Raw genomic sequence first — 57,671 nt, forward strand, 5'->3', positions numbered from 1 at the left:
CAAACAACAATATATGCGAAAAAAGCCAAAAATAATAATTAGAATTTCATAAATAAAAACAAAATTGAAAGCAAACTGATTCAATATTTAAGGGACGGCTTTATAAAAGGCCGTCCCTTTCATCATCTTTGAATGGTTCCGTTTGCTTAGGCTTTTCAGAATCTAAAGCATGTTTAATAAAGGAGATTAATACTGCGCCTACAAGACCCAAAGCAATCAGCAATCCAAGAGTAGTTATCCATAATAGAACCATCTAAAAAGCCTCCCTTTTTTCTTCTGAAGAACCTTCATCTTGCTTCAGCGAATATGTTTGGGATTGATAAAGCTAAATATGAAAGAAAATTCACTTAATAAAGATATATGCTGATAAAACATGATTCTTTACAGTTACTTCCCGATACAATTTGAAATTATGAAGGGATTATTGCTGTTTGTAGGGAATTAGAAATATATGTTTATCATCTAAATCTTAAAGGGGGATTGAAGATCATGAATTTTAAAACGGCTGATTTATGCGATGAGTTTGGGAATGAATTAGATGTTTGCCAGCAGGAATTTTATTCGTATGGAAAAAAGAATCAGTTTTATGGTCCTATTTCAACTGTGAAAGTGTTCGAAGATAATGTTTTGGTAAAAACGGCGTTAGAAACAATTCCTGAAGGGAATATTCTGGTTGTGGATGGAGGGGGCTCTAAAAAATGTGCTTTATTAGGAGACCGTCTTGGAGAAATCGCATCGTCCAGAAAGCTTGCAGGAGTCATTGTTAACGGTTGTGTCCGTGATACAGCGGATCTCGCTGAATTAGAAATAGGGATTCTCGCCCTTGGCAGTAATCCTTTGAAAAGCAAAAAGGAAGGAAAGGGCGAAGCGGATATAACAGTTACTTTCGGGGACATCAATTGGAACCCGGGGGCTTATGTATATGCAGATAAAGATGGCGTCATTGTCAGTGCTAAAAAGCTGATATAGAAAGCGAAGGGGGATTTAATTTCCTCCTTCGCTTTTATAGATTAACGGGTAAGGAAAGTTTCAGAGCGAAAATAGACTTTCTTAATCCAGCATCCTCAAGTCCGCATTCGCATCAAGCGGGATTTCCTGCGGAAGCATTTTTGAGGCACCTGGCACAGGTCGCGGTTCATAATCAATTTCATCTGAAGAAAAAATCCGGATGCTCATCTGGCCTCCCAGCACTTTTGCCCGAATAAGCAAAGGAAAGCTATAGACATTTTTAAAGCTGAAATCCGGGCCATACCAACTGACCGTAGCATCACGTCCAGGAGGAACGTACGGAACTCTTTTTGAGTGTGAGAAACGTTCAACCATCTTGACTCCCGCACGGTCGGCAGCGTTAAAAAGTGTGGAAGACACTTGGCAAATTCCCCCGCCAATATCCTCTGATAATTCTCCTCTCACAATTACAGGTGCGCGCAAATAGCCGCGCTCCTTCGTTCTTTTTCCAACGATTCGGTTAAAGGAAAATGTTTCACCGGGAAAAACGACATAGTTATTTATCGCTTCTGCAGCAAGTGAAATATTATGGGAGCGTGATTGATTATTTCGGTTAAAGTAGGTTACATATTGCCCGATTTGCTTTACCCGTATTTGCAAAAGCAAATCCTGATCCACCCTCGGATAAACAGGAAGCATTGGGATTTCGATTGTTGACGCACTTGTTTTATAAAAATATGTATAGAACAAGTCAGTAAAAGCTTTTCGATACAATTTACTGCCTAGTTGCCCTTCGATCACTTTTCCGGATTCATTAATATAGGCGTTAACAGGGGCTTTATATGTTTTTTTGTCCAAATCTTCAAGAAATTCTTTGAGTTTTGCTGAATCAACAAAAGGCGTTCCCGGAATGGGAATGGAAAAGTCCGTTCGGTTAATATTCATGACATTTTCTCCCTGACTTTCAATCGTTAAGCTATCAGGTTGATTGATAGGGTGAATCAATAGTAAGAGTCCATAAATCCAAGCAATCAATGTTCTTGCACCTCCCAAACATAGTATGGGTTTCGAGGATTGTTTTCATGTGAAGAAAATTGAAAAAGTCAGTCCTATTACCCTCTCCGTCTTAGGCCCTAGATGAAAATCAAGCGCAGGTTCGTTATAGGAAACCTTAAATCCAGGTAAGATGAAATCATGAAAGGAGGAAATGAACATGAAAAAATTTGGTTTACTGTTAGCGGGAGGAATTGCAGCGCTGGTGCTGGTGTCAAACCTTGGCCCGATGGTAGGTTTAGCGGTCAGCGTCGCAATTTTATACTTTGTATTTAAACAGTTTTTACAAGCAGATTCAATGCTAGGAAAAATCGGGTGGGTAATCATCGGGTTTGTTGCGCTGATGGCTGCTGCATCAAATGTTCCTGCTATTCTTGGAATCGCAGCTGCATACGTTTTGTTCCTTGTTTATAAAAAATGGAACAATACAAAATCAGCTGTAAAAGAAGATAATGATCCATTTACCAATTTCGAAAAGCAATGGTCTGAATTAAAACAAAACTAAAAACTACTTATTTAAGGAGAGATAAAAATGGCAAACTTATTTACACGAATGAAAAATACGGTATTAGCTGATATTCATGAGGCATTAGATCAAAAGGAGAAAAAGAATCCGATTACTTTATTAAACCAGTACTTACGTGAATGTGAATTGGAAACAGAAAAGGTTCGCAAGCTATTAGAACGTCAGTATTCGTTGAAAGAGGAATTTACTCGTGAACTCCGATATGCGCAGGAGTTAGCAGGGAAACGGAAACGCCAGGCGGAAATTGCCTCACAGGCGGGAGAGAATGAATTATATCTATTTGCAAGTGAGGAGCATACCCAATTTGAAGACCGTGCAGCCCGTTTGAAGGTTACGTTGAACCAGGTTGTTCAGCAGCTTGTCGAGCTGGAAAGAAAATACGAGGAAATGAAACATAAACTGAAAGATATGCATATCCGACGCATGGAATTAATGGGCCGTGAGAATATGACTCGTGCTCAAGCGAAAATGAATCAAGTGCTTGATAATAATACGTACTCGAATCAGTCATTTTCTAAATTTCAAGAAATCGAGTCCTATCTTGACCGCTTAGAGCATCAAGTGAATAGCTCATACCACCGGAACACAATCGATGCTCGTATCGCTCAACTAGAAAAAGACTTGAAAAAGGAAGAAACTCATTCTATTTCATAATGTAAACATGGTATGCTAAAAAGGCGTAGATAAGCTACGTCTTTTTAGCCATAGGATGGGGAATTAAGCATCATGTTTAGATGTCTGCATCAAAAGTGGAAATTGCCCATAAAGGTTTGCAATTGCCCTTATAAAATCGCGAGACTCGCGCAAAAGTTGTCGAGGTCGCCGTATGAGGTCTCTAAGCTCATGATTGTGACATTGAAATCTGAATTATATAGTAGAACTCTATAATCAAATTCGCCTTGGCGTATTTGCGCCCAGATTCGTTTAGAGAATTCTGCTGAATAAAGTTAAAAAAATGTTCATTCCAATCAAACTTAGAAGGGAGGATACCCGATGTTAAACAAAGTGAAAAGCGATTATATTAGTTGGATTTTATTACTGGGGATTGTTGTTCTATTATTGGAATTCTCCTTTTTTAACCGAGGTCTGATTTTCTCCCTTCTTGTGGATATCGGGATGATTTATATTGGAAGAAAAAGGATGCCGCGAACATCTGGAAAGATCTTATTTTGGCTCGGTCTTATCTTTTTAATTATTAGCATTTTTAGCATGATGACCTTTAAATTCTTTCTGCTTGCCATCTTGCTTCATTTCTTGATTCAATATGCACAATCAAAACGTAATCCAGCGCATATCCGGCCTATCGTAATGGAACCGAGTCTGTTCTCGGAAAAAGAGACCATCATCAAAAAAGAGCCGCTATTTTCCAATTTTTTATTTGGCCAGCAGAAAACGCCCGAACATGTATATAAATGGAGCGATATCAATATTCAAGCAGGAATTGGGGATTCTGTAATCGATTTAAGCTACACGGTTCTGCCAAAAGGCGAGACTGTTATCTTCATTCGGAACTTTGTCGGTAACATCCGAGTTCTAATTCCTTATGATGTGGAAATTAGTGTTAATCATTCCGTCATAGCAGGCACTAGCGAAATCTTTGAATTTCAAGAAACGAAAATATTTAACCAGACTTTACAAGTTCAGACGCCTGGATTTGAACAAGCTGAACAGAAAGTAAAAATCTTCACCTCTCTACTCGTTGGTGATCTTGAGGTGAAGCGCGTATGAGTATTGTTCAGCGTCAAATTGTTTGGGGAGCGGGCATGTCTATTTTTATTTGCGCCACCTTGGCCGTATCATTTCTTATCAGGGTTCCGTTTTCCGATTGGAGAGAATTATGGGATACGGATATCATGGATATTCCTTTCATTTTATTCATACCGAGTGTGAGTATTGCAATCGGAATCCTTTTTGGCTTTATTTCAGGCCTTTATTGGCGGAGGCAGCTTCAATCGATTGACAGCTGGCTTCATCATATTGAAGAAGGCCGTCAAATTGATGTTAAAAAACTAAATGCAGGAACTGAACTTTTATCTATTACAAACAGAGTTGGAAAAATCCAAAAACAAATTGCCGAACAGGCGAAGCTTTCCCAAAAGCTAGCTACCGAGAACGCAGAGGATATTGAAAGTCGAATGCAGGAAATTATTTCGCAGGAAAGAAACCGACTGGCCCGCGAACTCCATGATTCAGTCAGTCAGCAGCTCTTTGCCGCTTCCATGTTAATGTCTGCCATTAATGAAGCAAAGAATGAGACAAATGATCGGGAAACGAAGCAATTGAAAATGGTTGAGGAAATGATTCATCAATCCCAACTAGAAATGCGGGCTCTTCTTCTCCATTTAAGGCCGGCCGCATTAAAAGGCAAGACACTACAAGAAGGAATTAAGGAATTGCTAATCGAATTATCACAAAAAGTAACGATGCAGATAAAATGGAAGATAGAGGATTTTCCGCTCGATAAAGGAGTAGAGGACCATTTATTCCGAATCCTTCAAGAATCTGTTTCTAATACCCTTCGCCATGCAAAATCAACGACACTTGATGTGCTGCTGATCCAAAGGGATGAGTTTGTTATTTTACGAGTGGTAGATGATGGTATTGGATTTGATGTGGAAGAAACAAAGGCCGGCTCTTATGGATTGCAGAATATGTATGAGAGGGCAGTTGAAGTTGGGGGAACAATCAAGATTATTAGCTTGAAAAATAGCGGAACACGTCTTGAAGTGAAGGTTCCAGTTATATAGAAAAGAGGAGAGCGCCAGCCTTTAAGGAATGCGAAATAAAATCGCCACTTCCTCGCAAAAGCTATCACTTTTGGTCGAGCGATGTATCGCTGCCGCAACTAGACACGCTTATGAACTCGAGCCGCTGGCGCTCGGAGCCAGACAATATATATAGGGGATGAGGCCGATGATTAAAGTATTGTTTGTAGATGATCATGAGATGGTAAGAATAGGCGTTTCTTCTTATTTGTCGGCGCAAAAGGATATCGAGGTAATTGGGGAAGCAGACAATGGTAGAACGGCTATTGATCTTGCACTCAGTTTGCGACCGGATATTATTTTAATGGATTTGGTCATGAAGGAAATGGACGGAATCGAGGCAACAAGAAACATTATTGAAAAATGGCCTGAAGCAAAAATCATTATTGTAACAAGCTTCCTTGACGATGAAAAAGTCTATCCTGCACTTGAGGCAGGGGCAACGAGCTATATGCTGAAAACGTCTAAAGCCAGTGAAATTGCGGATGCTGTTCGCTCAACCTATCATGGCCAATCGGTTTTAGAGCCTGAAGTGACAGGGAAAATGATGGTGAAAATGAGACAGAAGCCGCAGCAACTTCTCCATGAAGAGTTGACAAGCAGAGAAATGGAAATACTTCTTCTAATGGCAGAAGGAAAAGCAAACCAGGAAATAGCCGATGAACTTTTTATTGCTTTAAAAACGGTCAAAACGCATGTAAGCAATATCCTTAGCAAGCTTCAAGTACAGGACCGTACTCAAGCTGTGATTTATGCGTTTAAGCATTCATTGGTGGAATAATCCGTTACGGTTGTAAAGAGCTAAAGGATAATGATTTAGCTCTTTTTATATTACTTGGAATGGGCGAAAAATTATGAAAGGTGTTTGAAATAGAAATGGATCAAGAACGCTGATTTTATTGTTAATGAAAAGCTGATCAGATTTGGATATCACAGCTTTTCGAATTTAGTTCGTTTGATTGGTCTGTACGAAAATACCGTCACCCTCTAGCCATTCAGCTAGGAAAACGTCCTTATAATTAGAAATATTGTGCGAAGATAGCTGCATTTTCAACCAAGATTCATCATACCCCAAATCTTTTATTTCGTCCCATAAAACTTTCCCGTCCCTGATGAGTGTAACGGGGATGTAAACAGCACTCCTAGGAAGATTAAAATCCTCCATTGTTGTTTTTTGGTAGCGTGCTTTTTTTAGAATGCTAAGCGCGCCATTGGCCTCTAAATAGCAAAACGCTACCTCTCGAATTGAAAAGGTTTCACTTTGACGAAGCAAGCTTTGCAGTTGATTTAGATTCATACGGCATTTCTTTAGCGCCTCGCGATCAACAACTCCATTTTTAATGAGTGCAGTAGGTTTCCCCTGGAAAATCCCTCTGAAAAATAATGACTTTCTTTCCAGGAATTCGACGATAAATAACAGCGCTCCCCATAAACACATTGAATAAATAATGTGGAAAACCCCAACCCTTTTCTCATACATCGCATTTCCAAGCATCTCACTTAACATGAGTGATGTTATAAAAGTAAAGGGGGAAATATGATTAATGATCTTCCTTCCCACCACTTTTACAATAATAAACATCAAAAAGAAGCCAGTAACTAAGTCAATGGTGATTTTTAAGAAACTCAATGTCAAATGCCCCAATCTGTCTTTATTGCTTTTATATTTAAGCTCTGTTAGTGGTTAATGTTGAAAAACTAAGACTAGCGGGGCGATTTTGCCTGGAGAGAACCTTTTGAGCGATAGCGAGAACCGCTTCTCGGAAGGTAAATCGAACACGCGGGTCTATCAACAACATTGTTTAACAAAGCCTATTTAAGTAAACAGTTTCTATATATCTTACCCAAAATCATACTGTTTCCATGTCCAAAAATTACATTTATAACGAGGGGTGACTCAATCGGTCGAACTCATTTCAATATGAATGCTTAAGGACCCAATTCAATGACGTTTATGCTTTACAATTAACCGCTTTAATCTCCAAAATACTTCCTAGCTAGAAAATGAAAATATTCTCCAGACTTGTCTCATATCATGTAAAGAATGTGGACGGCGGCTATTAAGGTCGAACACTCTTAAATGATGAGGAGAGGCATGGATGAATAAATTTTTCAAAGGAACATTATTATTGGCAGCAGCTGCTTTTGCGGCTGAGTGCATTGAGTTTATCGTGAATATGGTACTTGCAAGGGAATTGGGGGAGAGAGGCCTTGGCATGTATATGTCCATTCTTCCGACGATTTTTTTAATTGTTCTGATTGCGAGCTTTGAACTGCCTATTTCAATTTCAAAATTCATTGCTGAAAGGGACAAAAAATACCACAAAAGCATGCTCAACCATGTCATTAAATTGACGATCGTTTTTACAGCAATTATTCTGCCGCTAGCGATTTTTATCATGCCCATTGTGCCAATTTTTGATCAGTATCACCCTTTGCTAAGATGGGTTGTCATTGCCTTTATTCCGATTGTTTCTTTTTCCTCCATTGCAAGAGGGTTTTTTATGGGCAAGCAGCAGATGGGGAAAATTGCGACGTCTAATTTCTTGCGTAAAATGGTCCAGCTTTTATTATTGGTTACTTTGTATCAGTTCTTTCAATTCGACACAGTGACTGCGGTCTTTATTGCATTTTGTACGTTTGTAGGTAGTGAGATTGTTGTCTTCTTGTACTTGCTGCATATGTTTATTATTCAATACCAGCAAGTGAAAAAGGAGCCAAGTGAAGGCATGAGCGGAAGAATGGTACGCAAAAGTTTGATGGCAGTGTCGATTCCAACCACTGCGATGAGAGTATTCCATGCTCTGTCACACGCAGTAGAGCCATTTTTAATAAAAGCAGCCCTTTTAAAAGCAGGAGTAAGCGGCATTGTTGCGACAGAGCATTTTGGTATGCTTGCCGGTGTTGCATTAACCATTGGCTTTTTTCCTGCCTTCATCGCCCATTCATTCTTAATTATGTTAATCCCGACAGTGTCAGAAACCTATGCTGAGAGGAATATAGAGAAGCTGCAAAGCCTTCTCCAGCAAGTATTTATGATTACTTTTTTATACGGGATTCCGGCTGTTGTTTTTTTCTATTTCTATGCCGAGCCTTTAACTAATATTTTTTTCCATTCATCTGATTCTGCGGTTTATTTACAAATGCTTTGGCCGTTTTTCCTGCTTCATTATTTCATTATTCCGATGCAGGCCTTTTTAATCGGGCTCGGTCTAATGAAGGAAGCCCTTTTCCATTTTGTGTGGTCGACGGTTGTCTCTTTCTCCGTCATGTATGTGCTCGGTTCCATGCAAAGCTTTCAAATGGACGGTATTATAATTGGCATGAATACAGGAGCGGCCGTATTGACACTCATGCATTATTTAACGATTTGCAAAAAAATTGGCGTAAATCTGCTGCTTGCTCCTGTTAGGAGATTTAATTAATAATTTTGGATGTGTAAAACTTTATATTGATAATTGCACTTGTTGATTGTAGCGGAAGGCGAGTGCCTGCAGCGGAAATCAACAGCTACATTTAACGCAGCTATAAATTTAATAGGCGAAAAAGTTTGACGGTATAGACTACGAGAAATTAACTTCAGGCATCACAACTTTGTTAAAATAGTAAATAGAGAAAGTATTTTGAAAAAAGGGGTAAAACGAATTGAGTTTAAGATTAAGAGGACATCATTTACTTTGTGTGCACGGGTTTCGGGGAATGGGCTACAGCCCTGAATTTGTAGAAAAAATGAGTGGGGTTGTTGAGAAAATTAGAAATGACCATGATGATTTTCCAATCCAGGTCGTCGCTGCCCTTGATGATACATGCATGACTTGCCCCCATCATGGAATAACAACATGCGAAGCAAGCGAAGAGTCAAACGACCATGTTTTGTCTATGGATCGAAAAGTAATTAAACAACTTGGCTTACAAGAAGGAGAGACATACGAGAAATCCTTTTTAGTAGCCTTAACTTCAGCGAAAGTCAGACCTGATGATCTAGATGAATTGTGCAAGGGCTGTTCCTGGCTTTCTTATGGGGTATGCAAGGAAGGTATTGCAGACATTAGGGAAAAGTATTGTGACACGCTTTAACTTTATTCAGCAAAAGTCTCTAAACGATATAAGTGTCGATTTGAAGCAATGCACGAAGAAAAAGAGGAGCGGTGTATGATACTGTACGACCGGCCTCTTTATTAGAATTAAATTAGGAATTATGAGTCCCGTATAATTTCGCTCTGCTTTCACTGTCTTTTCTTCTTTTTTTGCGAATGTCAGCCCGTTCCTTTGCTGTGTTGTATAAGCTTTTCTCCTCTTCTGATTCTGGGATGACTGCTGGGACGGGAATCGGTTTTCCATTTTCATCGATTGCGACCATTGTCAGGAAAGACATCGCGCAAACATTTGTTTTTCCAGATAATAGATCCTCAGCGATGACCTTCACAAATATTTCCATGGACGATCTTCCTGTATAGGTGACGAATGCTTCTAGACAAACCGAGTTTCCCTGATAAATGGGATGAAGAAAATCTACGGAATCAGTTGAGGCTGTTACGACATTACTTCTTGCATGACGCATCGCCGAAATGCCGGCAACATCATCTATGTAGGCCATTAACTTTCCTCCAAATAACGTACCATGTGAATTCGTATCAGGCGGAAGTACGATACTTGTTTTTACAACAAAAGATTCCTTACATTGTTTTGATTCGTTCATAAAAATAATCCCCCTTAATTGTCCTGCTTTAAAACATTCCTTCTAAATGTAATAATAGCAAAGAAGCGGAAATTTAGTTAACCGATTAATTTGAAATTTTTTCAATAAAGGGATTGCGAAATAAAGGGAATTCAGCATATAATCTAATTGACCAGTGTTCAAAAATGAAAGGTGATTTGATTGACTCCGAGAAAATCAGCCAATGAAGAATTGACTAAAGATGCAATTATCGATGTCGCCCGTGATCTATTCGTTTCAGAAGGATATGCGTCTACGTCTATGCGCAAAATTGCCCAGATCCTTAATTGCAGTCACGGCGCTATTTATTATCATTTCAAAAATAAGGCAGAGCTGTTCTTTGAAATTGTTGAGGCAGATTTCAAGAAGCTTGATCAAGAATTGGATGATGTCATGGCAGATACTTTTGCATCAAATGATGAAAAAATCTTTGCCATATTGTACAGGTTTATTCAATTTGGACTTACCCATCAAAATCATTATGAAGTGATGTTCATGATCCGAAACGATGACCTTAAATGCTATGTGCAAGACGGTCCAAATCAGAGCTATTATCATTTTGCTCAGGCCATAGCATTTTTGAGCTCTAAACAACTGACGACTAATGAAATTTGGTCTCTTTTCCTTAGTATGCACGGTTTTGTTTCACATTATTGCGGGATGGAAATAACCTTCGAAGATGTAAGAGATCTTGTTTCGTCGCATGTACACTTTCTACTCAAAGCGATTAAATAAAGAAATGCCAGACATTTCTTTTATTTTTGAAGGGATTTGAACAGTGGTCAATTAAATAAAAAGGAGTTAATATTTATGAAAACAGCTGCAGTGCTAGGCGCAACTGGCGGAATGGGGTTTGCCTTGACGGAAGCGCTTATTAACAAGAATATAAAAACCATTGCCTTTGCGCGCTCTAAACAAAACTTACTTAAATACCAAAAAGAATGGGGACCATTGGCGGAAATCATGAAGGGTGATGCAATGGATCCTCAAGATATCGAATTGGTCGTGTCGAAAGCAGATATTATCTTTCACTCTATTAATATACCATATCAGGACTGGGATCCGGCTCTTACTGTCATGCTCTCTAACATTCTCAAGGAATGCCGCAAGCAGCAAAAGCGATTTATTTACGTTGACAATATTTATTCATACGGTTTACAAGATTCTAAAGTAAAAGAAGTAGCCAAGAAGAATCCTCACACAAAGAAGGGAAAGTTACGCCAAGGTCTGCTTGACCAAATTGAAGCTTCAGACGTTCCCTACATCATCGCTCATTTCCCGGACTTTTATGGCCCACACACCGGAAATACCCTATTGCAATATACATTTGATCAAATACTAGTGAATAAATCAGGCAAATTTGTTGGAAAAATGAACATACCAAGGGAGTTTATTTATATAAAAGATGGAGCCCGTGCATTGGTGGAATTAGCAATGAGGAAAGATGCCTACGGAGAAACATGGAATATTCCCGGAGCAGGGACAATTACCGGACAAGAAATTGAACAGTTAGCTGCCGCTCATCTCCAGAAGAAAGTTGTTTTGAAGCCTGTTCATAAATGGATGATAAATGCATTAGGGCTATTCAATTCTTTTATGAGAGAGTATGCTGAGTTGATGTATCTAAATGAAAGCCCAGTCATTTTGGACGGAAGTAAATATGAACAACGCATCGGAGCCATTCCAAAAACGCCTTATAAAGAGGGGATTGGAGTAACATTAGACTATTTAATGAAAGCCAATTAAGATGGTTAGATATGCGAGAAGTACAGCCAATTGTAAAAGAGGTTGTACTTCTCTACGATTGCCAGGAACTATCGAATTTAAAGAAACAAAACCATATGCTCATCATCATAATACGTATTGCCAATTTTCAACGCTCTTTTATCTTCTCCAAACACTTCAAACCCAAAAGAAGAATAAAGCTTCTTGGCTGATTCGTTCGCTGAAACGACGGATAAATAAACCTGCTCAATCCCTTTCACTTCTTTTGCCTTCTCGAGTGCAGCTGTGATTAATGCCTTGCCGGTACCCATCCTTCGTTTCTCAGCTGAAACGTACATGGCGACGATATTTGCCCGGTGTTTTAGTTTTAGCTTGTTTTCCTTAAGTAAAGTAACGGTACCAATTAGCTTTTCACTTTCGAAGGCACCAAATGTAAAAGAATCCACAGAGAGGAATCTGCTTTCATAAACTTCAGCTGAGGTTTCTACTTCCTCCTCATAGCTTGAAGCGAATGCCTCTGGATGATTCTTTAAAGCTTCTAATCTTACTTTTCGATAATCATTGGCATCACTTGGTTTCAAAAGTCGTATATTCATGAAATCCTCTCCATTCACTATTGGTTAAAGACGAATAGATTGTACCGGCTGAGTGTAATGATTTTCATTTATCGAAGTTTGACTGTCAGTACGACTTCCACAGATGGAGTTTCGTTTTGTTTCACATTATTTAACAAACCTTCTAGTGCCAGCAAATTCAGATTTATATGGCTGTGTATTAATCGATATGATTTCGATGCTTTTGCTTGAGTTAGGGGAATGGATCATTTGCCCATTTCCAATATACATACTGACGTGGTGAACACGTCCTTTTCCGTTGTTGTAGGCAAAAAACATTAAATCACCTGGTTGCATTTTACTTTTTTCTACCACTGTACCTTGTTGAAATTGAACGGAAGCATCCCTAGGGATCATGATTCCATGCCGTTTATAAACGGCATGCGTAAATCCGGAGCAATCAAATCCAAATCCAGATGTCCCAGCCCATAAATAGGGAAGGCCAATAAACTTTTTGGCAGTATTGACAATATCCTGTTGGCTTGGTTTAGGAATGCTTTTTTCATTACTAATTAGCATTGCATCTTGCTTCCGAATATATTTGACACCATTTGCAGGAGTTTGAATCTGAAGCCAATTTGTCTCTTCCTTAATGACTGGAAATCTAGTATTAAAGCTAACATCCAGAAACTTATCTTTCGTCGAAGCAGCGTTGTATAAAGTGACGGTTTGATCGTCTATTATTGCTATTTTACATGTTTCATAATTTGGGTAGGTTTCAGTAATATGGGATTTAGGAACCCAGCCTGCATAGCCATTTTTATTTTTAGGTGTATATTGATCTTTAACAGCAACTTGATGCCAATTACCTTTCGATTGTAAAATAACTACTTCTTGTCCGTATAGTGCTTGTGTTTCTAATTTTCCGACTAACCATGCCTTCTGGTTCACATTCATCCCTTTCGTCCATTTAGCTAAATCTACTGGGTTCGATAAAGCCGATTTGTCGAGTGTGCGTTGCTTGTCAGGCTCGGCCCAGAGAGTTGCAACCGCAACATTGATTACAAACTTTTTCGTATTATCAGGCTTGTAACATGCAATCGTCTGTTTAAAGCTTGGATTAAGGATACGAGCCAAAAAAACCGCAAATTGAGCTCGTGAAATATGCTCATTCGGCTTAAACGTGTTGTCGGAATAGCCAGTGGTAATATTGTTTGCGAATAAAATTTTAATTTCGCTAGAAGCCCAGTGGTCTTTGCCTACATCACGAAATGAATAGGCATCTGTTCCTTTTAAATCGTATGCTTTCACAAGGATCGCAGCCATTTGGGCTCTTGTTAGTTTGTCTTCAGGTTTAAATTCCCCTTGTTGATTCCCATTCATGATCCCTTCGTCAGCGATTGTAGCAATAATCGTGTATCCATTGTCATCTGGTGTAACATCTTTGAAATTTGGAGCAGGACGATTGCTCGTCTGTAAGTGCCTTGCTTTAATAATCATTTCAGCTGCTTGGATGCGTGTAATTTTATCGTTAGTGCTGAACCGCCCATTCGAATCATTATTAAGGATATCTCGTTTTGCTAAATATTCAATTTCGGAATATGCCCAGAAATTAGAATCTACATCCTTAAAAGATTGCGAAGCAAATGCGGATTCAATGTTAATAAATATGAATAGGACAGCTAATAATAATGTAATTATTTTTTTCGTCATAGCATTCACCACTTATATGTATTTTTAAAGGTTACTTTATCTTTCGTGTTTCTTGTAAAAAAGAGAAAGGGTTAGGAGGAATTTACTATAATTATACAATAATTGTTTCCACATTTAATAGATTCAGGAGGAAATCCTCATAAAATCCTTCAATAGATTCCGCCTTCGGTATTTAAAGTTTACTGCTTTTTGTTAAATGCAATTTATTTAGGAAAGGATATATTCTAAGTAAGGATGAAATTAAATGTTGGGAAGGTTGACATGAGAAAGCGCCGGATCGAGTTTATAATTGCCTTTATTTTAATCACATCACTGTACTTGATATTTTTTAGCCACTACAATATGGTGATAAAATCTGGGTTCATGTTTTTATATGTTTCCGCCATTATGGTTAGCATTTATTCGTTAATGCTTGAGAATCGTTCACCACAGCATACCCTTCTATGGATATATGTTCTTGTGTTTTTCCCAGTAGTGGGGTATTTGTTTTATTTATTTTCCGGTCAGCTTTATTTGAAGGGACATCTCTTCAAAAGCAAGCGGAAGAAGGATCGGGATGAATGGAAGAAATTGCTGAAACAGGAATCCGCGCCTGATCTTTCCTTTTTACAGGATAGTCAGCATTCTTTTGCTAAATTTGCCGAGAACGCTTCCCCGAGCGCGATTAGTACCGCCTCCCGTGCCTATATTTTAAAAAATGGAGAAGTAACTTTTTCAGAAATTAGGAAAAAGCTAAAAGAAGCTGAAGCATTTATTCATCTGGAATATTATATTTTCCGCTCAGACCCCCTTGGGAAGGAAATTATCGGCATCCTTATAGAAAAAGCGAGAAAAGGTGTTGAGGTCTTATTTATTTTCGATGCAGCAGGCAGCCGGAAAATTGCTTCGGAAGATATTGAAGCAATGGAGGCTGCGGGAGTGAAAGTGTTTCCGTTCTCGCCGCTGAAGTATGGATTCTTTAATCAGAAATTTAATTTTCGAAACCACCGGAAGATTATTATTATTGACGGGAAGATCGGTTTTGTAGGCGGGCTGAATGTAGGGATTGAATATCTCGGGAAAGATGAGAGGGTTGGATTTTGGCGGGACACGCATATGTTGCTGAAAGGTGAAGCTGTATATTCACTTCACATGGTTTTTTTGCTGGATTGGGAATATGTCAGTGGCGAAAAGGTTCTACAAAAGCATCCAATCGGCAAATCGGTTATTCAAGATGATGTACTGGATGGGGCTGTACAGGTTGTGGCGAGCGGACCAGATACCCAACAAGGAATTATGAGTGATTTTTATTATTCAATGATTTCATGCGCGACAAAGTCCATTTGGATTGCCAGCCCCTATTTTGTCCCGGATGAAGCGATTCGAACAGCATTAAGAGTGGCAGCGGCAAAAGGGATTGAGGTACGGATCATGGTCCCTGAAATTAATGATGGGTTCTTAACCCAATATGCCAGTCGATCCTATTTCTCGGAATTACTGCGGTACGGCGTAGAAATTTATTCATATAAAAAGGGCTTTCTTCATCAAAAGGTCATTATCGTTGATGGGAATCTGGCTTCGATTGGGACAGCAAATATGGACATGCGCAGTTTTCATCTGAATTTCGAAGTCAATGTTTTCCTTTACGGAACAAGTTCTATTCGTGATTTGGTCGCCCATTATGAAGAGGATATGGAAGAGAGCGAGATAATAAGTCCAGTTCAATATTATAAAAGAGGATTCGTGGAAAGATCGAAGGAATCGTTTGCGAGGCTGTTTTCAGGGATTCTATAGCATACACAGTTTCACTGCTTTTTTGTGTCAGTGGGCAAATTTCAAGGATAATAACAACAATATATGCGAAAATAGCCTAAATTAAAAAGAAGGGAAGGATCCCTTCTTTCATTTTAACATATAGGTTAATCTCTACTTCCCAGAATACCAAATATTCTCAGTATATTAATGAACAAATTAATAAAATCAAGGTATAAATTGAGAGCCATTAAAGGCACTTCCTCGGCTGTCACTCCATACTGCTTCATGCGGTTAAAATCAAAGAGAACATAGCCACTGAATACTAGCACACCAACAAAAGAGAAAGCGAGCATTCCAGTTGAGCTTAATGGCCAGAAAATATTAAAGATAGAGATTGCAATCAAGGCGAGCAATGCGGCCATCAGTATCCCGCCTAAGAAAGTTAAATCACGTTTTGTTGTTGATGCATAAACGGCGAGACCAGTAAATACGGTGGTCGTTGTCGCAAGTGCGAGCAATACAGGGTTTGGACCGATCGTAGTGAGATAATGCGAAACAATCGGATACGTCGTAATACCTGAAATAAAGGTGAAAACATACAGAAATGTGTAAGAGATCGCTTTTTTTCGGCGCAGGAGAAAGGCAAATAACAGCATCCCAATCTCAAGAATTACGAGTGGCAAAAACAGTGCGGGTGGAACAAAAACGCCTGCCATCGTTCCGAGAAAGGCAAATCCCAATGAGAAAGCAAAGGCTCTTAAAACGGATGGCAAATAGGTTCCATTAGCTGTTTGTTGTACATACATATAATAATTTCACCTCATAATAATTTATCTTACTTTTATATACGTAATTCGTAAAAAAGAGTTTCAATAAAAGTATTATTTTTCTTTTAATAAATCTCTAATTTCAGAAAGAAGCTCTACCTTCTTATCCACTTCAACTGCTGAGGGCTTTTCTTCTTCCTTCTTTTTAAACCGGTTATTAATAATTCGAATGAACATAAAAATTGAAAATGCTACGATGAGGAAGTCAACGACAGTTTGGATGAATGCTCCATATTTAACTTCAGCCTCTCCCAATTTGACGGAAAGCCGTGAAAAATCCACTCCACCTATAAGCAGCCCGACTAGTGGCATAATAATATCATCAACGAGCGAAGCAACAATTTTCCCAAATGCAGCTCCGATAATAACCCCGACGGCAAGATCCAATACATTTCCCTTAAGTGCAAACTTCTTAAATTCTTTCAACAAAACTTTGCAACACCTTTCACAAAAAAATTAATGTTATTATACTATGGAGGCTGTGAAGAAACTAGGTAATATTGTCATGATTAGTATTATTGTAATAGCAAGCCGATTTTACAGTTTTTCCAGCTATCTTCGTATGAAGTAGAAAGCAGATATATATTATTATCGAATATGATCTTATAAAACCTGAACGAAAGAGCTGTTTTTGAAAATGGGTATATTGGAAGATTTGTAGAATCCGATCCTATTTGTTACACTTTTAACATACTAATATTTTTTAACCGTTAACAATCTTTGAAACCAAAAATGTTTTAATAAACTAGGGAGACTTTAATGAAAAATTTTATATATAAATTATCTTTAATTGTGCTATCAGGAATTGTAACAGCTTGTACAAATGAAACGAATGCTTCGATTAATATAGAGAAAACAACTTATGAAAAAAACAGATTGGCAACTGCAAAGGATAAGCCAGCTGTCGTCCAAGAGGGAAAAGAAAAGAAAGATACGGTATGGCTAAAAGAAAAATCACTTTACCAATTTGAAGCCATGGACGGGATGCTTGAATACAATGTGTTTCTTTTTGCTGAAGATGAACAAAGTATTTTGAATGAAGAAGATCGTCCAGAAGGGAAAAAGGGCGATCCGATAAAAAAAGGCCATTATTCTGTATATCTTGCTGAAAAGGATTCAACCGTCGCCTTTAAACAGGATGTTTTCGATGATTTAGGCGCATTAATTTTTAATTCTAAGACTGAACAGGGCTTTTCATTAAATTTGGGGAATAAAATGCTAATTGCCATTATTCAGCATGAGGATCAAGGATATTCAACGCCCTATATAATTGCGATTAAAGATGGTGAAATAAAGAGGGTTCAATTAGAGGGAGATTTACCCTTCATTTTTGGAACACAAATAAAGATCATTAACCAGAAATACATGCAAACAGCCCATTTGCTTGAAGATCGCGATTTTGTATTTATAACCTGGGAATTTGACGCGGAAGCGATGACATTATTAAAGTTAGATGAATCATATTTGAAAGAGGGCAGTAAAGCCGAAAATTTAGGGGAGTATTGGTACAAACTTTGGAGTGAGAAGAGAGAGCATTATTTTCCATTCCTGAATCTCGAGCTTACTAAAGATGTCATTGAAAAAGCGAAGAAAGGCATCCCATTAGGAAGTCCTTATCCGATTGGAACGAATATTACTGAAATCAAAAAGACGGACCCTAATTTCATGGAAGAAGGCTTTCAGAATGGAGAGCCTTATTTGATGTACCCTGAAATTACCTATTATTATGAAGAGGCATCAGGCATCGTGACGGCTGTTTCTATCCCCGGTGAGCGGATGAAAACAACCTTAGAGGAAGTAAAGAAATTGTTTGGCGAACCCTTTCAAGAAGGCAAAGATGACTTAAATGACGGAATTCGTGCTGTTTACATGGCTGACAAATATATAATCGAAATTGTGACTGATGAAGACGGAAAAGTGACAAGTGTTTATCTGCGGAAAAAGTAAAGAGAAACTTCCATTTTGAAAGCTGCCTGTTAGTAAAATACGAAAAAAATCATGCGGTATAATTCCACATGATTTTTTCTCGTGTCAATAATTAGATTTAAAACGCCCAATCCCCACATAAATGCTGCTCTATTTTCAGCAAGGGCTTCCATTTCTTTCGCGCGCCATTCTGGATATTTATTAACTGCCTCATCTGAAGCTAAATCGTATTTGTGCGCATGACTCAAGAATCTTTATTGGCAAGCCTTTATTGTATGTTTTTTTATCATTTATAGCAGTTTTTAACCTTAATAAAATAATCAATAGAAATCTTGTTTCAGAAAAAAGTATAATAGTTACAATCTGAATATACTGAAAATTGCGAATCAACCTAGATGATTCAGTCGTTTTAACATTAAATAGTTTACTTTAAAGGGAGGCATTCATTTGGAAAATTTACACCATTAGTTTTTGTAAGGTAAATAAAGTATTTAATCCAAGGGGGGAATTCAATGAGAAAGTTTACACTTTTTACTTTAGTCATGATTTTCACACTAATTCTAGCAGCTTGTGGTTCAAGCCAGACTAGTAACGGAAGCAATAGTAATGGCGAAAAGCCGGCCAATAATGAAAGCAATGAATCAGATAAAGAAAAGAAAAAACTCAAGATTGGAACAGATGCGCATTATCCACCGTTTCAATCGATTGAAAATGGCGTGATTGTCGGATTCGATGCCGATTTATTAGTGGAGCTTGGAAAAGAAACAGGATATGAATATGAATACGTCAATCTAGGATGGGAACCATTATTTCTTGAGGTTAAAGACGGCATTTCAGATTTTGGATTGTCTGCTATTACAATCAGTGATGATCGGAAACAAACGTATGATTTTTCAGTTCCTTACTTTTTATCGACAAACAAGATCTTAGTTTCTGAAGGCAGTGATATTAAAAGTATAGCTGACCTAGAAGGCAAAGTAGTGGCCATTCAAAACGGAGCATCAGGTCAGGCAGCTCTTGACAAAGTTCTTGGCAAAAACAATCCAAATGTTAAAAAATTCGAAAATAATGGTCTCGTAATTATGGAATTGGCGAGCGGTGGGGCTGATGCGGCCGTTGCCGACAATGCTACACTCGAAGAGTATGTCAAAAAGAATCCAGATCAAAAACTTGTTGTTGTTGAAGATAAAGAAGGCTTTGACAATGAATTTTACGGAATGATGTTTCAAAAAGGCAGTCCACTAAAAGCTGAAATTGATGCAGCTCTTACGAAGCTTATCGACAATGGAACATATGCCGAAATATATGAGAAATGGTTTGGTGTACAGCCAGATTTAGAAACATTAAAAGAATAGAATTAATAAATAGAGAAATAAAATTGCGTAATTCTTAAAAAATAGTATTACGCAATTTTAGATTAATAAGGAGGTAGGTTAATGGGATTTCGCTTAGATCTCATCGCAGAATATATTCCATTCTTTTTGAAAGGGACGTTGTTGACAATCGGGTTATCGATCGTAGGGACTTTGCTTGGGACCGTATTGGGGTTAGGAATCGGACTAGGTAAAATGGCTAAGAAGAAGCCGATTGCATTTTTTTTCCATTGCTATATTACATTTTTCCGTGGAACACCTTTATTTGTGCAATTATTTTTAGTTCATTTTGGGGTAGTTCCTTTTTTTATTGGACATACCAATGGGATTTTGGCCACAATTATAGCTCTATCTTTAAATGCAGGAGCTTACATTGCTGAAATTTTCAGGGCCGGAATCCAATCCATTGATAAGGGTCAAATGGAAGCAGCCCGTTCTTTGGGTATGAATCATGTTCAAGCAATGAAAAATGTTATTTTGCCTCAGGCTTTTAAGAGAATGATCCCGCCTCTTGGGAACGAATTCGTTGTTCTTATAAAAGATTCTTCCCTTGCAGCAATTGTGGCAACTCCTGAACTTATGTACTGGGGACGGGCAATGGCTGGTAATTATTTCATCGTATGGGAGCCGTACATCACAGTCGCACTTATTTATCTTGTGTTAACTACTTCTATGAGTTTCTTATTAAATCGTCTTGAAAGAAGGTTGACAACAGAATGATTCAAGTGAAGAATTTAAAAAAATCTTTTGGCACTAATGAAATTTTAAAAGATATTAATGTAGATATTAAGCCTCGGGAAGTTGTGGTGGTTATTGGACCGTCAGGATCAGGAAAATCTACATTCTTAAGGTGCTTAAATATGCTTGAATCGATTACAGGCGGACATGTTTTGATAGAAGGCATTGATCTAACTGACAAGAAGACAGACATTAATAAAGTAAGAACCGAAGTAGGAATGGTCTTTCAGCAATTTAATTTATTTCCACATAAAACCGTAATTGAAAATATTATGCTTGCCCCAATGAAAGTAAGAAATATATCTGCGCATAAGGCAAGGGAAAAAGGCCTTGAACTTTTACGCAAAGTAGGGCTTGAAGAGAAAGCGAATGTATATCCGGATTCATTGTCTGGCGGGCAAAAGCAGCGTGTCGCCATAGCGAGGTCTCTTGCAATGGAGCCGAAAATTATGCTCTTTGATGAGCCGACATCAGCATTGGATCCAGAAATGGTCGGAGAAGTACTAGAAGTAATGAAACAACTAGCTAAAGAAGGAATGACAATGGTTGTAGTGACCCATGAAATGGGATTTGCTCGTGAAGTTGGCGACCGTGTCTTGTTTATGGACGGAGGCTACATAGTTGAGGAAAATCAACCTAAAGAGATATTTGAAAATCCGCAGGAAGAAAGAACAAAAGCCTTCTTAAGTAAGGTTTTATAAGACATTCGGTATTAGAAGTTTTTCTCAGATTAACGGACAGCAAAACCCCCACATCAAGACTTCTGAAGCCAAAAAAAAAAATCCTACCTTGAATATAACTTTACCAGAAAGAGTAAATGTTTAAATGACCGTATGGAATACTGAGGAAATTGATTACTTTCTTAAACACTCTCAAAATCACCGCTTTTACACAGTGTTTTTAATAGCAATAAATACAGCCACGTGTTACCTAGTATGCAAAAACACGTGGCTGAAGAATTATGATAAATTGCTTAATTTTTAATATAATGTGACCAATTTTGTGACCATGCAATAGAAGTAAAGCTCTAATTGGCTATATATCAAGGGAATTCTTAAAACGCCCAGTCTCCATTACGGAAGACAGGCTCAGTTGTTCCATCTTCTTTCACGCCGTCAATATCCATTTTGGCTGAGCCAATCATGAAGTCAACATGTGTTAAACTATCGTTTAAACCGTGCTCTTTTAGCTCATCGCTGGACATCTGCTTCCCGCCTTCAAGACAGAATGCATAGGCACTGCCAATCGCAAGGTGGTTTGAAGCATTTTCGTCAAATAATGTGTTATAGAAAAGAAGGTTTGACTGAGAAATCGGCGAATTGAACGGGACGAGGGCAACTTCTCCAAGATAATGAGAACCTTCATCTGTGCTCACTAGCTGTTTTAAGATTTCTTCACCTTCTTCTGCCTTTACATCGACAATGCGGCCATTTTCAAATGTCAGTGTGAAGTTATCGATTATATTTCCGCCGTAGCTCAAAGGTTTCGTACTTGAGACAGTACCATTGACGCCGGTTCTTAATGGAACAGTGAATACTTCTTCTGTCGGCATATTCGCCATAAATTCATGGCCCTTCTCATTCACACTGCCAGCCCCAACCCAAAGGTGTTTTTCAGGAAGCTCGATTGTTAAGTCTGTTCCAGGTGCTTTATAGTGAAGTTTTTTATATTTTTTACTGTTTAAGTAATCCACTTTTTCATGCAAGGCCTCGTCATGTTTTTTCCAGGCTTCAACAGGATTTTCTAAGTCAGTACGTGTTGCTTTAAAAATCGCTTCCCAGAGCTTTTGTACCCGTGTTTCTGCGGGCTCATTCGGAAATACTTTATCTGCCCAAGCTGCAGAAGGTGCTGCAATAACTGTCCAGCTAACTTTATCGGACATGACAAATTTGCGGTATTTAGAAAGAGCTGTCCCAGCTGCCTTTTGGAAGTTGCTAATCCGCTCCGATTTGACCCCTTTTAAAAGATCAGGGCTTGCGGAAACAATCGACATAAATGCTGCACCATTTTCAGCAAGGGCTTCCATTTCTTTAGCACGCCATTCTGGATATTCATTAAATGCTTCATCTGGAGCTAAATCGTATTTCGTCTTAGTGACGGCATCATCCGTCCAGTTAACAATCACATTATAAGCGCCTGCCTCATATGCCTTTTTGACAACAAGGCGGACTAATTCGGCTGAATCAAGAGTCGTATTAATAACAAGTGTCTGGCCCTTTTGGACATTAACACCTACCTGAACAGCTAAATCCGCATATTTCTCTAAGTTCTTATGAAAATCAGTCATTATGTAATCTCCTTTTCCAGAAACTTCATTAGTATTGTAGCTTTTCTGATTGAAAAAAGAAACTTTCTAAAGTAATTCGACCACCACTATCATAACTAAACCCATCTAAAAAAATAGAAGTTCTGTTAATTCCTAATGCCAGTGATATCGTTTATGGAAAAATGAGCTTCTCTTCTACACTTATGAAGCAAATTTACCTTATTTCTGGGTGCGAACCGGCTTTTCAAGGCCAAGCTTTTTTATATGATACTGCAGGCTTTGCCGGGTAATTCCAAGTGATTTTGCAGCCTTAGATATGTTCCAATCCATTTGTTCTAATGTCTTTTGGACATAGTGTTCCTGAGCGTTCGTAAATAAGGATTTAAGGGGCTTGTTATTGATTTTTTTTTGATCATTCGTTTGATCTGTAAGATCGGAAAGGATTTTTCTTCTCATATAAGCTGGAAGGTGATCAACTTCAATGGCATGATCGGATTCATTCGCTCGTATAATCAAATTTTCGATTAAATGCTCAAGTTCCCGCGTATTTCCAGGCCAATGATATTGGAGTAGAATTGAAAACAATGCTTTTGAAAGATCCGGAACGGATTTGGTGAATTTCTTCCGATAAAACTCGAGGAAGTATTCGACAAAAAAGTGAATATCTTCTGTACGCTCCCTTAAAGGCGGGATGTAGAGGCTTGTATGAGCAATTCTGTAAAATAGATCAAGACGCATTTTTCCTTCCGAGATCATTTCCTCTGGGTCCTCGTTTGAGGCACTGATGACAGTACACTCCACAGGCGTAACTTCATTGGATCCTACTCTTCGAACGAAACGATCCTGTAATACTCGCATTAACTTTGATTGTAATGTTATCGGCATTGAGTTAATTTCGTCGAGAAAGAGAGTGCCGTCTTTTGCATATTCAAACAGTCCAATTTGGTTCGTTGCCCCAGTAAAGGCTCCTTTCACCGTTCCAAATAAGGTGCTTTCCAATAGGTTTTCAGGAATTGCCGCGCAGTTAATCGCAACGAAAGGGCTCCCCGCTCGCGGACTGTGATTATGCATACTTTGCGCAAACAGTTCCTTTCCTGTTCCTGTTTCGCCAATTATTAGAACATCGGTATTATGAATAGAAATATTTTGCGCTTCTTTTATTAAATTTTTTAATGCGAGGCTTTTGCCTTTAATATGGTCAAACGTAAAGATCGTTCCGTTTTTCAAATCCAATTTATCCTTATCGTCCATTTCAACAATTTGTCTTTTTTGCTCAATTGTTTGATGGAGCCGATCCTTAAGCCTAGATTCATTTGTACTTAGTGAAAAAACAGCAATCGTTTCTCCATCCTTTTGAATTGGAAATGTGCTGTAATTTACATACTTAGGTTTTCCGTTAACTGTCGAGTGTGCTCTATATCTAGAGAAAATAGGTTTTCCAGTCTTAAATGTGTGCTTGTGCTCGGAATTTTGCGGTTTATAATTATAGGCTGACCATAGATGTTTACCAATAACCTCTTGGCTATTTAATCCTTCCATTTTTTCCTGCGCTATATTATATAAGACAATCTCTCCTTCAGGATTACTCATCATTACCCCTTCATCCAGTGATTCGATAATCTTTTCAAGACAATATAATCGGGCTTTCGAATTTGTTAATAAATTAGTTTTATCATCAATACATAAAACGATGTATTGATCGTCTGCAGGGAAAATTTTCACTTCAAATTGAAGCTTCTTTTGGCCAATTGTCATGCAAAATGTTTCATTATTTACAAAGCTTATTTCTTCGCAAGGGATAATTTCAGAAATATGTATGCCGGATATGACTTCTATTGGGATTTGTGTATTGATATCAGTCCATACAACCTCATGTAGTTCATTTAATACGATAACACCGTCTACAAAACTTCTAATTAATGACCCGATTGATGCTGCAATCAACTTTTTCCCCTCCTAAGTGACTCCCTTGCTCTGAATATATCACTAATTTACAATTTTTAAAATAGTCTGCGTGATGCAAATTCTGTCTGCACACTAATAATAAAAGCGTTTGCAGTAACTTGACCGGTGATTGATAAATTGAAATCAAATAACTGCAAGAAATATCTGCGATTTTTTTCACCGGAATTTTTTATTTTTGTTAGTAGAAGTGTTTATTTACGAATGGGGAATTGTCAATACCCTAGGTTAGAGACTAGATTTTAGCATATATATCTGAGAATTCTGCCTAATGTGATTCATTTGGCATAGTACTTGCAATATATAAAGTTAGGATCGAAAAATTCTTATTTAGGAGGAAACATAGATGTCAAAACCAGAAATCTTATATTCAGTTAAAGCGCAAAGAGGACCAGAACTTCGTTGTAAGGGCTGGAGACAAGAATCTATTTTGCGGATGCTTGAAAACAATATGGAGAATGCTGAAAAACCAGAAGAGCTAGTAATCTATGGTGGAATCGGAAAAGCGGCTCGTAACTGGGAATCCTACCATGCCATCGTCAAATCATTAAAAGAGCTTGAAGATAACGAAACACTTGTCGTGCAATCAGGGATGCCGGTTGCGGTATTTAAAACACATAAATATGCGCCAACAGTTGTAATGGCAACGACAAATATTATGAAGGCAGACTGGCCAACTTTCTATGATTTACAAGATAAGAACTTAACGATGTATGCCAACTATACGGCTGCTCCTTGGGAATACATAGGAACACAGGGTGTTATCCAAGGCACATTCGAAACATTATCAGCGATTGCACGCCTTTATTACAATGATTCCCTTGTTGGAAAAATCCTTTTAACAGCTGGTGCTGGTGGAATGGGCGGAAACCAAACGAGAGCGATGACAATGCATGGCGGCGTAGCGATTCTATGTGACTCGAATGTTGAAATTATCAACAGAAGAATTGAAAAAGGATTTATTGATTGTTTGGCAGATTCCTTGGATGATGCGATTGCGATGGCAAAACAACATGCAGCTGAAGGCAAACCACTTGGTGTAGCGGTTGTTGGAAATGCAGCTGATATTTTCGAAGAAGTTCTTGAAAAAGGATGGTTACCAGACATCTCAACTTCCATGACTCCAGGACACGATCCAATTTCCTACTTGCCAGCAGGTTATACGGTTGAAGAAGCGGAAAAGCTTCGTGATACAGATCGTGATCTTTATTTAGAAAAAGCACGCGAAACTATGGTTCGTGAGTTGAAAGCACTAATCAAATTTATGGACCTTGGTGTGCATTCATTTGAATACGGCACAAGCCACCGTAAAGAGTGTATCGATGCAGGCATGGATGAAAAAGAAGCAAAGCGTTTACCAGGTTTTGTAGCTGAATACCTGCGTCCGCTCTTCTGTGAAGGCCGCGGCCCATTCCGTTGGATCTGTCTATCAGGCGATGCAGAAGACTTAAGAAAAATTGATGATATGATTTTAGAGAAATTTAGTGATGACTATCTTGTAACGCGCTGGATTAAACTTGCGAAACAGCATATTCCAATTGAAGCATTGCCAGCTCGTATTTGTTACATGGGCTTTGGACAGCGTAAAGCATTTGCATTAGAAGTTAACGATATGATCCGCCGCGGCGAACTATCAGGTCCGGTTGCATTCTCACGTGATAACTTAGACTCTGGTTCGATCGTGAATCCGACTTTCGAATCTGAAAACATGAAAGACGGCAGTGACTTAATCTCTGACTGGCCGGTATTGAACGGACTTCTAAACGCTGTTGGCATGTGTGACCTGATCGCCCTTCAAGCGAACTACTCCATGGGCGAGGCTGTGCATACAGGTGTAACAATGATTGCGGATGGAACAGATGAGTCTGATATGAGATTAGAAGTCGCGATGACCGTTGACTCTGGAATCGGAGTTGTCCGCCACGCGCAAGCAGGTTATGAAATTGCCCAAGATGTGGCTAACGGGAAAGGGAAATTAACAAAAGAAAGCATTCAAATCCCATTATGGTGGTCACCGAAAGCGACATTTGGTCCGAAAGATTTAGAGAAAGAAGATGTGAAGGCGTAGGGACTCATGGATAGAATATAGAGATCCGAATAGTATTGGATCTCTACCATTCTTTTAACATTATTCCTGTAAAAAACATTTGAATCCCAGCTAAACCATAGCCAAAAAAGAGTAATTACTATTCTAGTAGTGTATAATCATGCGAAAAAAATTATATTAAATTATCCTTGCATAAAGAAAAGGATAAATGTAAAATAAATTTGAATCTGAATTTACAGAATATTTGGAACCCCACCTTGATTATTCAGGTTGTACTGTAATAAATATATTTAATCTAAAGGGGGCAATTAAATGAAAAAGTTCACACTTCTAGCTATTGTTATGATTTTCTCTCTTATTCTAGGAGCATGTGGGACAAGCCAGTCTAGCGGCGAAAGTCAGACAACTGGTGGAAATCAAACCGCGGATGAAAATGAGAGTAAAGACCCAGGGTCAGAAAAGAAAAAACTTAAAATCGTAACAGATGCAAACTATGCACCATTTGTATTTTTAGATAAAGGTGAAATGGTAGGATTTGATGTAGACTTTATGAATGCGGTTGCAAAAGAAGCGGGATATGAATTTGAAATGGTTAATGTTGGCTGGGACCCTTTATTTGTCGAGGTTAAAGGCAAGACTGCTGATCTAGGAATAAATGCGATTACGATAAATGATGATCGGAAACAAACATACGATTTTTCAGTTCCATACTATTTATCAACAAATGAAATTCTAGTTCCTGAAGGCAGTGATATAAAAAGTGCTGCTGACCTAAAGAACGACAAGATCGTATCAGTTCTAGGCGGAACGACAGGGCAGGAAGCAATTGAGGCCCTACTAGGCAAAAATCATAAGAATATTAAAAAATTCGATAATAATAATCTGGCAATTTTGGAGATGATTAGCGGCGGAGCTGATGCTGTTGTTGCGGACAACGCAGTAGTTGAAGAATACGCAAAAAATAATCCTAACCAAAAACTAGCTATAATTAAGGATGAGGAAGGCTTCGAGAATGAATTTTATGGCCTTATGTTTCCGAAAGGCAGTGAATATAAAGCCGATTTTGATGCAGCCGTTACGAAAGTTCTTGAAAACGGAACATATGCAGAAATTTATGAGAAATGGTTTGGTGTAGCACCTGACACAGATACGATACTAAAGCAACAGCAATAAGCAGCAAAACAAATTGCGTAACTCTTAGAGAATAGTTACGCAATTTTGGTTTAATTGGGGGGGAAATTAATGGACTTTAGACTGGACATCATAGTAGAATATGTTCCTTTCTTTTTGAAGGGGACGCTCTTGACAATCGGATTATCGATTGCAGGGATTTTGATAGGGACAGTACTTGGATTAATCATTGGATTAGGGAAAATGACGAAAAATAAACCTATTTCATTATTCTTCAATTGCTATATTATATTTTTCCGTGGAACGCCTTTATTTGTGCAATTATTATTAGTCCATTTTGGTGTAGTGCCCATGTTAATTGGACATACAAACGGGATCGTAGCTAGCATCATTGCTCTTTCCTTGATTGCGGGTGCATATATTGCTGAAATCTTCAGGGCAGGTATCCAATCCATTGATAAGGGTCAAATGGAAGCAGCCCGTTCCCTAGGCATGAATCATGTCCAAGCAATGAAAGATGTTATTTTGCCTCAAGCCTTTAAGCGAATGATTCCACCCCTTGGGAATGAATTCATTGTTCTTGTGAAAGAATCCTCACTGGCGGCAATTGTGGCAACCCCTGAACTTATGTATTACGGACGAGCACTAGCAAACACATATTACCGCGTATGGGAGCCGTACCTCACAGCAGCACTTATTTATCTCGTGTTGACTACTACTTTAAGCTTTTTATTAAATCGTCTTGAAAGAAGGTTGGCAACAGAATGATTCTAGTAAAGAATCTAAAGAAATCGTTTGGGGAAAACGAAATTTTAAAGGATATAAATGTAGCCATTAAGCCTCGGGAAGTCGTGGTAGTTATTGGACCATCGGGATCAGGAAAATCGACATTTTTGAGGTGTCTAAATTTGCTTGAGTCCATTACTGGCGGTCATGTTACGATCGAAGGCACTGATATTACGGACAAGAAAACAGACATTAATAAAGTAAGAACCGAAGTAGGCATGGTATTCCAGCAATTTAATTTATTTCCGCATAAAACCGTCATTGAGAATATTATGCTTGCTCCGATGAGAGTAAGAAATATCCCTGCGGAGAAGGCGAGGGCAAAAGGAATTGAACTCCTTCGTAAAGTAGGGCTTGAAGAGAAGGCAAATGCTTATCCGGATTCGTTATCAGGCGGGCAAAAACAGCGTGTCGCCATTGCGAGGGCCCTAGCGATGGAACCGAAAATTATGCTCTTTGATGAACCAACCTCTGCATTGGATCCAGAAATGGTTGGAGAAGTGCTTGAAGTAATGAAACAACTGGCCAAAGAGGGGATGACAATGGTTGTTGTGACCCATGAAATGGGATTTGCCCGTGAAGTCGGTGATCGTGTTTTATTTATGGATGGCGGTTTCATAGTAGAAGAAAATATCCCTAATGAATTATTTGAAAACCCGCAGCAAGAAAGGACGAAATCCTTCCTAAGTAAAGTATTATAGATTGTTAATATCTAACATCGACTGAAATTGGGTCGATGTTTTTTTGAAGGCTGTTTTCTAAAATTTGTTGTTGTTTGCATGAACTGCAATATCGCGCTTATAGATCCGCTTGAACATTTTTTACGTACCGGGCAAATAGAACGGCTCTATAAGCCCTTAACCACGGTATTTCTTCATAAGATGTCCAATAGAACGGCTCTATAAGCCCTTAACCATGGTATTTCTCTATAAGATGTCCAATAGAACGGCTCTATAAGCCCTTAACCATGGTATTTCTCTATAAGATGTCCAATAGAACGGCTCTATAAGCCCTTAACCATGATATTTCTCTATAAGTTGTCCAATAGAACCACTTAAGGAGTCTTGAAAGCGGAATACGCGAACATCAATAGTTGTTCATAATTAAAATCTCTATAGAATTAATACTTTGAAAACGGAATTCCCTTGAAAGATTAAAAGATCACAATTTAAGTTTTTTATTAAAAAAGTTTTTGAGGATATTGGATTAAGAAATTTAATAGTCTGCATGCAAAAATTATCTGCACCCTATTAATGAAATCGTTTACAACCTTTTAGACAATAATTGTCGGAATACTGGAAAAGGTGCAAAAAACACCTGCGATTAATTTTTTCTGAAATTATTTTTTTAGTAAAAGGAGAAGGAGTTTTTGCTGAGTGGTTTTCGAAAATAGTTATTAGAGGGCCCGTTTTTATATATTGTCAAAAAAATTGATTTAATTAGATAACATTGGCACGAGACTTGCAATATATAAAGTTAGAATCGCAATTACACTAATTTAGGAGGACAAATACATGTCAAAACCAGAAATCTTATATTCAGTGAAAGCACAGAGAGGCCCTGAACTTCGTTGTAAGGGCTGGAGACAAGAATCTATTTTGCGGATGCTTGAAAACAATATGGAAAATGCGGAGAAACCAGAAGAGCTAGTAATCTATGGTGGAATCGGAAAAGCGGCTCGTAACTGGGAATCCTACCATGCCATCGTCAAATCATTAAAAGAGCTTGAAGATAACGAAACACTTGTCGTGCAATCAGGGATGCCGGTTGCGGTATTTAAAACACATAAATATGCGCCAACAGTTGTAATGGCAACGACAAATATTATGAAGGCAGACTGGCCAACTTTCTATGATTTACAAGATAAGAACTTAACGATGTATGCCAACTATACAGCGGCTCCTTGGGAATACATAGGTACTCAGGGCGTTATCCAAGGCACATTCGAAACATTATCAGCGATTGCACGCCTTCATTACAATGATTCCCTTGTTGGAAAAATCCTTTTAACAGCTGGTGCTGGTGGAATGGGCGGAAACCAAACGAGAGCGATGACAATGCATGGTGGCGTGGCGATTCTATGTGACTCGAATGTAGAAATTATCAACAGAAGAATTGAAAAAGGATTCATTGATTGTTTAGCAGATTCCTTGGATGATGCGATTGCGATGGCAAAACAACATGCAGCTGAAGGCAAACCACTTGGTGTAGCGGTTGTTGGAAATGCAGCTGATATTTTCGAAGAAGTTCTTGAAAAAGGATGGTTACCAGACATCTCAACTTCTATGACACCAGGCCATGACCCAATTTCCTACTTACCAGCTGGCTATACAGTAGAAGAAGCAGAAAAGCTTCGTGATACTGATCGTGATCTTTATTTAGAAAAAGCACGCGAAACAATGGTTCGTGAGTTGAAAGCGTTGATTAAATTTATGGATTTGGGTGTGCATTCATTTGAATACGGCACAAGCCACCGTAAAGAGTGTATCGATGCAGGCATGGATGAAAAAGATGCGAAGCGTTTACCAGGTTTTGTAGCTGAATACCTGCGTCCGCTCTTCTGCGAAGGCCGCGGCCCATTCCGCTGGATCTGTCTATCAGGTGATGCAGAAGATTTAAGAAAAATCGATGATATGATCCTAGAGAAATTTAGTGACGATTACCTTGTAACGCGCTGGATTAAACTTGCGAAAGAGCATATTCCAATTGAAGCATTACCAGCTCGTATTTGTTACATGGGCTTTGGTCAACGTAAGGCATTTGCATTAGAAGTAAATGATATGATCCGCCGCGGCGAACTATCAGGTCCAGTTGCATTCTCACGTGATAACTTAGACTCTGGTTCGATCGTGAATCCGACTTTCGAATCTGAAAACATGAAAGACGGCAGTGACTTAATCTCTGACTGGCCGGTATTGAACGGACTTCTGAACGCTGTTGGCATGTGTGACCTGATCGCGCTTCAAGCGAACTACTCCATGGGTGAGGCTGTTCATACAGGTGTAACAATGATTGCGGACGGAACTGCCGAGTCTGACATGAGACTTGAAGTTGCGATGACCGTTGACTCTGGAATAGGGGTTGTCCGTCATGCACAAGCAGGTTATGAAATCGCACAAGATGTGGCCAACGGAAAAGGGAAGTTAACGAAAGAAAGCATCCAAATCCCATTATGGTGGTCACCGAAAGCGACGTTTGGCCCGAAAGATTTAGAGCCGGAAAACGTAAAGGCATAATACACATAGAACATTGCATGTAGAGATCCAAGTAAGTTGGGTCTCTACCGTTCTTTTAAATTGCTAGATTTATTACGATTTTTCGTATTATAAAAGAGTTCCCTCTTATTATTGGAATTCTTTAAAATAAAACGTGGTTTTGCACACGATTTTTCAAAAACTAAACTGTGCGCTTTCCTAAATGGAGGTATTGTAAAAATGTCTGAAACAAAAGTGAAGGTAAAGGTTGATTTAGTAATCAGCAATGCTGCAGAAGCAGTTACTTGTGTAGGAGAAAGCATGGAGGATATCGGCGTACTAACATATGCCTGGATAGCTATCAAAGATGACAAAATTGTTGGCGTTGGATCGGAAGATGAGGTCAAAAACAAATTTGACATTGAGCAATCGGATTTTATTGATGCAACCGGGAAAGTGGTTGCACCCGGGTTTGTAGACTCACATACCCATTTAGTTTTCTATGGGACTCGTGTCGAAGAGTATGCTGCTAAATTGACCGGAAAACCAGAAAAGTTAGAAAAGCTTGCTATAACAACAGGTCCGAATCGTACGGTTGAGCTTACTCGCAATACACCGGCTGAAGAATTATTTGAACAATCAAAAAAACGTGTCATGTCGATGCTAGAGCATGGAATAACCACTATTGAAAGTAAAAGCGGCTACGGATTGACGACAGAGAGTGAGATCAAAATTCTAGAAGTGGGCAGAAGGCTTGGGGAAGAGACACCACTTGATGTGTTAAATACATTTTTAGGAGCACATGGCTTTCCAGAAAATATGACAAAAAGTGAGTACCTTGACGTTATTATCAACGAAATGATCCCCCAAGTAGGTGAGCGCGGACTCGCAGAATTTTGCGATGTTTGGTGCGATGAAGGCTATTTTACGGCTGAAGAATCAGAATTAATTTTGAAGGCTGGCCTAAAGTACGGTATGAAGCCGAAAATTCATGCAGACGCCTACTCATATATTGGCGGAACCGATTTAGCGGCGGAAATGAAAATGGTGTCTGTTGACCATTTAAATTACACACCTGTGGAAGTAATGGAAAAACTGGCAGAGGCAAAAGTTACCGGCGTTCTAATGCCAGCATTAGATTTTGCTGTTGGCCATAAGCAGCCGTTTGATGCCCGGAAAATGCTTGATTTAGGTATGAACATCGCTTTGGCAACTGATCTCTGTCCAGCATGCTATACAGAATCGATGCAATTTGTTATCAACCTTGCCTGCCGATTGTATAAATTTTCAGTTGAGGAAGCCCTAAAGGCTGCTACATACGGCGGAGCAAAAGCGCTTGATTTAGATGACAGAGGCGTAATTCAAGAAGGAAAATTAGCAGACTTGCAAATATGGGATGTCCCTACGTATAAGCATATTGCTTATGAGCTAGGAACGAACATCGTAGAGACAGTAATTAAAAATGGAAAAGTCGTAGTAAATCGCTAGTTGAGTGAATTTCATAATGTATTAAACCAAACCGAAAACGAATGAGATTATAGTTATTATCGTATTATTCTAGTTTAAGTGAACATAAGAATATTAACCTAAATAAACTGTTCGTTTTCAGTAAAAAAGTGCTTTATTAAATTCATTCAGTTTAAAAGATATTTAGAAAATGGAGGGAATCCAATGGAAACAAAACAGGTTTCGACTGCCGCTGAAAAAGTAAATGCTGATCGCCTGCTAGATTTATTCCTTGAACTTGCAAAAATTAATGGTCCGAGTACGAAGGAGCAGCTCGTTGCAGATTATTTAATCAAAGCCTTGCCTGAACTTGGATTTACATTTGAGTTTGATGAAGCCCATAAAAATTTTGGCGGTGAAGTTGGAAATTTAATTGCTTGGCGTGAGGGAACAGACTCAACGATCCCGCCATTATTTTTTTCGACACATATGGATACCGTGCTGCCAACAGAAGGATTAAATCCTGTCATTAAAGATGGAGTGATTCATTCGGATGGAACGACAATTTTAGGAGCGGACGATCGTGCGGCATTGGCAGCTTACTTAGAAGCCATTCGGGCAATTATTGAAAGTGGCGTTCCACACGGCCCAATAGAATTCATTTTAACAGTCAATGAGCAGCCAGGACTTGTCGGAGCAACATATATGGATTACAGCAAGGCAAAAAGTAAAACGGGATATATTTTCGACAGCAGCGGCGATGTCGGACAAACCATTCTGAAAGGGCCATACAGCAGCCGGATTTGGATGGAAGTTGAAGGGAATGCTGCACATATTGCCCTAAATGCGGATGAAGGAAACAGTGCATTTCTTATTTCAGCTGAAGGATTGTTACAAATGCGACTCGGGACGATCGATGAAGAGACTCTTGCGAATATAGGGATTATTAATGGCGGGGAGCTGACATCAATTATACCTGGGCGTGTAACGGTTGCAGGAGAAGTTCGAAGTTTTTCAAAAGAGAAACTTGATCAGCAGCTGAAGCATATGGGAGAAGTAATGCAACAAGCTGCTGAAAAAAAGGGCGGCAAAGTGAACATCAGAATTGAAAAAAAATATAGCGGATTTAATATTCCTGAAGACCATATTTTAACGAAAACGGTTGAAGCGGCTGCTCACAAAATTAACGTTAAATCGTATTTAACAGAAACATTAGGCGGTGCCGATACAAATGTGCTAAACGAAAATGGCTTAACTTGTTTGACACTTGGACTTGGTTTCCAAAACATCCATTCTTTCAGAGAGTGTATCAGCATTGAAAACTTAATCAATACAGGCAGATTAACGGCTGCTCTTATTGAGCAATGGTATGTAAATCATAAAAAGGCATAATCAAATAATGAATGATAAGCATTAGAGCATTAGCGGAATTTATGCAGGCGGAACATGATCATATTGGGATACACTTGTTCTAGATATTTATTTACCTTAATATTCCGTAATTTATATTTGGCGTAATTTATGCACTAGTTTTATAATGTTTTAGAATGACGAAATATTCAGTCGAAAATCAAAGGGAGCTGGACATCATATGAAGAGCAGTGAAGCAGTCGATATAGAAATAGTTGAATTAGATGGATTTACATTAGACCGTCAAAAAGTACAAAATGTTGTTAATGGCAGTGCAAAGGTTTCTATCCCGGAAGAAAGCTTATTAAGGGTTCGGGCAAGCCGGAATCGAATTGAAAAACAAATTAATGATGGAAAAATCATATACGGTGTGAATACGGGGTTCGGAAAATTAAGTGACATTGAAATTGAAAAAGATGATATTGCAAAATTACAATTGAACTTATTGCGGGCAGATGCGGTTGGTGTCGGTGAACCACTTCCAATCCCTGTTGTAAGGGCAATGATGACGCTTCGTGCAAATGCACTCGCTAAGGGGTTTTCTGGAATTCGTGAAGAAACACTCACGTTGCTAGTTGAAATGATTAATAAAGGAATTCATCCCATCGTTCCTTGTAAAGGTTCGGTTGGTGCAAGTGGAGATTTAGCGCCTCTTTCTCATATTGCCATCGTGTTAATTGGCGAAGGAAAAGCAGAGTATAAGGGAGAAATTCTTTCAGGCGGAGAAGCATTAAAAAGGGCTGGCCTTACACCGGTAGCATTAGAAGCGAAGGAAGGTCTTGCGTTAATTAACGGAACACAGGCAATGTCTGGTGTCGGAGTCATTGCTCTTAATGAAGCAGAGCGTGTCGGCCTTGCAGCAGATATGGCAGCATGCTTAACGATGGAAGCACTTAACGGCATTATTACTGCCTTTGATAGCGAATTATTAGCCGTTCGTCCGCATCCTGAACTAGAATTTGTTGCATCAAGAATGAGAAAATGGCTCGAGGGCAGTAAACGAATCTCACATCAAGGAGAAATCCGTATGCAAGATGCGTATTCCATTCGTTGCATCCCGCAAGTGCATGGTGCATCTTGGCAAGCATTTAATTATGTAGAGGAACGACTAAAAGTAGAAATGAATTCTGCTACAGACAATCCGATTGTTTTGGAAAGCGGCGAAATTGTATCAGGAGGCCATTTCCATGGACAGCCGATTGCCCTTTCGATGGACTTTCTAAAAGTTGCAGCAGCAGAGTGGGCGAATATTTCAGAGCGAAGAACGGAACGTCTTGTTAACCCGCAATTAAGTGGCCTGTCGCCATTCTTAGCAGTAGATCCAGGTTTAGAATGTGGTTTGATGGTTCCTCAATATGCAGCGGCTGCTCTCGTTTCCGAGAATAAAGTTCTTGCCCATCCAGCAAGTGTTGACTCGATTCCAACATCTGCTAACCAAGAAGATCATGTCAGCATGGGAACGATCGCATCACGCCAAGCTCGAGAAATCATTCATAATTCTGCTCGCGTCATTGCGATTGAAATGATTTGTGCTTCGCAAGCAATCTACTTGGAAAAAGCGGAAAACCAATTAGCACCGGTAACAAGAGACTTTTTAGAGAAGGTCCGAGAAATTTGTCCCCCACTGGAAAGCGACCGCGCGATCTCTGATCAGATGGAAGAGTTGGCACAGTTTATCTTACGAGAAGATGTATTAAAATAATGGCTACCATTTTATATTAGGAAAAAAGGGGCTGTTCAAAAAGTCAGTGCTTGACTTTTTGGACAGCCCCCGTGATTTAAGTCGCGTTAGCGATTTAGTTTAAAGCTAAGAAAGTATAAGTTTTTTGAAGTTAGATGGTGGTCTAGCTCCAGGCACCATTGGCTCAAAGGTCATAAGCCAATCCGCCAAAAAGGTTAAAGAACAACCTTTCTGTCGGCTCGTCTTATGATTGTCGCTGATAGGCGGGCGCCCTGCACTTTTCTAATTTAACGTGAATTTCAAACGGACGAAAGCTTCACATTACGAAACGTTCTTTTTCTCTTTCTTTTCTGAACTTTGGTACCCATTTGCCCAGAAATCAGCATTCTTAATTCCATATTTAGTTGAATTGAATTCTGGATCTTTACCTTCCTTAAGCTGCTCTTCGTAATCCTTTAAAGCAATAGCCGCTGGTTTAAATAACAATAGAATCGCAATTAAGTTCAGCCATACCATAATTCCGAGTCCGATATCGCCCATTGCCCATGCTGTTGATGCAGTTTTTACTGATCCATAGAAAATGGAAGCTAAAAGGACGAGTTTTAGTCCAACAAAAGCAATTCCCCTGAATTTACCACGTACTAGATATGCAAGGTTTGTCTCTGCGATATAGTAATAAGCATAAATGGTCGTGAAGGCAAAGAAGAATAGGGCAATGGCAACAAATCCTGCACCGAATCCTGGAAGGAGCGTATCAACTGCCGCTTGAGTGTAACCAGCTCCTGGTTCAACTCCTGGAAGGTTTTCAGTTAGTACTCCCCCAGTTTTTTCATCGATAACATTGTATGATTGTGTAAATAAAATCATCATTGCAGTTGCTGTAACAACTAAGAATACATCCAAATAAATTGAAAACGCTTGCACAAGACCTTGCTTTGCAGGGTGAGATACCTCAGCTGCTGCCGCAGGGTGAGCACCAGTACCTTGCCCGGCTTCATTCGCATAAAGACCGCGTTTTACTCCCCACATAATAGCTGAACCAATAATACCACCAAACATTTCTTCAGTTCCGAAAGCGCTTTTAAAAATTAGAGCAAATACGGCTGGAACTTCTCCAATGTTAACCCCTATAATTGCAAGTGCAAGTAACACATAACCGGCTGCCATAAAAGGAACGACCAATTCTGCAACTTTAGCAATACGCTTAACACCGCCAAAAATAGTAAAACCAATAAGTGCGGCAACGATTAGACCAGTCATTTTATTGTCAAGACCAAAAGCGTTATTTACGCCATCTGCAATTGAATTTGCCTGTATTCCTGGCATCAAGACAGCCATAGCAAGCAGAGTTGCCACTGCGAAAACTACCGCAAACCATTTCCAGCCAAGTCCCTTTTCTATATAGAATGCAGGACCTCCTCGATACTCACCATCTTGCTTTTCTTTATAGATTTGAGCAAGAGTCGACTCCACAAAAGCTGATGATGCACCGATAAAGGTAATGACCCACATCCAAAATACGGCACCTGGTCCTCCAAAAGCAATACCTGTTGCGGTTCCAGCGATATTCCCTACGCCGATACGGCCGGATAAAGACATCGCTAATGCCTGAAACGAAGAAACCCCCGCATCGGAACCCTTCCCTGAGACCACGAGTTTAACCATTTCTTTGAAGTGACGAATTTGCAGGAATCTAGTGCGAAAACTAAAATACAAGCCACATAAAACAATGAATCCTACCAATACAGGGCTCCACAGCCACCCGTTAATAGTATTTACAATTTGATCAACCACAAAAATCCCCCTTTAAAATTTTTTGTATTGAATAGTAGATTTAGAATTTTAGTATAATTAAGATAGATCCAAATATCAATATTTTTTTTATTGTCGGAATATTATAATTAAAATATAAGTACCATTTGGGGAGAAAAAAACTCTAATAGAATAAGTAGAAAGCATTTTGTCAATATAGGATTGGAATTTTTGGAAATAACGGAATCCATTAGACACGTATGCTATATTTAACTTACGGAAATTCGAAAGGATGTTTTAAATATGGCAAAAAGTGTTGTAATTGCTGAAAAGCCTTCTGTCGCACGTGATATTGCACGTGTGCTAAATTGTAATAAAAAAGGAAATGGGTATCTTGAAGGTGATAAATATATCGTGACGTGGGCACTTGGTCATCTAGTCACACTTGCTGACCCAGAAAGTTACGATGTGAAATATAAAACATGGAATTTAGAAGATCTTCCTATGCTGCCTGATCGTTTGAAATTGACAGTCATTAAACAGACTGGAAAACAGTTCCATGCTGTTAAAAGTCAACTGACTAGAAATGATGTCAACGAAATAATCGTGGCTACAGACGCAGGGAGAGAAGGAGAATTAGTCGCACGTTGGATTATTGATAAAGTAAAAATCAATAAACCTATGAAACGTCTATGGATCTCATCTGTTACTGATAAAGCGATTAAAAACGGCTTTGCAAATTTGAAGCCTGGCAAGTCTTATGACAATTTATATGCTTCAGCTGTTGCCCGTTCAGAAGCTGACTGGTATATAGGTCTTAATGCAACACGTGCATTAACAACTAGGTTCAACGCCCAGTTAAACTGTGGCCGTGTACAAACACCAACTGTTGCAATGATTGCAGCACGTGAGGACGAAATCAAAAATTTCAAAGCACAAACTTATTACGGTATTGAAGCCCAAACAACAGACATATTAAAGCTGACTTGGCAAGATGCAAAGGGAAACAGCCGTAGTTTTGATAAAGAGAAAGTCGATGCGATTGTGAAAAAACTGGGCAAACAAAATGCCATTGTAACAGAAATAGAGAAAAAGCCGAAGAAGTCATTCTCACCAGGTCTTTATGATTTAACCGAACTGCAACGTGATGCGAATAAAATCTTTGGCTATTCTGCAAAGGAAACGTTAAACATTATGCAAAAGCTGTACGAGCAGCACAAAGTTTTAACGTATCCTCGTACTGATTCACGTTATATCTCTTCAGATATTGTAGGAACGCTACCAGAACGCTTAAAAGCTTGTGGAGTTGGAGAATACCGTTCGTTAGCAAACAAGGTCTTAAACAAACCTATAAAAAGTTCGAAAGCTTTTGTTGATGACAGTAAAGTATCAGATCACCATGCCATCATTCCAACCGAAAGCTTTGTAAACTTCTCAGCCTTTACAGATAAAGAGCGCAAAATTTATGACTTAGTTATAAAACGATTCTTAGCAGTATTATTCCCAGTATTCGAGTACGAGCAATTAACGCTCCGTGCGAAAATCGGTGATGAGAACTTTGTTGCTAGAGGAAAAACCATTTTATCGATTGGGTGGAAAGAAGTATACGATAATCGCTTTGAAGATGAGGATGCAGCAGACGATCTGAAAGAACAGATTTTACCTCGCATCGAAAAGAGCGATACATTAAACGTAAACTTTATCGCTCAAACATCAGGTCAAACTAATCCACCTGCACGCTTCAATGAGGCGACATTACTTTCGGCAATGGAAAACCCTACGAAGTATATGGAAACAAAAAATAAACAACTTGTAGACACATTAAAATCGACTGGTGGACTTGGCACAGTTGCTACACGTGCTGACATTATTGACAAGCTATTCAATTCGTTCTTAATTGAAAAGCGCGGTAAAGACATTCATATTACTTCTAAAGGTCGTCAATTGCTTGATTTAGTGCCAGAGGAGCTTAAATCTCCTACTTTAACAGCTGAGTGGGAACAAAAGCTTGATCAAATTGCTCATGGTAAGTTGAAAAAAGAAGTATTCATCGGTGAAATGAAAAGCTACACAAAAGAAATCGTTGCTGAAATTAAAGCAAGTAATAAAAAATACAAGCACGATAATATTTCCACAAAATCTTGTCCAGACTGTGGAAAACCAATGCTAGAAGTGAATGGCAAAAAAGGCAAAATGCTCGTGTGCCAAGATCGTGAATGTGGACATCGTAAAAATGTCGCACGGGTCACAAACGCACGTTGTCCACAATGCCATAAAAAACTGGAGCTGCGTGGCGAAGGTGAAGGCCAAATCTTTGCATGTAAATGTGGATATCGTGAAAAACTGTCTGCTTTCGAGGCACGCCGAAAAAAAGAATCTAAGGGCAAAGTGGATAAACGGACTGTACAAAAGTATTTGAAAAACCAGCACAAGGATGAGGAACCTGTGAATAATGCGTTTGCAGAAGCATTAAAAGGATTGAAGTTTGATTAATACAATAATTAAGGGGCTATTCACAAAGATTTAAGATCTTTATGAATAGTCCCTTTTTTTGTAGTTATTTAATTTCTTAGTATAACGTATTTTTATAGCGTAGGACAAATGAGTTTGAAGCTGGATACATCACTTTAGCCTACTAATGATCTAATAATCTAACGATCTAACTTGTTAAAAACTGGTAAATTATTATTGACAAGGCAGGTGGCCAGGAAATAGAATTATTATATTCAGAAAATTATTTAATTAGGAATAAAAAATTCTGGCTGTTTTCGCATATATTGTTGTTTTGGCCATCAAAGTTTGCCCGTTGATTTCCGCTGCGGGCACTTGCTTTCCTCGGGGAGGGACGGGAGCCTCCTCGGCGTTACCGCCTGTGGGGTCTCCCGTTCCCTCTATTTCCGCAGGAGTCAAGTGCCCTCCGCTCCAAATCAACTCAGATTATTAAATAAAAGTCATATTATAAAAGCAACAAACTTTACGAAAACAGCCTAAATTTTTGACATGTAAGAATTTTTAATTGTTGACTAGATTGCAGTAAGGCTGTATTTCAAAAATTAAGTTTGAAACAATGCCTTTTTTATATTGCGTTTATGTACAAGGAGGAACAAAATGTCTATTTTAACTGACAACACTTTAACATTACATGAAGACAATAACGTACCAAGGGGGAAGGAAATGGTTACTTTATCTGGTCACACGTTAACATTAAATGAAGTGAAGCGGGTTTTATTTGATAAGGAAAAAGTTCGTGCATCAGAGGAAAGTTTAGTTGCGGTAAAGGAGAGCCATAATGCTGTCAAAAAGATTGTCAGCGAAGGAAGGGTCATTTACGGCATTAATACCGGTTTTGGCAAGTTCAGCGACGTGCTTATTAATCAAGAGGATGTAAAAGACCTTCAGCTCAATCTAATCCGTTCACATGCTTGCGGAGTAGGGGAGCCATTTCCGGAGTCTGTCTCACGGGCCATGCTGCTATTAAGAGCAAACGCATTACTAAAAGGATTTTCAGGCGCACGTCCGGTTCTTATCGAGCGATTGCTTGAACTAGTTAATCGGGAAATTCACCCTGTGATTCCACAGCAGGGATCGTTAGGTGCAAGCGGGGATTTGGCGCCACTTTCTCATTTAGCATTGGTTCTCGTTGGAGAAGGAGAGGTTTTTTATAAAGGCGAAAGGAAGCCTGCGTTAGAAGTCCTTACGCAAGAAGGACTGGCACCTCTATCTCTTGAAGCTAAAGAAGGGCTTGCTTTAATTAATGGTACCCAAGCGATGACAGCAATGGGAGTAGTTGCTTATCTCGAAGCGGAGAAGCTTGCCTACCAAAGCGAGTTAATTGCTGCCATGACGATGGAAGGCTTGAATGGAATTATTGATGCCTTCGATGAAAAAATTCATTTAGCTAGAGGATATAAACAACAGGTTGATACGGCAAAAAGAATGAGAGAATATCTATCAGGCAGTGAATTGATCACGAAGCAAGGTAAAATCCGAGTTCAAGATGCCTATTCGCTCCGCTGTATTCCGCAAGTTCATGGGGCTTCTTGGCAGGCACTCGATTATGTAAAAGAAAAGCTTGAAATCGAAATGAATGCGGCAACAGATAATCCACTTATCTTTGATGAAGGAGATCGCGTCATCTCGGGTGGAAATTTCCATGGGCAGCCAATTGCATTTGCCGTGGACTTTATGAAAATTGCCATAGCCGAGCTGGCTAATATTTCTGAACGAAGAATCGAGCGGTTAGTAAATCCGCAGCTTAATGATTTACCGCCATTTTTAAGCCCGGAGCCTGGACTGCAATCAGGTGCCATGATCCTGCAATACAGCGCAGCTTCGCTTGTATCCGAGAATAAAACGTTAGCACACCCGGCAAGTGTCGACTCGATTCCTTCCTCTGCCAACCAGGAGGATCATGTCAGCATGGGAACGATTGGTTCGAGACATGCGTATCAAATTATTCAAAATGCGAATAATGTCCTAGCCATTGAGCTCATGTGCGCCCTTCAGGCTGTAGAGTATAGAGGGGTAGAAAAAATGGCAGAGAAAACGAAAAGCTTTTATTTAGAAGCGAGAAAAACGGTTCCTTCTATTAAAAAGGATCGCATTTTTTCGAAAGATATTGCTGCATGTTCAGCGTGGTTGAAAGGGCTGGATATAACATCTTTATAATTGGAACGGGTCTAAAGCATCTTTAGACCCTGTTTTTTCACCTGGGAAAGCATCGGAAAATACTTCATTTATTTCTAAATTCTGTTCCATCATGCCCCTCAATTCGATTTTTAAAAGCTTCCTGAACGACAAGAAATTCCTCGTCCTCCTGTGCTTCTGTCGCTTTCTTTTCTACGATCGAATTTTCAGGGAAATTACCTGGATGCTGTTTGTTTTTGTGATTAAAATGTTCACCTCGAGCCATTAAACCCACTCCTTTCTCTTTTCTTCCTGTATCATACCCCTTCTTGAAAATCCTATGTATTTTATTAGTTGTTTAACTAAGATCTTCTTATTGTCATACATACGATTAACTTCTCTTTATTGGATAGACAACCAACGATACTTAAAGATTTTCTAAAAAAATTTAAAAAAGAAGTGTATGTATTAGACGTTTGTCCATACCAATTTTGTTAAAAAACATAGTCTATATAAGAAATATAGAAAGGAGGGGTTAACATGGATGGAATGATGAGAAAAAGAACTGATCGCAGAAGTCATCGTAGAACTCGCAGAACTCGTAACAGATGTGGAAATGTATTTGTAAATTGTAGAAGCGGACGCAGAACTTTCAGAAGTACCCGTAGATCTTGCAGAAGTCGCCGTAGAACTAATCGTAGGTGCGGAGATATCTTTGTAAATTGTGGAAATCGCAGAAGCAGCCGTAGATCTTGTCGTAGAAGCTTCAGAAGAGGTTGCGGATGTGGATGTGGAGGCTTTTTCTTCTAATTAGTTATTAAAAGGAGACAGGGAGCTCAAATCCCTGTCTTTTTTTAATTTCTAGTCCTTTTTAACCGTGTGAAAGATATTTATGGAAACAAATAAGTGAATTTGCCTAAAGTTTATGTAGAATTTGTCGAAATAAGAATAGAGAATCCGTTTTTTAAGCTGTTTTTTTCTAAAGAACAAGTTTATCAACAAAATTCTGAATTTTACGGTGAAAAAGCAAAAATATCAGCGGAATCTAGATATATCCATGAAAAAAACTTAAAAAGTGTTATTAGAATTAAAGACATCGTTCGAATTTATTTGAGATGGGTGAGGCGCATATGGATAAAACATCGTTAATTGGCTTAATTTTAGGAGTAATTGCGGTCGGGGTTGGAATGGTTCTAAAAGGAGTTAGTCTTGCTGCTCTATTAAATCCGGCGGCCATACTGATCATCCTCCTTGGTACAGCGGCCACTGTTATAATTGCATTTCCGACAAGTGAAATTAAGCGGGTACCAAAGTTATTTGGGGTTATTTTCAAAGAACAGAAATTAATGAATCCAGTAGATTTAATTAAAATGATCTCAGATTGGGCACAGCTAGCAAGAAAAGAAGGTTTGCTTGCACTTGAAGCAAAGACAAATGAAGTGGACGATCCGTTCCTAAGAAACGGACTATCTTTGGCTGTTGACGGACAGAGTGCCGATTACATACGTGACATATTAACTGAAGAAATTGAAACAATGGAAGAAAGACATCTAGCAGGAGCACAGATTTTTTCACAGGCAGGGACTTATGCTCCGACTCTGGGTGTCTTGGGAGCTGTTGTCGGACTTATTGCTGCGCTTTCAAATATGAATGATACTGATAGCTTAGGATATGCAATTAGTGCGGCGTTTGTCGCAACCTTGCTAGGAATATTCACAGGTTATGTGCTTTGGCATCCGTTTGCAAACAAGCTAAAACGGAAATCTAAGCAGGAAGCTAAACTGAAATCAATGATGATAGAAGGAATTTTATCCGTTTTAGAGGGGGAGGCGCCAAGGATAATTGAGCAAAAATTAGCTTCTTATTTACCTGCAGGAGAAAGAAAGAAGTTTCTTGAAGAAAGCGGTGTGAAGACGGATGAGTAGACGTAAAAAGAAGGATAAGGGTGAGGAACACATCGATGAGTCATGGCTCCTTCCCTATGCTGATCTTTTAACATTGCTGTTAGCTTTGTTTATTGTTCTATACTCGTCTAGCTCAATAGATGCTCAAAAGTTCCAGGAAATATCAAGAGCCTTTAATAGCGCTTTTACCGGGGGAACAGGGATTTTTGAATTCCCAAGTCCAATGCCGGAGGGGCAAATGCAGACATCAGATGTTGATAAGAAAGATGAAGTGAACAAGGAAAATGAAGAAAAAGAGAAGGAATTTAAGCACCAAGCAGATCAGCAGGAGCTTGCCACTATACAAAATAAGGTGAACACATATATTGAGAAAAATCGTTTATCCGATAAATTAGAAACCTCCTTAACAGTAGAGGGTTTATTAGTATCAATTAGAGATAATGTTTTATTCTCTCCAGGAAGTGCAGATGTCAGACCAAATGATTTAAAAATTGCTAATGAAATTGCCGAGCTTCTAGTGATGGAACCACCGAGGAATATTATTATTAGCGGACATACCGATAATGTACCAATCGGGAATGCGCCTTTCGAATCGAACTGGGAATTAAGTGTCATGCGGGCAATCAATTTTATGAAAATTGTTTTGAAGAACGATAAGCTAGACCCGAGATGGTTTAGTGCAAAGGGATTTGGTGAATATCAGCCTGTAGCATCCAATGATTCAAGTCAAGGAAGAGCGAAAAATAGAAGGGTAGAAATTTTAATCTTACCAAGAATCGGAAGCTAGCCTAAATTGGGTTAGCTTCTTTTTCTATAATAAAAATAAAAGAAACCGGCTCATTCGCCGATTACCTCCAATCTTACCTCTCACTCTAACCTATAAAGGTAGATCTGCTTTCGAATATCCGGTTTTCCGGGCTGCCATTTGTTTGCCATGCAACAAGTAATATGCCAGCAGGGCAAGGAAAATCACTCCGACTAAAATAAGATATACGGATGAAAAGCTTGTAGATACAGCGATCATTCCAAGAACATAGGATCCAAGGCCAATTCCAACATCAAAAAATGTAAAAAATGTTGAAGTAGCTAAACCTCGTTTCGAAGGGTCAGAATTATTGATGGCAACTGTTTGCAAACAAGGCACAAGGCTTCCATAGCCTAAGCCAATGATGGCACCGGCAAGTAGAAATACAAAGGTAGTATTCGCCTGACTTAGCAAAAACATACCGAAGGCGAATAAAATTATCGCCGGGTAAACGATCTTATTTTCCCCATAGATGTCAAACCATCTTCCGGTAAACGGCCGGGAAATAAGCATAAAAGCAGCATAAACAACAAAAAAGAAGCTAGCCGCTTCAAATAAACCAAGTTCTTTTGCATAAACAGAGATAAACGCAAGAATTCCGGAGTAACTAACAGCAAGAATACCTGCCACAATTGCAACGGGCATCGCCTTTTTTTCAAAAAGACTGGCAAAAGAAAATGGTGGCTGCTGTGATTTCGGACTTGAGGATCCCCCTTTTGGCAAGCGGACAGCAAAAGATAGAAGCAATGCAAGGAATGCTAAAACTGCACATAAACCAAAAATCAAGTGAAAGCCTGAATACTGAATAATCGTCAGACCAGCAAAAGGGCCAATAACCATTGCTAGATTCATAAACATCGAATAATAGCCAAGTCCTTCGCCTTTTCTTTCATTCGGGACAATATCAGCTGCGATAGCACCTGCTGCTGTAGTCACCATTCCAAATCCGATCCCATGTATGAATCGTAACACAAGCAAGACGGCTATTGAATTAGCCCAAAAATAAAAAATAGTGGATACGGAAAATAAGATTAAAGAAATGAACAAAATCTTTTTCCGACCAATCTCGTCCAGCCATTTTCCTGTTAGGGGCCTGATAATTACAGCAGCAATAAGGAAAACAGATGTAATTAATCCAACTTCAGTCCCATCCCCCTTTAAATCGTCCAAAACATAAATCGGGAGCGTCGTCAGCAAAATATAAAACCCGATAAACATAAAAAAACTTGTAATCGAAATACTTAAAAATTCTTTTGTCCATAAACGCTGTTTCTTCATGATGACCTCCATAATTAGTAAAATTAGATTTCGTACGCTGCTGTGTTTGCGAACGAGTCAAATCACTTCGCGGGTAATTTAGATGCCTGAAATTGAGAGAATGGATGTGGGAATAGAAGCAATTGGCAAGCTAGCGAGAGCATTTAATGAAGCCAACATAATTGATCCATGCAAAATTCAAATTGAAAAGGGTCTATCGCAAAAGGCTTTCATTCATTTTTTTCACAACAGTGAGGATGGTGGTGATTTCTTCCTCACTTACATTCCTTAAAAGTTGTTTTTCATATGTGCGGACTGCATTTAGCCAATGATCGTATTCCTTGTTGGCATTCTCAGTGAGCATAATTCGTTTTTCCCGTTTATCAGAACCAGAGATTTTTGAAATCCAACCGGAGTTCTCCATTCTGGCCAATGTCCTAGTCATTGTAGGTGCCTCAACCCCAAGGTAGAGCGATAAATCCTTCTGGGTAGCAGGTCCATTTGTTTTCAGCAAGTAGATAATTGCCCATTGAGCCGAATATAAACCAAGCGGAACAAGAACCTCATTTAAAGATTTTGAAAAATGGCGTGAAAATTGATTAATAGAATGAAATAGTTCATTTTGTATAATTTGCATAATATCACCTGATTTGAATTAGTTACCTAGCTAATTATATTCCTATAATCTTGAATTGTCTAGGCGGCTATAAGAAAAAATAATTGTTTCCGATCCGCAATTATTTATTTCCCTCGTTATTTTTCTTGAATTTAATAAAATCTAAATAATAGGCAAAATCATCCTTCGTTATTCCTTGGTTAATGGCTTCGTGGACGAGTTGGATCCAATCACTATCGATTTTCCATATGTCTGATGACTTGCCATCCTTATTTGTATCTAAAAGATCCTCCACATTTGTGCCGAGTGTACTTGCCAATTTAGAGATTACTTGCAAGGAAGGGTTTCGTTGAATCCCTCTTTCGATATAGCTTAAATAAGACTTGGATACGCCTGCTTTTTCAGAAAGCTCATTAATGGAATATCCTTTTTCGAGCCGTAGCCGTTTAATTCGATTTCCAACCATAGGCATATTTCTCCTTATATTCAGTCTACATATACATTATAACGAACGAAATACTTAACGAAAAATTCAAAAAACTAAGAAAAATCAAGCTAGGGTGAGTATATTCACGAAAATTGTTCTTTAAAACGAAAAAACGGATAAATTTAGTTTTTTAAAAAACGGTACATATGAACTATACTGGTTTTAGGTGTTCTTTAAAAGAAACGGATTCGTTAATTCCGTTGAAGGAACGTGGTTATTCTAGAAGTAAAATCTGTTTACATCGTCCTGATAATAAAAGGGGTGGTAAACTATGTATCAAAAAAAATGTGATAAATGCGAGCGACCATCCTATAGCAGCAGTGAAATAGGTGAGTGGCTCTGTCCTGTTTGCGGAAATGATTTAACAAAGTTTCCGTTTTTTGATGCAATGACCATTGAAAGGATTCATATGAAGAAACCTATCTTTTATAGGGAGGAAAAAGGGGGGAGAAAGAAGGAAATAGTAATAAAAATAACATCTCTTGTTTACAGGAATCATTTAAGGAAAAAATAGGATTTAGAGCAGACTGCGATTTACTAGTTATTCCAAATAAGCTCGGCCTTTAACGAGCAATTGAATTCGAGCTGATTAATAATGGAGTTAGATTTAAAAAAGATTATCTATTTTCTTGCCTTTTTAAATATCTTCGATGGTGTTGTCACTTATGTGGGACTTCGTTATTCCCTTATCGAGGAGGGTAATCCTCTAATGAGCCTTTTATACAACAGTAATTCAGAAATTTTTATTGGCTATAAACTATTTCTCTCATTGCTTCTATGCGCTTTATTGCTTCTGAAGAAAATTCCAACGAAAGGATTAGTAAAAAATTTAGCCTTTTCAGCTTCGATTCTTTACATGATTGTTTGTGCATACCATGGTTTTTGGATCCTATTTTTTTTGTAACTCTTGTAAAATTAGTCTTAAAATGGTGTATCTCACGAGCAAGGTCATATTGTAAATGATGTTCAACTGATAAAACATAGAAAATGAACGATATATATTAACTAGAACGCAACTAATATTCAATGACTAAAGTTACAAGTTGTCCATAAATTTCGAAAAGAGTTCGACTGTTTATTACAACATAATGTATAAAGTAATGCTTCTTTTGGATCCTTTTACATGAAAAATGTTTCGGAATAAGTAGATTATGTTAGGATCATGCGGAAGTTGTCGTGTTTTGGGTTAATAAATTGATTGCTAAGTTTTCGGAGTAGACAAAAAGTAACATGGATAAATGACTGGAGCAATTATAATACAAATAGGTGAAATTAGTTGACAAAAAGAGGAAAACTAAAGGGGACAAAGCCAAAAGAAAAAGTATTTGGGGATCATATACTTCATTGGTGGATTATCTTGAATATGATTTGATTTTTTGGGGGGAAGAGAGTGATTAAGACGAAAGTAACCACCGAGGGGATAGACAGTGAATGGCTGCAATTAATACTTGAAGCTAAAAACATGGGCATGCAGAAAGAGGAAATACTGGCCTATCTTTCAAACAAAAGTGCTAAAGATCAATTGGTAAAAACTAATAAATAGACTCCCAAAAGTATTTCTAGGAAAGAAAAGTCTTTCTGAAGAAATGCTTTTTTATTTTTGCAAAAAAAGACGCGTAACTCAAATTTCTTATAGCTATTGCGTCTCTAGGTAATATAATTATTTGTTCTGTTCAATTCTCCACTTATTGAAGTCAAGGAACTCGCGGAACTGCTCTTTGGAGACGCCGGAATTCATCGCTGCTTGTACAATCTCAAGCCACTCCGAATCCAAATCGTCGGTATTCGGCTGTTCATGGATTAAATGATCGACAGGAACATGTAATACAGCAGCTATTTTCTCAAGAAATTGTATAGAAGGGTTTGTTTGCAGGTTTCTTTCTAGCGAGCTTAAATATGATTTAGCAACGCCAGCTTGTTCTGCAAGCTCGGATAACGACATCTTCTTTTCTAGGCGGAGTGTTTTAACGCGATTTCCGATCATCCAATCTCACACACCTTATCATAATATGTAATTTCTATCATAACAAAAACAAATTAGAAGTTCCATATTAAGAACAACTTGTTCAAAAAAATTCCTAATTTCTTACTATAAATATTCAATATATATATTAAATGTCCTTTAAATTTAGTGAATCTTCCCACGCACGAAGGAAATGCGATAGCATTTTCGAGGAGTCAAGTGCCCTCCGCTCCAATCAACTCAGATTATTAAATAAAAATCACATTATAAAGACAACAAATTTAAGAAAATAGCCTTTAAAAAAGAAAAAATGCTCATCTGACTAGAGCATTTTGGGATTGAATGATTTGAATGACTTCATCAACAGCTAAATCAGTATGATCGGCATCGACATGAAGGAAAGGCCCTTCATATTCAGACTGCTTATGTGCATATCGGGGATCATAATATGCTTCCAGTAGAATTTGAATAACCAATTTATAGTTTTGACCCTTAGCTGCCTCGTCCAGAAGGGAATTGATTTCTTGATTCTTTAAACGTTTTTTAATAAAAGCTAAGAGCTCAATTACTTTTTCTTGAAACCAATCATCTTTAAGGTATGGCATAACATAGTCATGATAAATTCGCTCTACTCTTGATGACATTGACGCTTGAAGATTAATATGGATTCCAAGCTGTTTTCTGTTTATTAGCTCTTCCGGTTGAACAATTTTACCTATTCGTTTGCTTTCTGCCTCTAGGATAAAAAATGGAGTACCCTCAATTTTAGTTAAAGTTTGAAACAGAAGCGCGTCGAATGTTTTCTGGTTATTGCCGGCGCCTCGCCCAATTGTTCCGAAAATAGACCCGCGATGGCCAGCCAATTCTTCTAAGTCAATAATCGGGAATCCTCTGTCGCTCAACTTTTTTAAAACATCTGTTTTACCTACGCCTGTCATGCCATGGAGAGTAATCGCTCTTGGAGGCAGAAAGCTTGGGATCTTCTCCAAAATAAACTGGCGGTACGCTCTGTACCCTCCGGTTAAACGAGGAGTAGAAATTCCTGCAAATGACAAAAAGGTCGCCACTGCTTTACTGCGCATTCCACCTCTCCAGCAATAGATAACAGGGTGATGATTATCCACTTGCAAATCTTTTATTTGTCCCAAAATAGAAGGGATCTTCGGAGATACAATCTCCATGGCCTGCCATTTAGCCGCATCCGAGCCTTCTTGCTTATAAAGCGTTCCAATAATGACGCGTTCTTCATCAGAAAATAATGGGATATTGACGGCTCCAGGAATTCTGAACTCGTTAAATTCACCGGGCGATCTAACATCAATAGGAATTGCTTTTTTTAATTCGATAAGTCCTTCAACGGTTATTTCTCTCATTCGATTCCTCCAAGTGAAATTGTATAAGCTTATTTTAGCGATAAATGGAAGGGGTGACTACTTTAGCTTTTTTAAATTTAGGGGTATTACCAGCTTTATTTCCATTCTTGAACACTAATATGCATTAGGAAGAGAGGCAACAAATAAAGCAGCCTTCGAAGGCTGCTTTATTTCACTATTTATTTTTTCTAAGATTCCCGAGCTCCTCAACTAATGCTTGCATTTCATTCGGACTGAATGAGTTTTTTTTCATGACGAGATCGTAAATATCCTTTAATTCCTCATACATTTCTTCATCAAAATGCGATGGTTTAATGGCACCGAAGTTTAATACTTTAAGTTTCTCTTTTATTGCTTCGATCATATATTCAACGTTTTCTACCGATTTTTCTGTTAAATTCATTTCGGATTTCTCCCCCCATTAGTATAGATTATATACATTTGCTTTAAGTATCCTCATCTTTCCATGTTCTTTATTAATTGTCAACCGATATTTAATGCAGAGAGATCCCGTTATGTTCCTTAAAAGTTGCATGAGGCATGGGGTATAGAAGAAAATGAAGGGAAGAAGGATTTGTTCAGATAATAACTAGGGTTGTGAACTGCTGTTAAAAGATCTTCGTCATGCACATAATATTTAGATAGAAGGAGAGATGAATATGGGGAAATCATTATTTTGGAAAGGTGTCATATACGGTGCACTTGCTGGCGGAGCTTTAAGCCTGCTTGATAAGAACACCCGGCAATCTGTTATGAAAAGTTGTAAAAAAACAACAAGTGAAATTTCTTTTTATGTGAAGCATCCTGATGAAGTAGTTAGTCATGTCAAAGAAGTGACAAATAAAATTAAAACCACGGTTGAGCAGGTAAGTGCAGATGTTTCGTTCATTACTGGGAAAGTGGGAGAATTAAGGGATGGAGCATCGCAAGTAGCCGAATTTGTTGAGGATACAAAGCATACGTTTTTACAAGAAGATCAGAATGAGGCTGATTCTGAAAAAAACAAGTCGTAAGCATAGAACGAAACGAGTGAGGTGTTGGAATGGGACGAGCTTTTTCAACTCTGGTTCCGCGATTATGGAAAAGGGTGATGGTAGACGATTTATTTGGCTTTGCTGCACAATTGGCTTATTTCTTCCTGCTTTCACTCTTTCCATTACTCCTGTTTTTAGTTACATTGCTACCCTATTTGCCAATTACACAGGAAGACATTCTTGGTGTGGTCCGTGACTTTGCGCCAGCAGAGAGCATGAATTTGATTGAGACGAACATCAAGGAGATTTCAACAAAAAACGGCAAGTTACTCTCATTTGGGATTATTGCAACGATTTGGTCTGCTTCAAATGGGATTGATGCCACTGTAAGGGCTTTTAACCGAGCTTATGAAGTGAAGGAAAGCCGTCCGTTCCTTGCTGCGAGGGGGATGGCCATTTTGTTTACTTTTGCTATGTTATTTGTTTTTATTGTTGCATTACTGCTGCCGGTTTTTGGTAAGCAGATTGGCGTCTATTTATTTGCTGAATTGGGCTTAACAGGGGAGTTTGTGGCCGCATGGAATATGCTGCGTTGGCTTGTTAGTTCTATCATTTTGTTTGTAGTGTTTACCGGTCTTTATTGGATGGCTCCTTATAAAAAGTTGACGTGCATAAGTGTTATTCCCGGGGCCATTTTTACCACGATAGGCTGGGTGCTGTCATCTCTCGCTTTCTCCTATTATGTCTCGAATTTCGGCAACTTTTCGGCTACATATGGAAGTATTGGTGCGATTATTGTACTTATGATCTGGTTTTATCTGACAGGAATCATTATCATCATCGGCGGAGAAATAAACGCGATATATAGTAAATATAAGAGTGCTGATTGTTGAATTATATGTTATAAGTTTCCTTTGATAATAAAAGGGATCTGTCAAAGAATAAGACAGGGGAAAAATTACTTTCATTGAAGGAGATATGGTATATGACGAAGCAAAAAAAAGACGGCGGAACGAAACAAAAAGGGAAAGGCTCGCCAAAAAATAAAACATCCGGCTCTGCAAACGGACAGAACGGGTATCATTAACTAAACGGGCTTTTTTTAAAACTAACTTAGATTGATTATTACCCAACAAAAATAGAAAAAGACGCTTAACTCAATCAGTTAAGCGTCTAAATGTAAAAACAGTTTATTTATAAACGTCACCGAGATTATCAATAAAAAGAAAGTCCTGCCTCAAAGAGAATCCAAAGATGAGATTATGATCGCAACAGCCTCAAACTGTTCAAAATAACTAAAATTGTACTTCCTTCATGACCGATGACCCCATATGGAAGGTCAAGAATCTGTAGGAAGTTTGAAGCGATCAGTAGCATAATTACGGTAATCGAAAAAATGACATTTTGCTTGATGATTCTGTTCATTTTTCGCGAAAGATTAATGGCTTCAGCAATGCGGGGCAGATCGTTTTTCATAAGAACGACGTCTGCAGTTTCGAGAGCAACATCGGATCCTTCACCCATTGCAATTCCTACATTGGCTGTCGCCAAAGCCGGGGCATCATTAATTCCGTCTCCAACCATTCCGACATTTTGATATTTTTCTTTTAATGCATGAAGTTGTTCGACTTTATTTTCAGGCAAGCATTCAGCGATATACTCATTAACATGGCATTGATTTGCAATGGCTGTTGCCGTGTATTGACTGTCGCCCGTAAGCATAATCGTATATATGCCTTGATTTTTCAATTGATCAATGGCTTTGATCGTTTCTTTTCGAACAACGTCCTGGAGGGCGATGATCGCAGCAATTTTTCCATTCTTTTGAACGAAAACAACCGTCTTACCTTCACTTGCCATTTTGGCAGCTGCTCCTTCAGCAAAGCTCGCGGCAGATTCAGCACCAACAAATTTTGCTTTCCCAATTTTCCATTCATCCGCATCAATGAAGGCTTTTACACCCCAGCCAGGCACATCTTCAATACTTTTAGGATCAATAAGGGATTCAGTCAAGTTTTCTTTTGTATATTTGACAATCGCATTAGCTAATGGATGTGTCGAGTGGCTTTCAACGGAAGCGGCTATTAATAATACTTCTTCCTTTGAAAGGCCTTGTTCGACGATGACATCTGTTACCTCAGGTTTTCCTTTTGTGAGCGTGCCCGTCTTGTCAAAGGCAATGGCTTTTAAATGACTTAAATTTTCTAAATGAACCCCGCCTTTAAATAGAATGCCGTGTTTGGCTCCGTTTGAAATCGCCGACAGGGTTGCAGGCATAATTGATGCAACAAGCGCACAGGGAGAGGCAACAACGAGTAAAATCATCGCCCGGTAAAAGCTTTCCGTCCAGCTCCATCCTAAAACGAAGTGAGGAACAAACATCATCAGAACAACAACGGCCAAGACAACTTTTACATACGTCCCTTCAAACCGTTCAATAAAAAGCTGGGAAGGGGATTTTTCACTTTGTGCTGATTGAACAAGCTGAATGATTTTTTGAAAAAGGGTTTCGCTGTTTGGTTTCGTAATCTCGACTGTGATCGAGCCATTTAAATTGACCGTTCCTGCAAAAACGACATCTTCAGCACCTTTTGATACAGGGATCGATTCACCGGTAATTGCGGCCTCATCCAAAGTCGTTTGCCCTCTTAAAATAGTTCCGTCAGAAGGGACTCGTTCACCAGGCTTAACTAAAATGAGGTCACTAACAGCAAGTTGGGATACATGTACTTTTTCTTCGATCCCTTTATTGATTCTTAAAGCTTCTTCTGGCTGGATTTCCATTAAAGCGGAGATTTCCTTATGGCTTTTATTCATTGTATATGTTTCTAATGCCCCGCTCACAGCAAAGATAAAAATCAGAATGGCTCCTTCTGTCCAGTAGCCGATTAGGCCAGAACCAACGGCTGCAAAAACCATTAACATTTCAACATTTAACTCTTTGTTGGCAATCGTTTCTTCAATGCCTTCTTTTGCTTTTGCAAATCCGCCGATGACGAAAGCTAAAATATAGGCAGAAACAGAGGCAGTGGCAAAATCATTCCTGTCTAAAATCCAGCCTGCGACAATCAGTGCACCGCTAAAAAGAGCAGCCACTAATTCTGCATGAGGTTTTATTTTTTCAATGAAGCTTTCATTTTCCTTCACACTTCCTAATAAAGCTTTTGCTTCCGCGCTCATTCCTTTTCCTCCTCTTAATGAGTTTTGTTTTCATTTAGATTTTACAATTGAGAAGAATAATCAGCATCAATACCCCTAATAAACGACGAAAGCTGCCGCCATATAGGCGACAGCAAAAAAACAATTACAATCAGCGTAATGCCGAGATGGAATATTTATTTAATTTAAGTTTACTATATAGCCTATGAAATGAAAAGCAATATGTTCTTGTTTTTTATAATTATTATAATTAGTTAAGAAATTCACAAAACCATCTAGTACGTTTCTTTTTTTACTAATTCTGGTTTACTTCCAAAGATAGCTACTGTTAAGAAAATAAGAAAAAGCATGAGACTAATAATATTAAAAAAGCTGATTGATTTGAAATGTTGGATAAAGACACCACCCAAAAAAGGACCAGCTAAGCTACCGATACTAAAAGCAACTCCGCATAGCAAATTCCCGGTTGGAAGCAAGTTCTTTGGCATTAAATCGGCCATATAGCTGATACCAAGGGAAAAGGTGGAGCCAACGACCATTCCGGCTACAAATAGGCAAATCGTTAAACCAATGAGAATATCTTCTAAGAAGCCGGCAGTTGTAAAGCTTAAAAACCCGGCAAATAGAATAGCCATGATTATATTTCGCCTGCCATATTTATCACTTAGGATGCCAAGCGGGAGTTGGAAAACAATCGCACCAACCGCAAAAGATGTTAGGAGCAGAGAAACATTCGATACCTCAAGGCCGATTCGCAGCCCGTAAACGGGAAAACTTCCATTTACTGAAGTTTCGAGGAAACCGTACCCAAATGGGGGCAGAAATGCGACCCACCCATACTTTGTCGCTTGCTTAAACCGTTTCAGTGTTTCTTTTAATGAGTTAATTTGGATCGTCTGCTCAGGAAAATCATTTTTCAATGTGAATAAAAACAACCACGCAATCAAACATAGACATGATGACAAAATAAAAGGAAGTGTCTCATTAATATTAATAAGCGGAGCCATCAAAGGGCCTACTGCGAAGCCTGCACCGAAAAATAATCCATATAGCGAGATGTTTCGGCCTCGTTGATGTTCCGGCGAAAAAGATGTAATCCATGTTTGCGTCCCAAAATGAAGGGCGTGATCACCAATTCCGATTAATAGACGTAAAAAGAACCAAAACCAAAATGATTTCCAAAATGGAAACAAGACAAGTGAAAGGACAACAAGCAATCCTCCGAAAATGATCACCGGTTTATAACCATATTTTCTTAATGGATATTCCATAAAGGGGGAAATAAGCAGGATGCCAATATACAATCCTGTTGCGTGCAGTCCATTTAAGCTTGATGAAACGCCATCATTTTCAAAAATAATTGCAATTAACGGGAGAAGCATCCCCTGGCTAAATCCAGAGATAGCAACGATACTAATTAAAATCCAAAATCGTATTTGTTCTTTATTCATTTACAAAACCTCTATTTCTTCTGCCAAACAATTCTGTTGGTTAAAGGCATTTTTCATAATCGCTACTAGTCGATGGTATCTAGAATTGACAACGTTGGCAAGATAAATAGTGTTTTTTATTCTTTAAGTCTGGGGAAGAATAGGGATCAATGAGAAAAAATAAACTAATGAGTAGTGAGAATTCGCAAAGGCCGATAAATTGCAAAAGTAGCTGATATATAGAAAGGGGTACTGATATATATATAATGTCACCGTTATATCGGAAAAAGTATTGATATATAGAATTGTGCCAAAGATGAATACAGAAAAATCATCTATGAAAGGAGTACCAATAATGAATAAAGTTTTTATAGTGCTTGTATTTGGAGGAGTTCCGCTGTCGGTGATTGGAACACTGATGCATTGGTCAAGTATTCTGCTTTTTATAATCTATTGCGTGACCATTATTGCGCTTGCTAGTTTTATGGGGAGAGCAACGGAAAGCCTGGCGATAATAGCAGGTCCAAGGATTGGCGGATTATTGAATGCCACTTTTGGTAATGCGGTCGAATTAATTATCTCGATCTTTGCCCTTAAAGCAGGCTTGATTGGCGTGGTACTAGCTTCATTAACAGGCTCTGTTATTGGAAATTTGTTATTAGTAGCTGGATTGTCATTCTTTATTGGGGGTATAAAATTTAAGCGTCAGTCATTCAACGTCTATGATGCAAGGCATAATTCAGGATTGCTTATGTTTGGAGTGATTGTTGCCTTTGTCATTCCGGAGGTATTTTCCAAATCGA

General features: G+C 38.6%; 52 protein-coding genes (1 of these 52 cut by a window edge). 32 read left to right on the forward strand and 20 right to left on the reverse strand.

The window, feature by feature from the left end; translation table 11 throughout:
• Nucleotides 1–100: 100 nt before the first annotated feature.
• Complete coding sequence (locus tag BGM26_RS16055; protein ID WP_217040983.1) at nucleotides 101–253, reverse strand: hypothetical protein; 153 nt, start codon at nucleotides 251–253, stop codon at nucleotides 101–103.
• A 236-nt stretch (nucleotides 254–489) separates the two neighbouring features.
• Here BGM26_RS16055 and rraA point away from each other — a divergent pair, with 236 nt between their 5' ends.
• Nucleotides 490–969, forward strand: a complete 480-nt coding sequence (gene rraA / locus BGM26_RS16060; RefSeq protein ID WP_217040984.1) for a ribonuclease E activity regulator RraA — start codon at nucleotides 490–492, stop codon at nucleotides 967–969.
• Nucleotides 970–1,050: 81 nt separating this feature from the next.
• Here rraA and BGM26_RS16065 read toward each other — a convergent pair whose 3' ends face one another.
• Nucleotides 1,051–1,983 carry a VanW family protein gene (locus BGM26_RS16065; RefSeq protein WP_254119614.1) on the reverse strand — a complete coding sequence of 311 codons (933 nt, stop codon included), beginning with the start codon at nucleotides 1,981–1,983 and terminating at the stop codon, nucleotides 1,051–1,053.
• A gap of 178 nt (nucleotides 1,984–2,161) precedes the next feature.
• Here BGM26_RS16065 and BGM26_RS16070 point away from each other — a divergent pair, with 178 nt between their 5' ends.
• The 5 genes from BGM26_RS16070 to BGM26_RS16090 all read left to right on the forward strand — a co-directional run bounded on the left by BGM26_RS16070 (nucleotide 2,162) and on the right by BGM26_RS16090 (nucleotide 6,073).
• The gene (locus BGM26_RS16070; protein WP_217040985.1) at nucleotides 2,162–2,506 is read left to right on the forward strand and encodes a lmo0954 family membrane protein; all 345 of its coding nucleotides are present in this window, start codon (nucleotides 2,162–2,164) and stop codon (nucleotides 2,504–2,506) included.
• A 27-nt stretch (nucleotides 2,507–2,533) separates the two neighbouring features.
• Nucleotides 2,534–3,181: a PspA/IM30 family protein gene (locus BGM26_RS16075; protein ID WP_217040986.1), complete on the forward strand. Its 648-nt coding sequence runs from the start codon at nucleotides 2,534–2,536 to the stop codon at nucleotides 3,179–3,181.
• A 339-nt stretch (nucleotides 3,182–3,520) separates the two neighbouring features.
• The gene (gene liaF / locus BGM26_RS16080; RefSeq protein ID WP_217040987.1) at nucleotides 3,521–4,255 is read left to right on the forward strand and encodes a cell wall-active antibiotics response protein LiaF; all 735 of its coding nucleotides are present in this window, start codon (nucleotides 3,521–3,523) and stop codon (nucleotides 4,253–4,255) included.
• Nucleotides 4,252–5,274, forward strand: a complete 1,023-nt coding sequence (locus BGM26_RS16085) for a sensor histidine kinase (protein ID WP_217040988.1) — start codon at nucleotides 4,252–4,254, stop codon at nucleotides 5,272–5,274. Before liaF ends, BGM26_RS16085 begins: the two co-directional genes overlap by 4 nt.
• A gap of 166 nt (nucleotides 5,275–5,440) precedes the next feature.
• Complete coding sequence (locus tag BGM26_RS16090; protein WP_217040989.1) at nucleotides 5,441–6,073, forward strand: response regulator transcription factor; 633 nt, start codon at nucleotides 5,441–5,443, stop codon at nucleotides 6,071–6,073.
• A gap of 165 nt (nucleotides 6,074–6,238) precedes the next feature.
• Here BGM26_RS16090 and BGM26_RS16095 read toward each other — a convergent pair whose 3' ends face one another.
• Nucleotides 6,239–6,922 carry a DUF421 domain-containing protein gene (locus BGM26_RS16095; RefSeq protein WP_217040990.1) on the reverse strand — a complete coding sequence of 228 codons (684 nt, stop codon included), beginning with the start codon at nucleotides 6,920–6,922 and terminating at the stop codon, nucleotides 6,239–6,241.
• Between the two features lie 469 nt (nucleotides 6,923–7,391).
• On the opposite strand from BGM26_RS16095, the gene BGM26_RS16100 reads away from it, so the two are divergent.
• Nucleotides 7,392–8,717 (forward strand): polysaccharide biosynthesis protein, encoded by a 1,326-nt coding sequence (locus tag BGM26_RS16100; RefSeq protein ID WP_217040991.1) that lies wholly within the window; start codon nucleotides 7,392–7,394, stop codon nucleotides 8,715–8,717.
• A gap of 274 nt (nucleotides 8,718–8,991) precedes the next feature.
• On the forward strand, nucleotides 8,992–9,369 hold the full coding sequence (locus tag BGM26_RS16105; RefSeq protein WP_217041211.1) for a DUF1284 domain-containing protein: 378 nt from the start codon (nucleotides 8,992–8,994) through the stop codon (nucleotides 9,367–9,369).
• Between the two features lie 112 nt (nucleotides 9,370–9,481).
• Here the strand turns inward: BGM26_RS16105 and BGM26_RS16110 are convergent, their stop codons facing one another.
• Nucleotides 9,482–9,991: an acyl-CoA thioesterase gene (locus BGM26_RS16110; RefSeq protein WP_217040992.1), complete on the reverse strand. Its 510-nt coding sequence runs from the start codon at nucleotides 9,989–9,991 to the stop codon at nucleotides 9,482–9,484.
• Nucleotides 9,992–10,171: 180 nt separating this feature from the next.
• On the opposite strand from BGM26_RS16110, the gene BGM26_RS16115 reads away from it, so the two are divergent.
• Entirely contained in the window at nucleotides 10,172–10,744 is a 573-nt protein-coding gene (locus BGM26_RS16115; RefSeq protein WP_217040993.1) for a TetR/AcrR family transcriptional regulator, read from the forward strand.
• Between the two features lie 75 nt (nucleotides 10,745–10,819).
• Nucleotides 10,820–11,755, forward strand: coding sequence for an SDR family NAD(P)-dependent oxidoreductase (locus tag BGM26_RS16120; RefSeq protein ID WP_217040994.1), 936 nt, complete (start codon nucleotides 10,820–10,822; stop codon nucleotides 11,753–11,755).
• A 77-nt stretch (nucleotides 11,756–11,832) separates the two neighbouring features.
• Here the strand turns inward: BGM26_RS16120 and BGM26_RS16125 are convergent, their stop codons facing one another.
• Both BGM26_RS16125 and BGM26_RS16130 read right to left on the reverse strand, forming a co-directional pair.
• The gene (locus BGM26_RS16125; protein ID WP_217040995.1) at nucleotides 11,833–12,330 is read right to left on the reverse strand and encodes a GNAT family N-acetyltransferase; all 498 of its coding nucleotides are present in this window, start codon (nucleotides 12,328–12,330) and stop codon (nucleotides 11,833–11,835) included.
• A gap of 126 nt (nucleotides 12,331–12,456) precedes the next feature.
• A complete protein-coding gene (locus tag BGM26_RS16130; RefSeq protein WP_217040996.1) occupies nucleotides 12,457–14,001 on the reverse strand; it encodes an S-layer homology domain-containing protein in 1,545 nt (514 codons plus the stop codon).
• Between the two features lie 261 nt (nucleotides 14,002–14,262).
• On the opposite strand from BGM26_RS16130, the gene cls reads away from it, so the two are divergent.
• Complete coding sequence (cls, locus tag BGM26_RS16135) at nucleotides 14,263–15,774, forward strand: cardiolipin synthase (RefSeq protein WP_217040997.1); 1,512 nt, start codon at nucleotides 14,263–14,265, stop codon at nucleotides 15,772–15,774.
• Between the two features lie 125 nt (nucleotides 15,775–15,899).
• Here the strand turns inward: cls and BGM26_RS16140 are convergent, their stop codons facing one another.
• Nucleotides 15,900–16,541 carry a Bax inhibitor-1/YccA family protein gene (locus tag BGM26_RS16140; RefSeq protein WP_217040998.1) on the reverse strand — a complete coding sequence of 214 codons (642 nt, stop codon included), beginning with the start codon at nucleotides 16,539–16,541 and terminating at the stop codon, nucleotides 15,900–15,902.
• A 75-nt stretch (nucleotides 16,542–16,616) separates the two neighbouring features.
• Nucleotides 16,617–16,991, reverse strand: a complete 375-nt coding sequence (gene mscL, locus BGM26_RS16145) for a large conductance mechanosensitive channel protein MscL (RefSeq protein WP_217040999.1) — start codon at nucleotides 16,989–16,991, stop codon at nucleotides 16,617–16,619.
• 330 nt (nucleotides 16,992–17,321) lie between these two features.
• Here mscL and BGM26_RS16150 point away from each other — a divergent pair, with 330 nt between their 5' ends.
• From BGM26_RS16150 to BGM26_RS16165, 4 genes are all read left to right on the forward strand, one after another.
• Entirely contained in the window at nucleotides 17,322–18,509 is a 1,188-nt protein-coding gene (locus tag BGM26_RS16150) for a hypothetical protein (protein ID WP_217041000.1), read from the forward strand.
• Between the two features lie 491 nt (nucleotides 18,510–19,000).
• Complete coding sequence (locus BGM26_RS16155; RefSeq protein WP_217041001.1) at nucleotides 19,001–19,843, forward strand: basic amino acid ABC transporter substrate-binding protein; 843 nt, start codon at nucleotides 19,001–19,003, stop codon at nucleotides 19,841–19,843.
• Between the two features lie 81 nt (nucleotides 19,844–19,924).
• Nucleotides 19,925–20,581, forward strand: coding sequence for an amino acid ABC transporter permease (locus BGM26_RS16160; protein WP_217041002.1), 657 nt, complete (start codon nucleotides 19,925–19,927; stop codon nucleotides 20,579–20,581).
• Nucleotides 20,578–21,300: an amino acid ABC transporter ATP-binding protein gene (locus tag BGM26_RS16165; protein ID WP_217041003.1), complete on the forward strand. Its 723-nt coding sequence runs from the start codon at nucleotides 20,578–20,580 to the stop codon at nucleotides 21,298–21,300. Before BGM26_RS16160 ends, BGM26_RS16165 begins: the two co-directional genes overlap by 4 nt.
• A 353-nt stretch (nucleotides 21,301–21,653) precedes the next feature.
• On the opposite strand, the gene BGM26_RS16170 is transcribed toward BGM26_RS16165, so the two are convergent.
• Both BGM26_RS16170 and BGM26_RS16175 read right to left on the reverse strand, forming a co-directional pair.
• On the reverse strand, nucleotides 21,654–22,886 hold the full coding sequence (locus tag BGM26_RS16170; protein WP_217041004.1) for an aminopeptidase: 1,233 nt from the start codon (nucleotides 22,884–22,886) through the stop codon (nucleotides 21,654–21,656).
• A gap of 198 nt (nucleotides 22,887–23,084) precedes the next feature.
• Entirely contained in the window at nucleotides 23,085–24,809 is a 1,725-nt protein-coding gene (locus tag BGM26_RS16175) for a sigma-54 interaction domain-containing protein (RefSeq protein WP_217041005.1), read from the reverse strand.
• A 364-nt stretch (nucleotides 24,810–25,173) separates the two neighbouring features.
• Between BGM26_RS16175 and hutU (BGM26_RS16180) the strand changes: the two genes are divergently transcribed.
• The 8 genes from hutU (BGM26_RS16180) to hutH (BGM26_RS16215) all read left to right on the forward strand — a co-directional run bounded on the left by hutU (BGM26_RS16180) (nucleotide 25,174) and on the right by hutH (BGM26_RS16215) (nucleotide 36,543).
• Nucleotides 25,174–26,895, forward strand: coding sequence for a urocanate hydratase (gene hutU / locus BGM26_RS16180; RefSeq protein WP_217041006.1), 1,722 nt, complete (start codon nucleotides 25,174–25,176; stop codon nucleotides 26,893–26,895).
• A gap of 291 nt (nucleotides 26,896–27,186) precedes the next feature.
• On the forward strand, nucleotides 27,187–28,047 hold the full coding sequence (locus BGM26_RS16185; protein WP_217041007.1) for a basic amino acid ABC transporter substrate-binding protein: 861 nt from the start codon (nucleotides 27,187–27,189) through the stop codon (nucleotides 28,045–28,047).
• Between the two features lie 69 nt (nucleotides 28,048–28,116).
• Nucleotides 28,117–28,773: an amino acid ABC transporter permease gene (locus BGM26_RS16190; protein ID WP_217041008.1), complete on the forward strand. Its 657-nt coding sequence runs from the start codon at nucleotides 28,117–28,119 to the stop codon at nucleotides 28,771–28,773.
• Nucleotides 28,770–29,492 carry an amino acid ABC transporter ATP-binding protein gene (locus BGM26_RS16195; RefSeq protein WP_217041009.1) on the forward strand — a complete coding sequence of 241 codons (723 nt, stop codon included), beginning with the start codon at nucleotides 28,770–28,772 and terminating at the stop codon, nucleotides 29,490–29,492. The genes BGM26_RS16190 and BGM26_RS16195 overlap by 4 nt, the downstream gene beginning before the upstream one ends.
• An 813-nt stretch (nucleotides 29,493–30,305) precedes the next feature.
• Nucleotides 30,306–32,027 carry a urocanate hydratase gene (gene hutU / locus BGM26_RS16200; RefSeq protein ID WP_217041010.1) on the forward strand — a complete coding sequence of 574 codons (1,722 nt, stop codon included), beginning with the start codon at nucleotides 30,306–30,308 and terminating at the stop codon, nucleotides 32,025–32,027.
• A gap of 198 nt (nucleotides 32,028–32,225) precedes the next feature.
• A complete protein-coding gene (hutI, locus tag BGM26_RS16205) occupies nucleotides 32,226–33,473 on the forward strand; it encodes an imidazolonepropionase (protein WP_217041012.1) in 1,248 nt (415 codons plus the stop codon).
• Between the two features lie 183 nt (nucleotides 33,474–33,656).
• Nucleotides 33,657–34,823, forward strand: coding sequence for a M20/M25/M40 family metallo-hydrolase (locus BGM26_RS16210; protein WP_217041014.1), 1,167 nt, complete (start codon nucleotides 33,657–33,659; stop codon nucleotides 34,821–34,823).
• Between the two features lie 199 nt (nucleotides 34,824–35,022).
• Complete coding sequence (hutH, locus tag BGM26_RS16215) at nucleotides 35,023–36,543, forward strand: histidine ammonia-lyase (RefSeq protein WP_217041016.1); 1,521 nt, start codon at nucleotides 35,023–35,025, stop codon at nucleotides 36,541–36,543.
• A gap of 300 nt (nucleotides 36,544–36,843) precedes the next feature.
• Here hutH (BGM26_RS16215) and BGM26_RS16220 read toward each other — a convergent pair whose 3' ends face one another.
• Complete coding sequence (locus tag BGM26_RS16220; protein WP_217041017.1) at nucleotides 36,844–38,316, reverse strand: alanine/glycine:cation symporter family protein; 1,473 nt, start codon at nucleotides 38,314–38,316, stop codon at nucleotides 36,844–36,846.
• Nucleotides 38,317–38,577: 261 nt separating this feature from the next.
• On the opposite strand from BGM26_RS16220, the gene BGM26_RS16225 reads away from it, so the two are divergent.
• Together BGM26_RS16225 and hutH (BGM26_RS16230) are read left to right on the forward strand one after the other, a co-directional pair.
• Complete coding sequence (locus tag BGM26_RS16225) at nucleotides 38,578–40,767, forward strand: DNA topoisomerase III (RefSeq protein ID WP_217041019.1); 2,190 nt, start codon at nucleotides 38,578–38,580, stop codon at nucleotides 40,765–40,767.
• Nucleotides 40,768–41,448: 681 nt separating this feature from the next.
• Entirely contained in the window at nucleotides 41,449–42,942 is a 1,494-nt protein-coding gene (hutH, locus tag BGM26_RS16230; RefSeq protein WP_217041213.1) for a histidine ammonia-lyase, read from the forward strand.
• A gap of 64 nt (nucleotides 42,943–43,006) precedes the next feature.
• Here hutH (BGM26_RS16230) and BGM26_RS16235 read toward each other — a convergent pair whose 3' ends face one another.
• The gene (locus BGM26_RS16235; protein ID WP_217041021.1) at nucleotides 43,007–43,186 is read right to left on the reverse strand and encodes a hypothetical protein; all 180 of its coding nucleotides are present in this window, start codon (nucleotides 43,184–43,186) and stop codon (nucleotides 43,007–43,009) included.
• A gap of 844 nt (nucleotides 43,187–44,030) precedes the next feature.
• Between BGM26_RS16235 and motA the strand changes: the two genes are divergently transcribed.
• Together motA and motB are read left to right on the forward strand one after the other, a co-directional pair.
• On the forward strand, nucleotides 44,031–44,825 hold the full coding sequence (gene motA / locus BGM26_RS16240; RefSeq protein ID WP_217041023.1) for a flagellar motor stator protein MotA: 795 nt from the start codon (nucleotides 44,031–44,033) through the stop codon (nucleotides 44,823–44,825).
• Entirely contained in the window at nucleotides 44,818–45,591 is a 774-nt protein-coding gene (gene motB, locus BGM26_RS16245; protein WP_217041024.1) for a flagellar motor protein MotB, read from the forward strand. The genes motA and motB overlap by 8 nt, the downstream gene beginning before the upstream one ends.
• Nucleotides 45,592–45,681: 90 nt before the next feature.
• Here the strand turns inward: motB and BGM26_RS16250 are convergent, their stop codons facing one another.
• The 3 genes from BGM26_RS16250 to BGM26_RS16260 all read right to left on the reverse strand — a co-directional run bounded on the left by BGM26_RS16250 (nucleotide 45,682) and on the right by BGM26_RS16260 (nucleotide 47,948).
• Complete coding sequence (locus tag BGM26_RS16250) at nucleotides 45,682–46,887, reverse strand: MFS transporter (protein WP_217041026.1); 1,206 nt, start codon at nucleotides 46,885–46,887, stop codon at nucleotides 45,682–45,684.
• A gap of 193 nt (nucleotides 46,888–47,080) precedes the next feature.
• Nucleotides 47,081–47,503: a MarR family winged helix-turn-helix transcriptional regulator gene (locus tag BGM26_RS16255; RefSeq protein WP_217041028.1), complete on the reverse strand. Its 423-nt coding sequence runs from the start codon at nucleotides 47,501–47,503 to the stop codon at nucleotides 47,081–47,083.
• Between the two features lie 100 nt (nucleotides 47,504–47,603).
• Nucleotides 47,604–47,948, reverse strand: a complete 345-nt coding sequence (locus BGM26_RS16260) for a helix-turn-helix domain-containing protein (protein WP_217041030.1) — start codon at nucleotides 47,946–47,948, stop codon at nucleotides 47,604–47,606.
• A 616-nt stretch (nucleotides 47,949–48,564) separates the two neighbouring features.
• On the opposite strand from BGM26_RS16260, the gene BGM26_RS21840 reads away from it, so the two are divergent.
• Both BGM26_RS21840 and BGM26_RS16265 read left to right on the forward strand, forming a co-directional pair.
• The gene (locus BGM26_RS21840; protein WP_367949344.1) at nucleotides 48,565–48,873 is read left to right on the forward strand and encodes a DUF5658 family protein; all 309 of its coding nucleotides are present in this window, start codon (nucleotides 48,565–48,567) and stop codon (nucleotides 48,871–48,873) included.
• Between the two features lie 486 nt (nucleotides 48,874–49,359).
• The gene (locus BGM26_RS16265; protein WP_217041031.1) at nucleotides 49,360–49,512 is read left to right on the forward strand and encodes an anti-repressor SinI family protein; all 153 of its coding nucleotides are present in this window, start codon (nucleotides 49,360–49,362) and stop codon (nucleotides 49,510–49,512) included.
• A 117-nt stretch (nucleotides 49,513–49,629) separates the two neighbouring features.
• On the opposite strand, the gene BGM26_RS16270 is transcribed toward BGM26_RS16265, so the two are convergent.
• The 3 genes from BGM26_RS16270 to BGM26_RS16280 all read right to left on the reverse strand — a co-directional run bounded on the left by BGM26_RS16270 (nucleotide 49,630) and on the right by BGM26_RS16280 (nucleotide 51,708).
• Nucleotides 49,630–49,953 (reverse strand): helix-turn-helix domain-containing protein, encoded by a 324-nt coding sequence (locus BGM26_RS16270; RefSeq protein ID WP_217041033.1) that lies wholly within the window; start codon nucleotides 49,951–49,953, stop codon nucleotides 49,630–49,632.
• Between the two features lie 293 nt (nucleotides 49,954–50,246).
• Nucleotides 50,247–51,305 carry a tRNA 2-selenouridine(34) synthase MnmH gene (gene mnmH, locus BGM26_RS16275; RefSeq protein WP_217041035.1) on the reverse strand — a complete coding sequence of 353 codons (1,059 nt, stop codon included), beginning with the start codon at nucleotides 51,303–51,305 and terminating at the stop codon, nucleotides 50,247–50,249.
• Nucleotides 51,306–51,480: 175 nt separating this feature from the next.
• Nucleotides 51,481–51,708, reverse strand: a complete 228-nt coding sequence (locus BGM26_RS16280) for a DUF1128 domain-containing protein (RefSeq protein ID WP_217041037.1) — start codon at nucleotides 51,706–51,708, stop codon at nucleotides 51,481–51,483.
• 256 nt (nucleotides 51,709–51,964) lie between these two features.
• Here BGM26_RS16280 and BGM26_RS16285 point away from each other — a divergent pair, with 256 nt between their 5' ends.
• Nucleotides 51,965–52,318, forward strand: coding sequence for a YtxH domain-containing protein (locus BGM26_RS16285; RefSeq protein WP_217041039.1), 354 nt, complete (start codon nucleotides 51,965–51,967; stop codon nucleotides 52,316–52,318).
• Nucleotides 52,319–52,347: 29 nt separating this feature from the next.
• The gene (locus tag BGM26_RS16290; protein WP_217041041.1) at nucleotides 52,348–53,172 is read left to right on the forward strand and encodes a YihY/virulence factor BrkB family protein; all 825 of its coding nucleotides are present in this window, start codon (nucleotides 52,348–52,350) and stop codon (nucleotides 53,170–53,172) included.
• Nucleotides 53,173–53,539: 367 nt separating this feature from the next.
• Here BGM26_RS16290 and BGM26_RS16295 read toward each other — a convergent pair whose 3' ends face one another.
• Nucleotides 53,540–55,459: a heavy metal translocating P-type ATPase gene (locus BGM26_RS16295; protein ID WP_217041043.1), complete on the reverse strand. Its 1,920-nt coding sequence runs from the start codon at nucleotides 55,457–55,459 to the stop codon at nucleotides 53,540–53,542.
• Between the two features lie 254 nt (nucleotides 55,460–55,713).
• Nucleotides 55,714–56,889 carry an MFS transporter gene (locus BGM26_RS16300; protein ID WP_217041045.1) on the reverse strand — a complete coding sequence of 392 codons (1,176 nt, stop codon included), beginning with the start codon at nucleotides 56,887–56,889 and terminating at the stop codon, nucleotides 55,714–55,716.
• 316 nt (nucleotides 56,890–57,205) lie between these two features.
• On the opposite strand from BGM26_RS16300, the gene cax reads away from it, so the two are divergent.
• Nucleotides 57,206–57,671 carry the beginning of a calcium/proton exchanger gene (gene cax, locus BGM26_RS16305; RefSeq protein ID WP_217041214.1) on the forward strand. 611 nt of this gene lie beyond the right edge of the window, so 466 of the gene's 1,077 nt are visible here — the first part of the coding sequence; it begins with the start codon at nucleotides 57,206–57,208; its stop codon lies beyond the right edge, outside the window.

Source organism: Bacillus sp. FJAT-29790 (assembly GCF_019039215.1).
Taxonomy (GTDB): domain Bacteria; phylum Bacillota; class Bacilli; order Bacillales; family Cytobacillaceae; genus Cytobacillus.

What these genes read in the sequence shown, in the direction of transcription:
- BGM26_RS16055 (WP_217040983.1), bottom strand. Translation starts at nt 253, where the DNA reads ATGGTTCTATTATGGATAACTACTCTTGGATTGCTGATTGCTTTGGGT.
- rraA (WP_217040984.1), top strand. Translation starts at nt 490, where the DNA reads ATGAATTTTAAAACGGCTGATTTATGCGATGAGTTTGGGAATGAATTA.
- BGM26_RS16070 (WP_217040985.1), top strand. Translation starts at nt 2,162, where the DNA reads ATGAAAAAATTTGGTTTACTGTTAGCGGGAGGAATTGCAGCGCTGGTG.
- BGM26_RS16075 (WP_217040986.1), top strand. Translation starts at nt 2,534, where the DNA reads ATGGCAAACTTATTTACACGAATGAAAAATACGGTATTAGCTGATATT.
- liaF (WP_217040987.1), top strand. Translation starts at nt 3,521, where the DNA reads ATGTTAAACAAAGTGAAAAGCGATTATATTAGTTGGATTTTATTACTG.
- BGM26_RS16085 (WP_217040988.1), top strand. Translation starts at nt 4,252, where the DNA reads ATGAGTATTGTTCAGCGTCAAATTGTTTGGGGAGCGGGCATGTCTATT.
- BGM26_RS16090 (WP_217040989.1), top strand. Translation starts at nt 5,441, where the DNA reads ATGATTAAAGTATTGTTTGTAGATGATCATGAGATGGTAAGAATAGGC.
- BGM26_RS16100 (WP_217040991.1), top strand. Translation starts at nt 7,392, where the DNA reads ATGAATAAATTTTTCAAAGGAACATTATTATTGGCAGCAGCTGCTTTT.
- BGM26_RS16105 (WP_217041211.1), top strand. Translation starts at nt 8,992, where the DNA reads ATGGGCTACAGCCCTGAATTTGTAGAAAAAATGAGTGGGGTTGTTGAG.
- BGM26_RS16110 (WP_217040992.1), bottom strand. Translation starts at nt 9,991, where the DNA reads ATGAACGAATCAAAACAATGTAAGGAATCTTTTGTTGTAAAAACAAGT.
- BGM26_RS16120 (WP_217040994.1), top strand. Translation starts at nt 10,820, where the DNA reads ATGAAAACAGCTGCAGTGCTAGGCGCAACTGGCGGAATGGGGTTTGCC.
- BGM26_RS16125 (WP_217040995.1), bottom strand. Translation starts at nt 12,330, where the DNA reads ATGAATATACGACTTTTGAAACCAAGTGATGCCAATGATTATCGAAAA.
- BGM26_RS16130 (WP_217040996.1), bottom strand. Translation starts at nt 14,001, where the DNA reads ATGACGAAAAAAATAATTACATTATTATTAGCTGTCCTATTCATATTT.
- cls (WP_217040997.1), top strand. Translation starts at nt 14,263, where the DNA reads ATGAGAAAGCGCCGGATCGAGTTTATAATTGCCTTTATTTTAATCACA.
- BGM26_RS16140 (WP_217040998.1), bottom strand. Translation starts at nt 16,541, where the DNA reads ATGTATGTACAACAAACAGCTAATGGAACCTATTTGCCATCCGTTTTA.
- BGM26_RS16150 (WP_217041000.1), top strand. Translation starts at nt 17,322, where the DNA reads ATGAAAAATTTTATATATAAATTATCTTTAATTGTGCTATCAGGAATT.
- BGM26_RS16155 (WP_217041001.1), top strand. Translation starts at nt 19,001, where the DNA reads ATGAGAAAGTTTACACTTTTTACTTTAGTCATGATTTTCACACTAATT.
- BGM26_RS16160 (WP_217041002.1), top strand. Translation starts at nt 19,925, where the DNA reads ATGGGATTTCGCTTAGATCTCATCGCAGAATATATTCCATTCTTTTTG.
- BGM26_RS16165 (WP_217041003.1), top strand. Translation starts at nt 20,578, where the DNA reads ATGATTCAAGTGAAGAATTTAAAAAAATCTTTTGGCACTAATGAAATT.
- BGM26_RS16170 (WP_217041004.1), bottom strand. Translation starts at nt 22,886, where the DNA reads ATGACTGATTTTCATAAGAACTTAGAGAAATATGCGGATTTAGCTGTT.
- hutU (WP_217041006.1), top strand. Translation starts at nt 25,174, where the DNA reads ATGTCAAAACCAGAAATCTTATATTCAGTTAAAGCGCAAAGAGGACCA.
- BGM26_RS16185 (WP_217041007.1), top strand. Translation starts at nt 27,187, where the DNA reads ATGAAAAAGTTCACACTTCTAGCTATTGTTATGATTTTCTCTCTTATT.
- BGM26_RS16190 (WP_217041008.1), top strand. Translation starts at nt 28,117, where the DNA reads ATGGACTTTAGACTGGACATCATAGTAGAATATGTTCCTTTCTTTTTG.
- BGM26_RS16195 (WP_217041009.1), top strand. Translation starts at nt 28,770, where the DNA reads ATGATTCTAGTAAAGAATCTAAAGAAATCGTTTGGGGAAAACGAAATT.
- hutU (WP_217041010.1), top strand. Translation starts at nt 30,306, where the DNA reads ATGTCAAAACCAGAAATCTTATATTCAGTGAAAGCACAGAGAGGCCCT.
- hutI (WP_217041012.1), top strand. Translation starts at nt 32,226, where the DNA reads ATGTCTGAAACAAAAGTGAAGGTAAAGGTTGATTTAGTAATCAGCAAT.
- BGM26_RS16210 (WP_217041014.1), top strand. Translation starts at nt 33,657, where the DNA reads ATGGAAACAAAACAGGTTTCGACTGCCGCTGAAAAAGTAAATGCTGAT.
- hutH (WP_217041016.1), top strand. Translation starts at nt 35,023, where the DNA reads ATGAAGAGCAGTGAAGCAGTCGATATAGAAATAGTTGAATTAGATGGA.
- BGM26_RS16225 (WP_217041019.1), top strand. Translation starts at nt 38,578, where the DNA reads ATGGCAAAAAGTGTTGTAATTGCTGAAAAGCCTTCTGTCGCACGTGAT.
- hutH (WP_217041213.1), top strand. Translation starts at nt 41,449, where the DNA reads ATGGTTACTTTATCTGGTCACACGTTAACATTAAATGAAGTGAAGCGG.
- BGM26_RS16235 (WP_217041021.1), bottom strand. Translation starts at nt 43,186, where the DNA reads ATGGCTCGAGGTGAACATTTTAATCACAAAAACAAACAGCATCCAGGT.
- motA (WP_217041023.1), top strand. Translation starts at nt 44,031, where the DNA reads ATGGATAAAACATCGTTAATTGGCTTAATTTTAGGAGTAATTGCGGTC.
- motB (WP_217041024.1), top strand. Translation starts at nt 44,818, where the DNA reads ATGAGTAGACGTAAAAAGAAGGATAAGGGTGAGGAACACATCGATGAG.
- BGM26_RS16250 (WP_217041026.1), bottom strand. Translation starts at nt 46,887, where the DNA reads ATGAAGAAACAGCGTTTATGGACAAAAGAATTTTTAAGTATTTCGATT.
- BGM26_RS16255 (WP_217041028.1), bottom strand. Translation starts at nt 47,503, where the DNA reads ATGCAAATTATACAAAATGAACTATTTCATTCTATTAATCAATTTTCA.
- BGM26_RS16260 (WP_217041030.1), bottom strand. Translation starts at nt 47,948, where the DNA reads ATGGTTGGAAATCGAATTAAACGGCTACGGCTCGAAAAAGGATATTCC.
- BGM26_RS21840 (WP_367949344.1), top strand. Translation starts at nt 48,565, where the DNA reads ATGGAGTTAGATTTAAAAAAGATTATCTATTTTCTTGCCTTTTTAAAT.
- BGM26_RS16270 (WP_217041033.1), bottom strand. Translation starts at nt 49,953, where the DNA reads ATGATCGGAAATCGCGTTAAAACACTCCGCCTAGAAAAGAAGATGTCG.
- mnmH (WP_217041035.1), bottom strand. Translation starts at nt 51,305, where the DNA reads ATGAGAGAAATAACCGTTGAAGGACTTATCGAATTAAAAAAAGCAATT.
- BGM26_RS16280 (WP_217041037.1), bottom strand. Translation starts at nt 51,708, where the DNA reads ATGAATTTAACAGAAAAATCGGTAGAAAACGTTGAATATATGATCGAA.
- BGM26_RS16285 (WP_217041039.1), top strand. Translation starts at nt 51,965, where the DNA reads ATGGGGAAATCATTATTTTGGAAAGGTGTCATATACGGTGCACTTGCT.
- BGM26_RS16290 (WP_217041041.1), top strand. Translation starts at nt 52,348, where the DNA reads ATGGGACGAGCTTTTTCAACTCTGGTTCCGCGATTATGGAAAAGGGTG.
- BGM26_RS16295 (WP_217041043.1), bottom strand. Translation starts at nt 55,459, where the DNA reads ATGAGCGCGGAAGCAAAAGCTTTATTAGGAAGTGTGAAGGAAAATGAA.
- BGM26_RS16300 (WP_217041045.1), bottom strand. Translation starts at nt 56,889, where the DNA reads ATGAATAAAGAACAAATACGATTTTGGATTTTAATTAGTATCGTTGCT.